Source organism: Caulobacter sp. GW821-FHT10A10, from assembly GCF_059415745.1.
On the sequence record NZ_JBWKNV010000007.1, the window covers coordinates 169,726 to 225,198 of the forward strand.

Here is a 55,473-nt window from a genome sequence, read left to right on the forward strand (position 1 = left end):
TCGTGCGCCCTTCTCCGTTCTCGCGGTCGATCGACACGCCCGGCAGGCGCTGCAGCGACTCGGCCAGGTTGGCGTCCGGAAAATCGGCGATGTCCTCGGCGTTGATGGCGTCGACCATCACGTTGGCGTTGCGCTTGACGCTGATAGCGCTTTGCAGGGCCGCCCGGTAGCCGGTGACTACCACCTCCTCGACCGCGGTGCTCTCGACGGACTGGCCCGAGGCCTGAGCCGCCTCTTGAGCGTGAGCCGCCCCGGCGCTCAGAGCCAGCACGGACGCGGCCGCGCACAGGCGCGCCGCGGCGCGACGTTCGAATGTCGTTTGAAGCATGATGCCTCCCCCTCCCTGTCGTTTCCTTCGGAGGAGGCCCGTGTGCTCCGCGCCGCCCTCCGGTCGCCGCCCAGAAGCGGTAACCGGTGTCATTATCAGTCAGGCCTCTTTGGCGGCTGATTTCGACAGGTTGCCAGGTAGCGTCGTTCGATGTCGTCAGCGCAGCGAAACGCTAGACGCCGGAACGACGAAGGGCGGCTCCGCATGGCGGGCCGCCCCTCTCGCGCGCCTCAGGAACTTGGCGCAACTGATTGATTGGATTGCCGATCAATACGGCTTGTAGCTCTTTTCCTCGACGATGTCGGAGCCGGTCAGGGCGTTGATCTGGCGCTTCACGACGGCGCGCTTGTCGTTGTCCATATAGACCCGACGGGCCAGCTGGACGAACTCGGGGCCGAACTCCTGGCGACGCTCGCAGGCCCGCTTGCCGTCCTCGATGTCCCAAAGCGCCGCGTTGATATCGGTCAGTTCCGCCGTCAGGCGGTCGAGTTCGATGCTGGGCGTCAGCTTTTCGGCGGCGATTCCCTCCAGCAGGGCCAGCTCCTTGCGGACATTGGCCTCCTTGGCCGCATCGCCGATACGCTCGGCCTTCACGCGCAGGATGGTGATCTTGTCGACGAGCTCGCCGGCGGAAATGGGGGCGAGGATGGACATCAGGAAACTCCGGCGATCAGGGTGTCGAGGGCGGCCTTCACGACGTTCGTCGGAAGCGCGGCCATGCCCTCTCCGTAGTCCTCGGCGCATAGCATCTCAAGACGGCGCGCGGCAGGCCGGAACTTGACCGCCTTGCGGCGATTCAGTTGCAGCGAAAGCAGGGGCGCCCCGCCGGCCGCCAGCATGTGGCCCGAACCGGCGTCATTGGCGACCGCCGCCGCCAGCCGCCCGGCCAGGGCGATGGCCAGCAGCGGTCCCTTCAGCGAGGTGAAGCCGTCGCCGCGATCGGCCTCGGGAAACAGGGCGCCCGGAACCTCGGCGCGGGCGATCGCCGCATCGGTCGCCTCGTCGGGTCCGAAGAAGAAAACCGGCGTCCGTCCCAGCGCCTGCTGGTCGCGGGCGAGGTCGAGATAGCGCTCCAGCGGCCAGCGCTTTTCCTTGCCGCCGGCGCCGGGCGCGAGACCCACATAGACGGGGCCGTCCGGCAGCAGGGCCTTGGCGGCCGAAAGGGCGTCGGTCTCGGTCAGGGCCAGGGGGCGCAAAGCGCCCTGCCCGTCGCTCGCCAGACTCAGCAGCCGCGCCAGACGGTCGACCACGGCCGCCGGCCAGTCGCTCTTGCGGGCCTCCATGGCGGCCGAGACGAAAGCGCCCTTGGCGGCTCGCCGCGCGACGAGGCTGCGCCGCAGGTTCTCCTGGGTGTCGATGACCAGGTCGAAGGTCCGGCCGCCGAACGGCCTGACCCACGGCAGCACGTCCAGCGCGCCCGCGCCGGTGACGCCGTCCTTGAGGATCTCGTCGACATAGCCGGCCACCACGCGCTTCAGCGGGCCGTCATAGACCGTCTCGCCCTTGGCCGCGCACCAGGTGATCCGCGCATCGGGAAAGGCCGCGCGCAGGCCGGCGATGAAGGGCAGCTTGATCAGGCCGTCGCCGATCACCTCGCCCATGGAATAGATCAGAACCGTCTGGACCATGGCCGTGCATGACCGCGCCCGTCCTCCTCGTCAATCGGCGCCATCAATCGTCAATGCGTATGTGAGCGTTTACTTGCAATCCGTTCGATCTGATGTAACGTCGGTCTCATGAGCGCCAAGCCCCGCATCGAACGCGCCGCCCTCGAGGTCTTCGCCGCCCAGGGCGTAGACGCGGCCACCACCAAGCTGATCGCCGCCCGCGCCGAGGTGTCGGAAGGCGCGATCTACCGCCACTGGAAGAGCAAGGACGAGTTGGCCCTCGGCCTGTTCATGGCCGCCCACCGCCGCCTGTCCGAGCTGATCGACACCGAGGCGAGCGCCGTCCACGGCGTCGAGGCCAAGGCCGGCGCCCTGGTCCGCGCCTACTGCACGGCGGCCGACGAGGACTGGACCCTGTTCTCGTTCCACCTGCTGCAGCTGCACCACTTCCTGCCCTACTACCAGGAGGACGGCCGCGACCCGGTCACCCTGGTCGAGACGATCATCAAGCACGCCATGCTGAAGATGGAGCTGCCGCCGGGCGACCCGCGCGTCATCGCCGCCATGGCCATCGGCGTCATCACCCAGACCGCCCAGAACCGCGCCTACGGCCGCCTGGGCGAAGACCTGCTGTCGGCCCACGCTCCTTTGATGACCGCGGCGGTCCTCGCCGTCCTGAAAGCCCGCTAGGGAACCTCGATACATGCGCAGCGCGCTGTTCAACGCCTACTACTGGGTGCTGTCGATCTTCTACGGCCTATCGGCGGCGCTCTCGGCGCTGCTGCCGGGCCGCCGGCCGGTGACCTTCGCCCTGCGGCTCTACAGCAAACGCATGCTGTGGGCCCTGCGGGTCTTCGCCGGGGTCGAGGTCGAGCTGAAGGGCCAGGAAAACCTGCCCAAGGGCGCCTTCATCATCGCCGCCAAGCACCACAGCTGGGGCGACGGCTTCGTGATGTTCGCCAATCTCGACAACCTCAGCTTCGTCACCGGCGACCACCTGGAGAAGTTCCCGCTGCTGGGCGGTATCCTCAAGAAGTTCGGGGCGATCGTGGTCGACAGCTGCGGCGGACCCGAAGCCCGCGCGGCCCTCTCCAAGAGCGCCGCCCAGGTGGCCGCCGAGGGCCGCCGGATCCTGATCTATCCGGAGGGCCACCTGGCCGCGCCGGGCGAGCGCTTCCGCTACCGCACCGGCGTCTATCACATGAGCCAGGACTTCGGCCTGCCGGTGGTGCCCGTCGCCACCAACCTGGGCTGCTTCTGGAAGCAGCAGGAGAAGAAGAAGACCCCCGGCCGCGCCACCGTCGAGTTCCTGCCCGCCCTGCCCCAGGACCTGCAGAAGGTCGAGTTCATGAAGCTGCTGGAGGCCACGGTCGAGGGCCGCACCAACGAACTGATCGCGGAGGCCACCGGCCAGCCGGTCAAGCCCTCTGTGCTGGTCGATCCGCCGCGCAAGAAGCCGGCCGCCGAAGCCGAACCGCTGTCGGCGTGACGCAATGCCAACGCTGGCGATCATCCTGCTGCTCCAGGGCGTGACGACCTTCGCGGCCATCGCGATCGCGCGGGCGACCGGGGCCGAGAAGCGGCGGTCGCTGCTCCTGCTGATCCTTCCCGCGCCGATGCTGCTCGGCCTGGCCTGGGGCCTCCTGTTCAAGGCGACGCCGGACTCGACCTTTCCCCGCCCGACCTGGCTCATCGACATCGCCTGCGCGATCCCGCTGTCGATCCTGCCGGCGACGGTGGTCGTGGTTGTCTACGCCCGCAAGTTCCGCCTGCTGGCGGCCACGTTCGGCCTGTTGCAGACGCCCTTCACCCTCGTCATCGGCTTCTTCTCGGCCATCCTGGTCAGCGGAGTCGCCCCATGACCCTCAGCCCGACCAGGACCCCCATGGTCGCCAGCCTCCGCGCCGCCCGCCTCGCCGCCGCCCTGGCGCTCGTCGCCCCGATCCCCGCCGTAGCCCAGATCACCAAGGCCGTGATCCCCACGGAAACAGGCTTCGAGCCGCACTGGTGGCCCGAGATCACCGCCCCGACGGGGTGGAGCGCGCTTGAAGACGTCAGGCACGAAAACAACTGCAAGGCCCTCACCCCGACGGGCCAGACCTTCAGGGACGCCCCGGCTGTCATCTACGCCTGCGCGACCCGCCGCGACGGCGAGGCCGACGACCTGGCGGGGTTCCTGCAGCAGGATCAGGCCAAGTTCCTGGCCGACGATCCGGGCCTGAAGCTGGAGCGCCTGCCGGACATGGCCACCGCCGCCGGCGGCCCGCTGACGCTCTACCGCCAGACCCCCGGCAAGGGCGCCAACTGGGAACTGGTCGCCTACGGCCAGGAAAACGACGCCGACGGCCAGACCTTCTTCCTGACCTTCGTGCTCAGCGCGCGTTCGCCGGAAGCGCTGGACAAGAGCCAGACGGCCTATCGGGCGATGGTCGCCGCCTATCGCTGATCCGTCGACGCGAAAGGAGACGGGAGATGCTGCCCAATCTGCTGACCGCCCTGCGCATCCTGGCCCTGCCCTTCCTGGCCTGGGCCGTGCTCGCCGACGCGGGCTGGGCCGCCCTGGCCCTGTTCCTCGGCGCGGGCCTGACAGACGTGCTCGACGGCTGGGTCGCCCGCCGCTTTGGCCTTACCTCCAGCTTCGGGGCGATGTTCGACCTGCTGGCCGACCGACTGCTGACCCTGGTCAGCCTCGGCGCGCTGATGGCCGCGGGCGCCTTTCCGGGCGCCTGGATCTCGGTTCCGCTGCTGCTGATCGCCCGCAACTTCTTCGTCGCCGGCCTGCAGCAGGCCCTGCCGGGGCGTGACTTCAACTACCCGCCGCTTGAGCACCCGAAGATCGCGCTGAACTTCCTGGGCGCGTCGCTGCTGCTGGCGCCGCTCGGCTTCGAGACCGCCGGCCTCTGGATGCTGGCGGCCAGCGCGGCGCTGTCGGTCGTGACGGTGGCGATCTATGCCCGCCGGGCGGCGCCCGGCTTCGTCGCCCCCGGAACCCCGGCGAGCGCGACCAGCACCCGTCACATTGACGATCAGTCACTCCGACGCGGACCGAACGGAGAGCGATCCATCATCTTCAACGAAGGGAGAAGGTCGCCACCAAGAGCATGATGGGGACCAAGGGCGCGCAGTATCCCCACGTAGCCAACTTTCGACGGCTCCGAGCAACGCCGAGAAAGCAACATAGGGCGCCGCCCATCGCCATGGTCGGCGTCAAGATCAGAGCCAGGGCAAAAGCCGGGCCCAGCCTCGCGCTCAGATCGACGCCTGGAACCAGCAGCATGGCGATGATCAGCGCTGGCAAGCTGAACAAAAGCCAGATGACACCAAAAACGGTCGCCATCCCGCGCCAAAACTGACTACGTCCCGCCATAGGCCTGGCCAACGAGGCTTGATCCCGCGTCACGCTTCGGGGGGCTCGGCCGCCGGCTGGATGGTCACGCTCTCGCCGCACCCGCAGGCGTCTGTCTCGTTCGGGTTATGGAACACGAACTTGGACGACAGCTTGGTGACCTCGTAGTCGATTTCAGTGCCGATCAGGAACAGCACCGCCTTCGGCTCGATCAGGATGGTGACGCCCTTGTCCTCGACGACCTCGTCGATGGGGCCCTTCTCCTTGGCGTATTCGAAGACGTATTCCTGGCCCGCGCAGCCGCCGTTCTTCACGCCCACGCGCAAGCCCGCATAGGGCTGGTCAGCCCTGTCCATGATCTCCTTCACGCGCGCGGCGGCGGCCTCGGTCAGGGTGACGACCTTGGGGCGCGGGCGGCGCGGACGGGCGGTGACGGCGGCTTCCATGGCGGGTCCTGCCTCTAGAACATGTTCAGCTGCAACTTGGCCTCGTCGCTCATACGCGACGGGTCCCACGGCGGATCGAAGGTCAGGTCGACATTGCACGAGCGGATGCCGTCGATCTCCATGACGGCGTCCTTGACCCAGCCCGGCATGTCGCCGGCCACCGGGCAGCCCGGAGCGGTCAGGGTCATGTCGATGGCCACGTCCTTGTCGTCGCTGACGTCGACCTTGTAGATCAGGCCCAGCTCATAGATGTCGACCGGGATCTCCGGGTCGAACACCGTCTTCAGCTTCTCGATCAGCTGGTCGGTCAGGCTGTTCAGCTCTTCCTGCGAAAGAGCCGTGGCGGCGGGGGCTTGGTCGGTCATCGGCTCAACTGAAGAAGCTGCGGGCCTTGTCCAGCGCGTCCACGAACGCGTCGGCTTCGGCCTCGGTGTTATATAGGGCGAAGGAAGCCCGGGCGCTCGACGTCACCCCGAACCTTTTCGCCAGCGGCTCGGCGCAGTGGGTCCCGGCCCGCACGGCCACGCCATAACGGTCCAGCACCTGGGCCACATCATGGGCGTGGGCGCCTTCCAGAACGAAGCTCATCACCGCGCCCTTGCCGGGCGCCGTGCCGAGGATCCGGATGCCGTTGACGCCTTCAAGCCTCTGGGCGACCCGCTCGTACAGCGCGTGCTCATGAGCCAGGGCCGCGTCGCGGTCGATGGTGTTCAGCCACTCGATGGCCGCGCCCAGGCCGACGGCCTCGAGGATCGCCGGCGTGCCGGCCTCGAAGCGGTGCGGCGGGTCGGCATAGGTGATCTTGTCGAGGCTGACCGAACCGATCATCTCGCCGCCGCCCTGATAAGGCGGCAGGGCGGCCAGGCGCTCGGCCTTGCCGTAGAGCACGCCGATGCCGGTGGGGCCGTAGAGCTTGTGGCCGCTGAAGACGTAGAAATCGACGTCCAGGGCCTTCACGTCCACCTTGGTGTGGACGATCCCCTGGCAGCCGTCGAGCAGCACCGGCGCGCCGGCCGCATGGGCCAGGCGCACGATCTCGGCCACGTCGTTGACCGTGCCCAGCACGTTCGACATGTGGGTGACGGCGACCATCTTCGTCTTCTCGGACAGCAGGCCCTTGAAGGCCTCCATGTCGAGCCGGCCGTCGTCGAGCACGGGCACGAACTTCAGCACGACGCCGTAGCGCTCGCGCAGGAAGTGCCAGGGCACGATATTGGCGTGGTGCTCCATCTCCGAGAGCACGATCTCGTCGCCGGCCTTCAGCGAACGGCCGAAGGTGTCGGCCACCAGGTTCACCGCTTCGGTGGCGCTCTTGGTGTAGACGATCTCGCCCACGTCGGCGTTGATGAAGCGCGCGACGGTTTCCCGCGCCTTTTCATAGAGTTCCGTCGTTTCGTTGGCCAGCGTGTGCAGGCCGCGATGGACGTTGGCGTAGGAGGTGCGGGCCAGGCCCGTCATGGCGTCAAGCACCGCGTCAGGCTTCTGGGCGCTGGCGGCGCTGTCCAGGTAAACGAGCGGCTTGCCGTGCACCGTGCGCGACAGGATCGGGAACTGGGCGCGGATCGCCTCGAGGTCGAAAGCGGCCGTCATTCGGAACGCCCCAGCTGCTTGGCCACCCAGGCGGCGGCGATCTCGCGCGCGCCGTCGTGCTCGATGCGCTCGACCACCTCGCCGACGAAGGCCTGCGTCAGCATCGCCCGGGCTTCCAGCTCGGGAATACCGCGCTGGCGGGCGTAGAACACCGCTTCCTCGTCCAGGGCGCCGATCGTGTTGCCGTGGGCGCAGGCGACGTCGTCGGCGAAGATCAGCAGTTCCGGCTTGGCGTCGATCTCGGCCTTGTCCGACAGGATCAGGGCGTGGTGGCCCATGCGCGCGTCGGTCTGGTCGGCGCCTTCGGCGACGATGATCCGGCCCTGGAACACGCCGCGCGCCTGATCGGCGACCATGCCCTTGGTCAGCTGGCTGGTGACGCCGTCGACGCCGCCGTGGGTGACCACGGTGGTCTGGTCGGCGTGGCGCTGGGCGTTCAGCAGATAGATCCCATCCAGCCGCACCTGGGCGTGGGCGCCAGGATGAGCCACATGGGTCTCGATCCGCTGGCGACGCGCGCCGCCAGTCAGGACGGTTTGGTTGAAGGTCGCGCCGGCGGCGACATCGACCTTCGCCGTGATCACGTGAACTGCTTCGGCGTCGTCATCGACCAGTAGCACGCGCTCCAGGCAAGCGCCCTCTTCCAGCACGATCTCCAGAGCGAAGTCGGCGATGTAGCCGCCCTCGCCCACATGGCTTTCCAGAAGAACGCCCGAAAGGCCGGCGGGCACGACCACCTTCAAGGCCGTGACGAGGCCGATCTTGTCGCCGCTGACGCGCACATTCAGCGCCACCACAGGATCGTGGGCGTCGAACTCCAGCACGAACGGCGCGGCGCCCAGACCATCAACATAGCCGTTGGTCACAGACACGGTCCGGCCGGCAGAGAACTCGACGGCCTCGCGGAACGGGCCTTCGAGGCCGGTTCCAGAATGCTGATAGATCGGCGGCAGCACGCGGATCAGGCCGCGCAGGTCGGTCCAGCGCCAGTCCTCGTCACGGCGCGACGGCAGGACCGTGACGTCGCCGGTCTTGAGAGCGGTCGAAAGGCTCACGCGGCGGCCCCGACGTACTTGTCGTAGCCCTCGGCTTCCAGCTGCAGGGCCAGTTCCGGGCCGCCCGAGGCGACGATGCGGCCAGCGGCCAGCACGTGCACGCGGTCGGGTTTGATGTAGTCGAGCAGGCGCTGGTAGTGGGTGATCACCAGCATGCCGCGCTCAGGGCTGCGCAGGGCGTTGACGCCTTCCGAGACGATCTTCAGGGCGTCGATGTCGAGGCCGCTGTCCGTCTCGTCGAGGATCAGGAACTTCGGCGACAGCATCGCCATCTGGAAGATTTCCATCCGCTTCTTCTCGCCGCCCGAGAAGCCGACGTTCAGGCCGCGCTTGAGCATCTCGAAGTCGATCTTCAGCGAGGCGGCCTTTTCCTTGGCCAGCTTCAGGAAGGCCGGGGCGGCGATCTCGTCCTCGCCGCGGGCGCGACGCTGGGCGTTCACCGCGGTGCGGATGAAGGTCAGGGCCGGCACGCCGGGGATTTCCAGCGGATACTGGAACGACAGGAACACGCCCTTGGCGGCCCGCTCGTTGGGCTCCAGCTCCAGCAGGTCCTCGCCGTTCAGGCTGGCCGAACCTTCGGTCACTTCATAGCCGCCGCGGCCGCTCAGCACGTAGGACAGCGTCGACTTGCCGGCGCCGTTCGGACCCATGATGGCGTGCACCTCGCCGGCCGGCACCTCGAGCGTGACGCCCTTCAGGATCGGCTTGTCTTCGACGCGGGCGTGGAGATTCTGGATAGAGAGCATGGTCATCGGATCTGGTATCGCGCTTCTCCCTTCCCCCTGGAGGGGGGAAGGGTCGGGGATGGGGGAGGCGCCGTTTCAGCGGCGATGCGTCTGACGGTGTTGTCCAGGTGGTCCCGCACGTCTCGTTCGGGGAAGCGAACGACGCGGTAGCCTTGCTCCAACAACCATGCGGTTCGTGCGAGGTCGCTTAGCTGGCGCTCGGGCTCGTCGTGGACGGGTCCGTCCACCTCGATCACCAGGCGGCTGGCCGGATGGAAGAAATCGACGATATAGCGACCAATCGGAGCCTGGCGGCGGAAATTGAGCTTCAGCTTTCGCAGTTCGGCCCAAAGCAGGCGCTCGGCGACCGTCTGTTCGCGGCGCAGACTACGGGCGCGGCCAATCGCGTCGGCGGGGATGCGGTCGCTCATGTGCGAAGCTCCCGGCGGCTATCACGTGGAAAGGGCGCCTCCCCCATCCCCGGCCCTTCCCCCCTCCAGGGGGAAGGGAGAGCGGTTGAAAGGCTGCGCGTCACCCGACGCTCCCTTCCAGGCTGATCGCCACCAGCTTCTGGGCCTCGACGGCGAACTCCATGGGCAGCTGCTGCAGCACGTCGCGGACGAAGCCGTTGACCAGCAGGGCCACGGCCTCTTCCTGCGAAAGCCCGCGCTGCTGGCAGTAGAACAGCTGGTCGTCCGACAGGCGGGTGGTCGTGGCTTCGTGCTCGAACACCGACTGGCCGTTGCGGGCCTCGATGTAAGGAACGGTGTGGGCCGCGCAGGTCTTGCCGATCAGCAGGCTGTCGCATTGGGTGAAGTTGCGCGCGCCCTTGGCCTTGGGGTGGGCCGAGACCAGGCCGCGATAGGTGCTGGTCGACTTGCCGGCGCTGATGCCCTTGGCGACGATCCGCGACTTCGTGTTGGCGCCCAGGTGGATCATCTTGGTGCCGGTGTCGGCCTGCTGATGGCCGTTGGTCACGGCGATCGAGTAGAACTCGCCCGACGAGCCTTCGCCGCGCAGCACGCAGGACGGATACTTCCAGGTGATGGCCGAGCCGGTCTCGACCTGGGTCCACGACACCTTGGAGCGGTCGCCACGGCAGTCGGCGCGCTTGGTGACGAAGTTGTAGATGCCGCCCTTCCCCGTTTCCGGGTCGCCCGGGTACCAGTTCTGGACGGTGGAATACTTGATCTCGGCGTCGTCCAGCAGGACGAGCTCGACCACGGCCGCGTGCAGTTGGTTCTCGTCGCGCATGGGGGCCGTGCAGCCCTCCAGGTACGAGACGTAGGCGCCCTTGTCGGCGATGATCAGGGTGCGCTCGAACTGGCCGGAATCCTTGGCGTTGATCCGGAAATAGGTCGACAGCTCCATCGGGCAGCGCACGCCCGGCGGCACGTAGACGAACGAGCCGTCGGAGAACACCGCGCTGTTGAGGCAGGCGAAATAGTTGTCCGAGGTCGGCACCACGCTGCCCAGGTACTGCTTGACCAGTTCCGGGTGCTCGCGGATCGCCTCGCTCATCGAGCAGAAAATGACGCCGGCCTGGGCCAGCTCCTTCTTGAAGGTCGTGACGACCGACACAGAGTCGAACACCGCGTCCACGGCGTAGCGCGGCGCGCCCTCGACGCCGGCCAGCACGGCCTGCTCCTTCAGCGGGATGCCCAGCTTCTCGTAGACGGCCAGCAGCTCGGGATCGACCTCGTCCAGGCTCTTGGGCCCTTCCTTGGTCTTCGGCGCGGCGTAGTAGTAGGTGTCCTGGTAGTCGATCTTCGGATAGCTGACCTTGGCCCAGTCCGGCTCTTCCAGCTCGAGCCAGCGGCGATAGGCCTCCAGACGCCATTCCAGCATCCACGCCGGCTCGTCCTTCTTGGCCGAGATGAAGCGCACGATGTCCTCGGAGAGCCCCTTGGGGGCGAACTCCTGGTCGATGTCGGTCGTAAAGCCGTGCTCGTATTTCTCGAGCGCGGCGACGGTGTCGATCGTTTCCTTGACCGCGGCCATCAAGCCACCTCCCGGCGCCGTGCGCCGATACGCTTCCAGGCGGCGAGCCAGGCGTCGCCGCACACAATCCAATCCGCCTCCGCGCTCGCCCAACCGCCGCTGACACGCAGCGCGAACGGGGCGAGATCGGAACGGCCCATGGCCTCGACCACGCGACTGGCCTTGACCTTGCCCGACGAGCAGGCGCTGCCGGCGCTGACCATCACCCCGGCGAGATCCAGGTTCATGACCTGGACCTGCGAGGCGAAGCCCTCGGCGGCCAAACAAAGAGTCTGAGGCAGGCGAGCAGCGCCCTCCCCGAGCACCACGCCGCCGGCGTCCTTGACCCGCTGGGCCAAGGCGTCGCGCCAAATGCCCTGATCGGCCGCCTGGGGCAAGTCCCGCAGGGCGGCCGAAGCCGCTGCGCCGAAGCCGGAAATCCCGGCGACGTTCTCGGTGCCCGCACGGCGGCCACGCTCCTGGCCGCCGCCGTGCTGGCGACGCACCACATTGGCCCGCGTGCCGGCCACGAGGGCGCCGACGCCTTGCGGGCCGCCGATCTTGTGGGCCGACAGCGCCAGGGTGTCGGCGCCCAGGGCGGAGAAATCGATGGCGATCTTGCCGGCCGCCTGCACGGCGTCGACATGCAGCAGGCCGTCGGCCGCGCGCACGATCGCGCTGGCTTCCGCGACCGGCTGGATGACGCCCGTCTCGTTGTTGGCCAGCATCAGGCAGACCAGGGTCCGCCCCCCGCCGGCCAGCAGGTCCGAAAGCTTGGAAAGGTCAGCGACGCCGTCGGCATCCACCGGCAGCACCGCGACCGAAACGCCGCTGGCGGCGGCCGTCTCGACCACGGCGTCGTGCTCGATGGCGCTGACCACGATACGTTTCACGCCCGAGGCCACGGCGCTGTCGATGGCCAGCGCATTGGCTTCCGTGCCGCCGCTGACGAAGGTGACGGATCCGGCGACCACGCCGACCAGTTCGCCCACGGCTTTGCGGGCGCTCTCGACCAGGTCGCGGGCCGCGCGGCCAGCCGCATGCACAGAGCTCGGATTGCCGGCCAGTTCGAAGGCGCGCAGGACGGCGTCCTTCGCCTCGGGACGGATCGGGGCGGTGGCGTTGTAGTCCAGATAGATGGCGGGCTTGCTGGTCACGCCGCGACCTTCGCCTCCGGCCGCAGTCGGCCTTCCAGCACGTCGGCGATGGTCACCGAGGCCAGGTAGGAATGGATCTGGCGGCCCATCTCCTCCCACAAGTCGTGGGTCAGGCACTTGGCCCCGCCGGCCATGCAGCCCTTGTGGCCGCTCTTGCCGACGCCGCAGCGGGTGGCGCGCAGGGGCTCGTCCACGGCCATGACGATGTCGGAGATTCGGGTCGCGCAGGCCTCGGCCGCCAAGCGGTAGCCGCCGCCGGGCCCCCGGGCGCTGACCACCAGGCCCTTGCGGCGCAGGCGGGCGAAAAGCTGTTCGAGATAGGAAAGCGAGATCTGCTGGCGGGCGGCGATCTCGGCCAGGGCCACCGCGCGGCCCTCCGCCTCGTCCTGCTTGCGGGCGAGGTCGGTCATGGCCATCACGGCGTAACGTCCCTTCGTGCTCAGGCGCATCAGGCGCTCTCCCTTGCAGATTCCCCGCGCAACCGCATTTGCGTATGCTACAAGCCGCGACTTCGCGCCGCGCCCGGCTGGGCGGTGCGCGCGATGCGGATTTAGGAAGACCAAGCGCGGCGGTCAAGTATTCCATGCGCCTTTCACGGCGAATGGTACAGGCCCCGACGCCCCAACTCGTGACGGGGACCTGTATGCCTGACGTGATTTTGACCGGCGCCGCGGGCCGTATCGAAGGCCGCTATTCGCCGGGCAAGACGGACAATGCGCCCATCGCGCTGATCCTGCACCCGCACCCCAAGGCCGGCGGCCACATGAACCACCCGGTGTCGGTGCAGCTGTACCACCTGTTCATGAAGCGCGGTTTCGCGACCCTGCGCTTCAACTTCCGCGGCGTCGGCCGCAGCCAGGGCGAATTCGACAGCGGCATCGGCGAACTGGCCGACGCGGCCACGGCGCTCGACTGGCTGCAGGCCAACAACCCCGCCGCCGCCCAGACCTGGGTCGCCGGCTACAGCTTCGGCGCCTATATCGGCATGCAACTGCTGATGCGCCGCCCGGAGACGGACGGCTTCATCTCGGTGTCGCCGCCGACCAACATGTACGACTTCAGCTTCCTGGCCCCCTGCCCGGCCTCGGGCCTGATCCTGACCGGCGGCGCCGACACCGTCGTGCCGCCCGTCGAGGTCGAGCGCGTGGTCTCCAAGCTGCGCACCCAGAAGGGCATCGTCATCGACTACGAAGTCGTCGACAAGGCCACCCACTTCTGGGCCGAACACCTGCCCAGCGTCGAGCAGGCCGTCGGCGGCTATCTCGACAAGCGCCTGGAAGCCAACCCGATCCCGTAGGGGTCTTTGGTCTCGAGTTTCGAAGAGCCCGCTCTCGGCGACGAGGGCGGGCTTTTTGTTTGCGGCCTTCCTGACCCTGCCCTTTCAAAAATCTGCCTTCCTCGGCCTTGTGCCGAGGACCCATCGTTCAGCCGCTGAGACCTCGCCAAGAAAGCCAAGGCCTGAGCCGCCGCCGGCATGGACCCTGGGCACGAGGCCCAGGGAGGCAAGTGGAAGGGTGAACGGAGGGCGAGAAATCCACCTCCCGCTCCTCTCCCCCTTCGCAACCGCGAGACAGACTCGCCGCCGCCCTCTAAAACCGTCGTTATCGCTCCCATTCGGAGAACGGCCGGCCCATGCATTATGACATCGTGATCGTCGGCGGCGGCGCCGGAGGCCTCGAACTGGCCGCGCAGCTGGGCCGCAAGCTGGGGCGCCGGGCCGGCAAGGAGCGGATCCTGCTGATCGACCGCTCCAGCTTCCACATCTGGAAGCCCACCCTGCACGAGGTCGCGGCCGGCACGCTCGACGTGCACCAGGAGGGCCTGTCCTATTCGATCCTCGGCCGCGCCAACCACTTCAGCTTCCTGCTGGGCGACCTGGCCGCGCTGGATCCCACCGCCAAGCGCCTGACGCTCAAGCCCATCGCCGCGCCCGACGGCGGCGTGCTGGTGCCCGAGCGCTCGATCACCTTCACCTGGGGCGTGCTGGCCATCGGCAGCGGCTCCAACCTGTTCGGCACGCCGGGCGCCGAGACCGCCCACCTGCTGGAACGCACCGAAGACGCCGAGGCCTTCCACACCCGCCTGCTGGCCACCTTCATGAAGGCCTCCTTCGCGCCCGAGCGCACCATGGGCGTGGCCATCGTCGGCGGCGGCGCCACGGGCGTCGAGCTGTCGGCCGAACTGCTGGAAGCCCACCGCGCCCTGCTGGACGCCTTGGGCGCCGAGCAGCGCTTCCGCCTGGACATCACCATCGTCGAGGCCGCCCCGCGCATCCTCGGCGGCCTGCCCGACAAAACCTCCGCCCAGGCCACCGTCGCCCTGGAACGCAAGGGCGTGCGGGTGCGCACCGGCGCCAAGGTGCTGGCGGTGCACCCCGACCGCCTGGAAACCAGCCACGGCGACATCCCCGCCGACCTCATCGTCTGGGCAGCCGGGGTGAAGGCCGCCGAGAGCAACCTGTCGCTCGGCCTTGAGACCAACCGCCTCAACCAGTTCGTGGTCAACGAACGCCTGGAAAGCTCCGCGCCCGACATCTGGGCCCTGGGCGACTGCGCCGCCTGCCCGTGGAAGGACGGCAAGCTTGTCCCCGCCCGCGCCCAGGCCGCCCACCAGCAGGCCAGCTATCTGGCCAAGGTTCTGCTCGCCCGCCTGCGCCAGGCGCGGGTGGAGGAGCCCTATGTCTACAAGGACTTCGGCTCGCTGGTGTCGCTGGGTGAGAACAAGGGCGTCGGCGCCCTGATGGGCGGCCTCGGCGGTCCCAACTTCTTCATCGAGGGTCTGGTCGCCAAGTGGTTCTACGTTTCGCTCCACCTGGCCCACCACAAGGCCATCCTCGGCGTGACCAAGACCGCGCTCCTGGCCCTGGCGCGGCTGCTGCAGCAGCGCGTGGCGGGGCGGCTCAAGCTGCACTGATCGGAAGCGGAGCGGCTGAGCCCTCTCTTCCGTAAAATCCCCGCGAAAGCGGGGACCCAGGTGTTTTATCGTCGGGCGCCTTGGGTTTCAGAAAAGCCTGGGTCCCCGCTTTCGCGGGGATTTTACGGGTGTGGGATCCGAAGGATCACGGCCGAACGATCCTTCCCCCCGTCATCGCCTCACGCACCCCCGTCGTCCCGGGGAAGCTGATCGGCAGCCCCCGCGCCGTCCGCGCCGCCAGATACGCGAACGCCTCCGCCTCGATCGCGTCGCCGCGCCAGCCGTAGTCCTCGGCCGTCTTCACCGGCACCGGACACCGCTCGGTCAGCACCTTCATGATCTGCGGATTGTGCCGCCCGCCACCGCAGACGATCAGGGCGCTGGGCCGCGCGCCGTGCTCGAAGGCCTTGACCACGGCCTCGGCGGTGAAGGCCACCAGGGTGGCCGCCGCGTCCTCGGCCGACAGCGGCTCTACCAGGTCGAGCGGGAAGTCGTAACGGTCCAGCGACTTGGGCGCGGGACCCGCGAAATAGGCCGAAGCGAGAAACCGCTCCAGGATCGCCTCGTCCACCTTGCCGGCCGCGGCCAGGCGGCCGTTCTCGTCGAACCGGCCCAGGCCCCGCTCCTGCAGCATCAGGTCGATCATGCCGTTGCCAGGACCGGTGTCGAAGGCCAGCAACGTGCCGTCCTCGTCGACCAGGGTGATGTTGGCCACCCCGCCGATGTTCAGGGCCGCCACCGGCGCGGCCAGGCCCGAGGCCCGGGCGCGGGCGTCGTGATAGATCGGGGCCAGCGGCGCCCCCTGCCCGCCCGCCGCCACGTCGGCGGTGCGGAAGTCGAAGGCCACCGGCCGCCCGGTCAGGCGCGCCAGCCGCTCGGCGTCGAGCAACTGCACCGTCCGGCCGATCCGCTCGGGCGTCGGCCGCTCGTGCAGCACCGTCTGGCCGTGCACGCCCAGCAGGTCGAAATCGCTCCAGGAAAGGCCGTGCTCAGCCAGGAAGCTCTCGGCGGCGTGGAAATGCTCGTCGGCCACGACCTGGGCGGCCTCGGCGAAGATCTCCGGCTCGGGCCGTTCGCGCGGCCAGCCGCGGGCGATCTCGGTGGCCACCAGCAGCAGATCGCGCGTCTCCTCGCGCAGCTTGCGTTCGCCCGAGGGCCCGAAGGCCTGGATCGTTTCGCCGTCGGTCTCGAGCACCGCCATGTCGACCGCGTCGAGCGAGGTGCCGGTCATGAATCCCAGAATGCGCATGGGTCCGTTGACTGCCACGGCCCGCGTCGGGTAGCTAGGCCCCATGACCGCCAAGGCCCTCCGTACCCGCGCCTATTATCGCCCGCGGATCTAGCGGGCGAACGACCGGTCATGTCGACGCACCGCCACCTGGCCGGCGATGCGTCCCTCTCCCTTCAAGACGACGTCTCCGGCGCACAGCCTTCAAGGAGACTATCGATGAAACCCTCGCCACAGACCGCCCCGCCCGTGCTAGACGCGCGGACCAGCGATACAGAGAGTCGAGCCATGTCCGCGCCGCAGAGCTTCAAGTCCGATTTCCTCAAGACCCTGCAGGCGCGCGGCTACATCCACCAGATCACCCATCCGGAAGAGCTGGATGCGGCGGCCGCTGGCGGCGTCGTCACCGCCTACATCGGCTTTGACGCGACCGCCCCCAGCCTGCACGTCGGATCCTTGATCCAGATCATGATGCTGCGCCGTCTGCAGCAGGCCGGCCACAAGCCGATCGTCCTGATGGGCGGCGGCACGACCAAGGTCGGCGATCCGACGGGCAAGGACGAAAGCCGCAAGCTGCTCTCTGACGCCGACATCCAGGCCAACATCGCCGGCATCAAGCAGGTGTTCGCCAAGTTCCTGACCTTCGGCGACGGCCCGACCGACGCCATCATGGTCGACAACGACGAGTGGCTGAGCAAGTTCGGCTACGTGCAGTTCCTGCGCGACTACGGCGTGCACTTCACGGTCAACCGCATGCTGGCCTTCGACTCGGTGAAGCTGCGGCTCGAGCGCGAGCAGCCGATGACCTTCCTCGAGTTCAACTACATGCTGATGCAGGCCACCGACTTCCTGGAGCTGAACCGCAAGTACGGCTGCGTGCTGCAGATGGGCGGCTCGGACCAGTGGGGCAACATCCTCAACGGCGTCGAGCTGACCCGCCGCGTCGACCAGAAGGCCGCCTTCGGCCTGACGACGCCGCTGCTGGCCACCGCCTCGGGCGCCAAGATGGGCAAGACCATGTCGGGCGCCGTCTGGCTGAACGCCGAGCAGCTAAGCCCGTACGACTACTGGCAGTTCTGGCGCAACACCGAGGACGCCGACGTGGGCCGCTTCCTGAAGCTGTTCACCGACCTGCCGCTGGAGACGATCGCCGAGCTGGAAGCCCTGCCGGGCGCCCAGATCAACGACGCCAAGAAGGTGCTGGCCGACCAGGCCACCCGCATGGCTCACGGCGAGGAAGCCGCCAAGGCCGCCCGCGACGCCGCCGAGAAGGCCTTCGAGCAGGGCGCGCTGTCGGCCGACCTGCCGACGGTCGAGATCGCCGCGTCCGTTCTGGCCGAGGGCGTGCCGCTGGCGGTGCTGGCCACCGACATCGGCCTCACCGCCTCGCGCGGCGAGGCCCGTCGCCTCGCTCAAGGCGGCGGTCTGCGCCTGAACGACGCTCAGGAGAAGGACGGCGACCGCCTGGTGACCAACGCCGACCTCGTGGACGGCGTGGTCAAGCTGGGCCAAGGCAAGAAGAAGATCGTGCTGGTCAAGCCGGTCTGATCCAAGCTCTCCCGGAGCGACCACAAGGTCGCTTCGGGATGAAGCCACAAGATGATGTTGGAGAGAGTGCGATGCTGAGCCCCGGCGACAAGGCCCCCGACTTCGACCTGCCCACCGACACCGGCCGCGTCAGCCTGGCCGGCCTGAAGGGCAAGGCCGTCGTGCTCTACTTCTATCCGAAGGACGACACGACCGGCTGCACGTCGGAAGCCCTGCAGTTCTCGGCCGAGGTCGAGGAATTCGCCAAGGCCGGCGCGGTGATCATCGGCGTGTCCAAGGACAGCGCCGCCAGCCACGGCAAATTCCGCAAGAAGCACGACCTGACCGTCGAGCTGGCCGCCGACACCCTGGGCGAGACCGTCGAGGCCTACGGCTCGTGGGTCGAGAAGAACATGTACGGCCGCAAGTACATGGGCATCGACCGCTCGACCTTCCTGATCGACCGCGAGGGCGTGGTCCGCGAGGTCTGGCGCAAGGTGAAGGTGCCCAATCACGTCAAGGCGGTGCTCAAGGCGGCTCAGGCGCTGAAGGCGTCCTAAGCCCGCGACCAGCAAAGTGTGGCGCCGAGGCCGCAAGGCCTCGCATTTCCGCAACGACTCTCCTGGTGCGTGTAGCCAAGTCGTTCATGCGGCGTTAATCGACGCAGACGCATGGTCGAAACTTGGCCTTCCGCGCCTTCGCAGGTGCGAAGAGTCTTGCGCCTTTCCGCTTTATCGTTGCATATCCCCAGGACCTTGAGAACTGGGGGGTTTCCTGGGCCATGGCGATCGCTCGCTTCCAACGCCTATTCAAGACCCTGGAAAGCCTGTTTCCCGAACGACATCTGTATGTTCGCTCGGGCGGCGAGATGCGCGGCTACGTGTTGTCGACGGGCAAGCAGCTGGCCTGCGCCGCCGGCGTCGGCGCCGCCGCCCTGTGGATGGGTGTGTGCACCGCGGCGATGATGGTCAACGCCCTGGCCGTCAGCCAGACCGACCAGGTCGTCCTCAAGCAGAAAGCCTATTACGAGCGCCTCAACGCCGACCGCCAGGCGCGCCTCAACAGCGCTGTCGCCCAGCTGTCGGCCACCAGCGGCTCGCTCGACGAACTGGCCGCCTCGGTCGAGAAGCGCCACGCCGCGCTGGCCCTGCTGGTCAGCGACTTCAAGGGCGCGCCCGGCGCCGCCCAGGCCCTGGCCGTGAACAAGCCCGCCCTCGCCGACGCCTCGCCGGTCGAGCGCATCCAGGCCACCCGCATCGACCAGGAACGCCTGATCGACGCCGCCGAAGGCTTCGCCAAGAGCCGGGCCGAGCGCCTGCGCCTGGCCATGCGCATGGCCGGCCTCGACGCCGGCAGCTTCACCGGCCGGGGCTCGGGCCTCGGCGGCCCGCTGATCGAGGCCAAGGACCCCCGCGCCCTGGCCGCCGTCCTCGACGTCGACGAAGAGTTCGCCAGCCGCATCCACCGCGCCGCCAGCGACATGTCCGACATGCGCTCGCTCAGCAGCGCCGCCCAGCGCCTGCCCTTCTACCGCCCGACCTCGAACCCGGCCCTGTCGAGCAGCTACGGCGTCCGCTTCGACCCGTTCACGCACCGCCCGGCCTTCCATTCGGGCCTCGACTTCCCCGGCGCCTTCTACACGCCGATCATGGCCACGGCCCCGGGCGTCATCTCGTTCACCGGCGTGCGCTCGGGCTATGGCAACACCGTCGAGATCGACCACGGCGGCGGCTTCAAGACCCGCTATGCCCACCTGCAGGCCATTGCGGTCCGGGTCGGCCAGCGCGTTTCGATCGGCCAGCGTGTCGGCGCCATGGGCTCCACCGGCCGCTCCACCGGCCCGCACCTCCACTACGAGGTCTGGGTCAACGGTCGCGCCCAGAACCCCAACCGTTTCCTGAAGGCAGGCGAGTATGTTCAGCAAGCCAGCTAAGGGGTCCAAGACCCAGCCGCAGATCGAGCCGCTGCCGCTCACCCCGGCCGCCCTCGCCGTCGAACCGGCCCGCAAGGCCCCGCCGCGCGTGGCCTCGCTGATCTCGTCGGACATCACCATCGAGGGCGGCGTCAGTGGCGACGGCGAACTGCAGATCGACGGCGTGGTGCGCGGCGACGTCCGCGTCGGCCGCCTGACCGTCGGCGAGACCGGCCATGTCGAGGGCGGCGTCTACGCCGAGGTGGTGGAAGTGCGCGGCCGCGTGGTCGGCGCGGTCACCGCCAAGCAGGTCCGCCTCTACGGCACGGCCTATGTCGACGGCGACATCACCCATGAGCAGCTGGCCATGGAAACCGGCGCCTTCTTCCAGGGCCGCAGCCTGAAGTTCCAGCGCCAGGCCCCGCCGCAGGTCGCGCCGGTCTCGGCGGCTCCCGCGCCCGTCGCGGACCTCACGCTGACGGCGCGGCCGGTGGGGTAAGCCTTCTCCCTTCCCCCTTGATGGGGGAAGGGTCGGGGATGGGGGTGACCGCTGAATTGGCGACAGCGCAGCGTTTGACGCCGCATCACCCCCACCCCTGCCCCTCCCCCATCAAGGGGGAGGGATCATGGAAACCAGCCCGCTCAGCACCCATTGCCGCCCCAAACGAAAAACGCCCCGGATCGCTCCGGGGCGTTCGTCGTTTCAGGCCATGCCGAAGAGCCTCAGCCCTCGGCGTCCCGCGTCGCGCCGACCCGCTGGGCCAGCGAGGCGCCCATGAAGGCGTCCAGGTCGCCGTCCAGAACCCCGGCGGTGTCGGAGGTCTCGACGTTGGTCCGCAGGTCCTTGACCATCTGGTACGGCTGCAGAACGTACGATCGGATCTGGTGACCCCAGCCGATGTCGGTCTTCTGGTCGTGCAGCGCCTGCTGGGCGGCTTCACGCTTCTGAAGCTCGGCCTCGTACATCCGGGCGCGCAGCATCTTCCAGGCCTCGTCGCGGTTCTGGTGCTGCGAACGGCCAGCCTGGCAGGCCACAACGATCCCGGTCGGAATGTGCGTCAGACGCACGGCCGAGTCGGTCTTGTTGATGTGCTGCCCGCCGGCGCCGGAGGCGCGGTAGGTGTCGGTGCGCACGTCCGACGGGTTGATGTCGATCTCGATCGTGTCGTCGATGACCGGATAGACCCAGGCCGAGGCGAACGAGGTGTGACGCCGGGCGCTGCTGTCATAGGGGCTGATGCGCACCAGGCGGTGCACCCCGGCCTCGGTCTTCAGCCACCCGTAGGCGTTCGCGCCCTTGACCAGCAGCGTGGCCGACTTGATGCCGGCCTGATCGCCGTCGGTCTCTTCGACCAGCTCGGTGGTCATGCCATGGGCGTTGGCCCAGCGGGTGTACATCCGCAGCAGGATGCCCGCCCAGTCGCACGACTCGGTGCCGCCGGCACCGGAGTTGATTTCGATATAGGCGTCGTTGCCGTCGGCCTCGCCCGACAGCAGGGCCTCGAGTTCGGCGCGGGCGGCGCGTTCCTTAATGGCCTTCAGCTGGGCGCGGGCGTCGTTGAGGGTGTCCTCGTCGGACTCCATCTCGGCCAGTTCGGCATATTCGAGCGCGTCCTTGACGTCGCGTTCGATGCTCTGGACGGCCTCGACCTTGGCGGCCAGGTTGGCGCGCTCGCGCGACACGGCCTGGGCCTCGGACGGACGGTCCCACAGCGTCGGGTCTTCGACCCGCGCGTTCAGTTCATCGAGTTTTCTAAGGGCGACATCCCAGTCAAAGACGCCTCCTGAGCAGTCCAACGGACTGCTCGATGTCGGCCGCGGCGGCCTCGACATCCGGTCTCATCACGTAGCTCCGTGACACAAAGTAAGGGCGCGGGACATAGCCCGCGCCCGGAGTCGGCGCAATGTCAGATCAGTAAAGCCCGCTGATGTCCGGCTGCTTGGGCTGTTGCCTGGGCTGCGGTTCCGACGGCGAAGGCTGGCCGGTCGGCACGCCGTTGGGCCAGGCGTCGCCGTAGGAGATCGGGCCGCCGGTCGGGGTCGGCGCGGCCACCTTGGGCTCGGTGCCCGGGCGGAAGGCCTCGCGCACGCCGCGCACCATGGCGAACTTGGCGGTCTTGGGCGGCTTGAAGTCGGTCTTGGGCTGGTCCTTCAAAGCGACCTTCATGAAGTCGATGAACACCGGCACGGCGTCCTGCGAGCCCGTCTCGCCTTCGCCTAGCGAGCGGTTGTCGTCGAAGCCCACGAACACACCGACGATCAGGTTGGGCGAATAGCCGATGAACCAGGCGCTGCGGTACTCGTTGGTCGTGCCGGTCTTGCCGGCCAGCGGATAGCCCAGCTGGCTGACCGAGGCGGCCGTGCCGCGCTGGACCACGCCCTGCAGCATCGAGGTGACCTGGTAGGCCGTGACCGGGTCCATCACCTGCTCGCCCGGCGCGGTGACGCGCGGGCTCTCGTCGCCGTTGAAGCCGGCGGTGCAGCGCGGGCAGTCGCGCTTGTCGGCGCGGAAGATCACCTTGCCCTCGCGGTCCTGCACCAGCTCGATCAGGTGCGGCTCGATGCGGCGGCCGCCGTTGGCGAACGGCGCATAGGCCGAGGTGATCTTGAACGGCGTGGTTTCGCCAGCGCCCAGAGCCATGGCCAGCACCGGCGACATGTCGCGCACCACGCCGGTCTTCTTGGCCATCTCGATGATCTTCTTCATGCCCACGCCCTGGGCCAGGCGCACGGTCATGGCGTTGATCGAGCGCTCCAGGCCCTTGCGCAGCGGCAGGGCGCCGTAGAACTTCTTCTCGTAGTTCTCCGGGCTCCAGTCCTGGCCGTTGGCGCCCTTGAAGGTGATGGCGCTGTCCAGGATCACGCTGGCCGGCGTGTAGCCGTTCTCCAGGGCCGTGGCGTAGACGAACGGCTTGAACGACGAGCCGGGCTGACGCATCGCCTGGGTGGCGCGGTTGAAGTTCGACAGCGAGAACGAATAGCCGCCCACCAGGGCCACCACGCGGCCGGTATAGGGTTCGATGGCCACCAGGGCGCCGTTGACGGCGGGCACCTGCCTCAGGCGATAGGTGGACGTGCCCTCGACCTGCTCGACGAACACCAGGTCGCCGGTCTTCAGGCCCTTGCCGGCCTTGGCCCAGACGATGTCCTCGCCGGCCAGGGTCCCCTGCCCTTCGCCCTTGATCAGGCGCACGCCGCCGCCGGCCGAGGTGACCACGGCCGCGCGCCAGCCCCGGCGCTCGGCCGGCGGACGCTTGGCCTGGGCGGCCTTCTCCCAGCCCTCGTCCAGGCTCTCGACATGGCCCCAGGCCCCGCGCCAGCCGTGGCGGCGGTCATAGTGCTCCAGCCCGTCCATCAGCGAGGCCCGCGCGGCGGTCTGCAGCTTGGGGTCCAGCGTGGTGCGCATATAGTAGCCACCCTCGTTCAGGCGGTCGCCCAGGGTGGCCATGCCGCGCTGGCGCACTTCCTCGACGAAGTAGTCGGCGTCGCGATAGGCCGCGCGCTTGGGGGCCGGCTGCACGACCAGGTCCTCGGCCATCGCCTTTTCGGCGTCGGCCCGGCTGACCCAGCCCAGCTCGGCCATCTGCCCAAGGATCCAGTCGCGGCGGGCCTTCGCCTTGGCCTTGTTGCGGATCGGATGGTAGTTGTCCGGCCCCTTGGGCAGGGCCGCCAGATAGGCGCTTTCGGCCAGGGACAGCTCAGGCAGCGACTTGCCGAAATAGTTGTAGGCGGCCGCGCCGACCCCGAACGAGCGATAGCCCAGCCAGATTTCGTTCAGGTACAGCTCGAGGATCTGCTGCTTGTCGAGCGACTGCTCCAGGCGGCGGGCCAGGATCGCTTCCTTGAACTTGCGGCCCACTGTGGCGTCGCTGGTCAGCAGAACGTTCTTGGCCACCTGCTGGGTGATGGTCGAGCCGCCTTCCAGGCGTCGGCCGCGCATGGCGTTGCCGACGTTCTTGAGCATGGCGCGCGAGAAGCCGCCGACGTCGACGCCGCCGTGCTTGAAGAAGTTGCGGTCCTCGGCGGCCATGAAGGCCTGGGCCAGTTGCGGCGGGATCTGGTCGTAGGGAACGAAGATCCGGCGCTCCTTGGAGTATTCGCCGATCAGGGTGCCGTCCCAGGCATAGACGCGGGTCGCCGTCGGCGGACGGTAGTCCTGCAGCTCGCCCGCGTCGGGCATGTCGTGGAACAGCCACGCGGCGTAGATGGCGATGGCGAACCCCGCCACCGCGATCGTCGACAGAACCGCGACGCCGGCTATGGCGATCCATCTTTCGGCGGGCTTCAAGTCCACGCGGCCTCCGTCGAGCGGCGCGGGGGTCGCGCGCTCAAATCATCTCAAGCGATGGCTGTAACCCGCATCGGGCGAGGCGCCAACGCCCCTGCCCCTTCTCGGGCTCGCCGCGAAGGCCGCGCGACATCACAGCCCCCTTATCCGAGCATCCCCGCGAAGGCGGGGACCCAAGCTGACTTTCCGGACGAAGCCCCGCACGCGAGAGCATCCGCAGACTCGGCTTGGGTCCCCGCTTTCGCGGGGATTGAACGGTTGAGAAGTTGAAATTCGGCGGCCAACCAGGGGCGCACCGGCAGCCTCAGCGCGCCGCCATCCGGGTCTGGGCGGCGAAATAGGTTTCGATCGAGGTGGCGACCGCGCCCATCAGGCGTTCGCGGCCCGAAGCGCTCTTCAGCAGCTTCTCGTCCTCGACATTGGTCATGAAGCCCATTTCCAGGAGCACCGCCGGCACGTCCGGCGCCAGAAGCACGATGAAGCCAGCGTCGCGGTGACTGCGGCGAAGCAGCACGGTCTCGTCGCCGACCTTTTCCAGCAGGGTCTCGGCGAAGGCGGCCGAACGGTTCTTGGTGGCGCGTTGCGACAAGTCCAGCAGGATCTGGCCGACCGCGCGGTCGCGGCCCGGCAGGCTGGCCTTCATCAGCCAGTCATCCTTTTCCAGCACCCGGGCGGCGCGCTCGGCGCCCTTTTCCGACAGGGTGTAGACGCTGGCGCCGCGAGTGCCGACGTCGGGCCCCGAGTCGGCGTGCAGCGAGATGAACAGGTCCGCGTCGGCGCGGCGAGCGATCTGCACGCGCGATTCCAGCGGAATGAAGGTGTCGGTGTCGCGGGTCAGCACGACGTTGAAGCGACCGGACTTTTCCAGCTTGGCCTTCAGCGCCTTGGCCGCGGCCAGGGTGACGTCCTTCTCGTTGGTGTTGGCGCCGGCCGAGCCGGGATCCTTGCCGCCGTGGCCAGCGTCGATGACGATCGTCTTCTTCAGCTTCAGGCCCGAGGGCTTGGCCGGGGTCGAGACGGTGGTCGGACGCATCACCGCGGCGTTGGCCGTGGCCGGATCGCTGGCGGCCAGGTCGATGACATAGCGATAGGCGGTCGCGCCGTCGGCCGGCGGCAGCAGGAAGCGCCGCTTGACCACGGCCTTGGCCGAAAGATCCAGGGAAAGACGCGCGCCGCCCGCGGCCTCGTCGATGACCCAGCGATCGACCAGGCCATGGCCCGCGCCCTGAAGATCACCCGAAACAGTCACGTTGGGCAGGCCGACAATGACTCGGCTGGCGGCCGCGCCGTCGCCGATCAGCTTGCCGACGGCCGCGCGGTCCAGGTCGATGACGACTCGGGTCTCGGCGCGATCGCCGCCGAAGCGGACCTTCTGCACGCCCGCGGCCGGCGCCGGGCCCTGCACGGTCGCCACGGCCACGCCGGCGAGCGCCAGCGCGCCGACGATCAGCGCCGCCTTCGCCCAACCCGTTCTCGCAGCTCCGATGACGACCTTACGCATTACCGCCCAGCCTGCTGGCGCTTACTTGAAAACCAATGAGGGATATCCGCACGGACGGGTAGCAAAACCGTTAAGGAAACCGATCTCTTCATCAATTTCGCTGCTTGCTCCACGGCGCTTTTCATTTGCGTCGCGTTCTTGCTAGAGTAGCGCCGTACGCAGAGCGACGTCGTCAGACGCAGCGCCTTGCGTGAGCGGTTCCCAAATGTCGGACGCGCCCCATGCGTCCCCCACGCCGGAGCCGCCGGACTTTTGAGCTTGCGGGCGACGGCCGGCCTGGGACGCGATGTCTCGGAGCCCGAACCCAACAAAGGCCCCGCGTCGGGCCTTTCGCCGCTCCCGGCGACGACGCGTCATCCGAACCGCGCCACTCCGGCGCGTCAAAGGAAACAAACGAAACCCCATGGGCTGCGCCGCACCCGATCGCCTCTGGCAACCGCCCTTCGAACTTCGCTCCGGCGAAGTCGCGGTCTGCGATGCGCGCGCCCCTCATTCATATCGGCGCCCGGGCCTCGCGCCCGCCGCGCGCCGTGGAGATTCCCTGTATGTCGAAGAAGATGTTGATCGACGCCGCCCACGCCGAAGAGACGCGTGTGGTGGTCGTGGACGGTTCGCGGGTTGAAGAATTCGATTTCGAGAGCCAGACCCGCAAACAACTTCGTGGAAATATCTATCTCGCCAAGGTGACCCGCGTTGAACCCAGCCTCCAGGCTGCGTTCATCGAGTACGGCGGCAACCGTCACGGTTTCCTCGCCTTCAACGAGATCCATCCGGACTACTACCAGATCCCGGTCGCCGACCGTGAAGCGCTGATGCGCGACGACTCGCACGACGACGAGGACGACGCGCCGGTCTCGCGCCGCGCTTCGGGCGGCGACGACGAGGACGACCACGATCACGCCATCGACGACGAAGACGACGACGTCGAAGAAGAACTGGCGCGCCGCAAGCGCCGCCTGATGCGCAAGTACAAGATCCAGGAAGTGATCCGCCGCCGGCAGATCATGCTGGTTCAGGTCGTCAAGGAAGAGCGCGGCAACAAGGGCGCGGCTCTCACGACCTACCTGTCGCTCGCCGGCCGCTACGGCGTCCTGATGCCCAACACCGCCCGCGGCGGCGGCATCAGCCGCAAGATCACGGCCGTGACCGACCGCAAGCGCCTCAAGAGCGTGGTGCAGAGCCTCGACGTGCCGCAGGGCATGGGCCTGATCGTCCGCACGGCCGGCGCCAAGCGCACCGAGGCCGAGGTCAAGCGCGACTACGAGTACCTGCTGCGTCTGTGGGAGAACATCCGCGACAACACGCTGCACTCGGTCGCCCCGGCGCTGATCTACGAGGAGGAAGACCTCGTAAAGCGCGCCATCCGCGACATGTACGACAAGGACCTCGACGGCATCTGGGTCGAGGGCGAGGCCGGCTACCGCGAAGCGCGCGACTTCATGCGCATGCTGATGCCCAGCCAGGCCAAGAAGGTGTTCCCGTACCGGGAAGCCGCCCCGCTGTTCGTCAAGCACAAGATCGAAGACCACCTGGCCCAGATCTATTCGCCGGTCGTGCCGCTGCGTTCGGGCGGCTACCTGGTGATCAACCAGACCGAGGCCCTGGTCGCCATCGACGTCAACTCGGGCAAGGCCACGCGCGAGCGCAACATCGAGGCCACGGCTCTCAAGACCAACATCGAGGCCGCCGAGGAAGCCGCCCGCCAGCTGCGCCTGCGCGACCTGGCCGGCCTGATCGTCATCGACTTCATCGACATGGATGAAGGCAAGAACAACCGCACGGTCGAGAAGGTCCTCAAGGACGCTCTGAAGGACGACCGCGCCCGCATCCAGATGGGCAAGATCTCGGGCTTCGGCCTGATGGAGATCAGCCGTCAGCGCCGCCGCACCGGCGTGCTGGAAGGCACCACCCACGTCTGCGAGCACTGCGAAGGCACCGGCCGCGTCCGCTCGGTCGAATCGAGCGCCCTGGCCGCCCTGCGCGCCGTCGAGATCGAGGCCCTGAAGGGCAGCGGCTCGGTGGTGTTGAAGGTCAGCCGCGCCGTCGGCATCTACATCCTCAACGAAAAGCGCGCCTACCTGCTGCGCCTGCAGCAGAACCACGGCCTGTTCGTCACCGTGCTGGTCGATGACGGCCTGCGCCAGGCCGAGCACGAGATCGAGCGCACCGAACTGGGCGAGCGCATCGTGCCGCCGCCGGTCGCCTACGAGCCCGATCCGGTGTTCGACGAGGTGTTCGACGACGAGGACGAAGACGAAGAGGAAATCATCGTCGACGAGTCCGAAGAGGACGAAGACGAGGACGAGGCGCCCCGCAAGGCCCGTTCGGACGACGATCGCGGCGGTCGCCGCGGCAACAAGCGCCGTCGTCGCGGCCGTCGCGACGAGGAAGAGACCTCCGAGGACGCTCCGGTCGAAGACGCCGAAGCCGAGTTCGACGCTGAAGGCGACGCCGACGGCGACGACGAGGAATCGCGCCGTCGCCGCCGTCGCCGGGGTCGCCGCGGCGGCCGTCGCGGCGGTCGCGAGGACGGCGATCGCGCCGCCGACGCCTATGTCTGGACCCGTCCGCGCGTCCCGTTCGGCGACAACCCGTACGTCTGGCACGATCCGGAAGCCCTGGAAGCCCGTGGCGGCGAAGGCCGTCGCGACCGTCCGGAGCGCGGCGAGCGCCCCGAGCGTGCTGAACGTCCCGAGCGCGCCGAGCGTCCTGAGCGCACCGAAGCCGCCGAGCGTCCCGAACGCGCTGAACGCCCCGAGCGTTCGGAGCGCCGTGACCGCCGTCGCGGCCGCGACCGCCAGCCGGCCGCCGAGACCCCGATCGCTCCGGTCGCGGTCGAGGACGTCGCCCCGCTGGTGCTCGAGCCGCCGGTGATCCTGGGTCCGCCCGCCGACGTCTGGGTCGAGCTGCCCGAGGCCGCCGAAGCTGCTCCGGCCAAGAAGCCGCGCCGCTCGCGCAGCCGCGGCCGCAAGGGCGCCGCCGAGACTGAATCCGCGGAAACCGTGGAAGCGGTGATCGCCGAAGCCGCGTCCGAGGCTCCCGCCGAGGCCCTGGCCGAAGTCGTCGCCGAGACCGCGCCGCTCGTCGCCGCCGACGTCGAGATCGCTCCCGCGCCGGAACCGCTGGCCGAAGCCGTCGCCGAACCGGTCGTCGAGGCGGCTCCCGTCGCTCCCGCCCCCGTCGCGGCTGAACCGGAACCCGCGCCGGCCCCGGCCGAACCGGATCCGAACGAGATCACCGCCCCTCCCGCCGCGCCCAAGCGCGGTTGGTGGCGCCGCGGCTGATCCCGCAACAAAGGACCGCGGCGGCGCCATGGCGTCGCCGCGGTTCGCGCCTATATCCCCTCCTAGACCAGCCACGCTCTGAACAAGCCTAGCCTTTGCGATTCCCACTCGAAGCGCGCTAGTCTGCCGGACGGCGCGGGGGCGCGACCAGGAGACCATCGATGACGTCCCGCAAGAGGGCGGTCGGCAAGACCTTCGGGGCCGGCCTCTCGGCCCTGGCGCTCCTGACCGCCGTCATGGCCCCGATCAGCGCGGCCCACGCCCAGGACGGCGGCATCTCCCTGATCCGCGACACCGAGATCGAAGAGATCCTGCATCGCGACGCCGACCCGATCTATGCGGCGGCGGGCCTGGATCCCAAGACCGTGCGCATCCTGCTGGTCGGCGACAAGGAGCTGAACGCCTTCGCCACCCAGGGCCTGATGATGGGCCTCAACACCGGCCTGATCCTGCAGACCGAGACGCCCAACCAGCTGAAGGGCGTCATCGCCCACGAAAGCGGCCACCTCGCCGGCGCCCACCCGCTGCGCTCCGACGAGATGATGAAGGCCGGCCTCAAGCCGATGATCCTGACCATGGGCCTGGGCGTCCTGGCGGCGCTTGCCGGCGCGCCCGACGCCGGCGCGGTGCTGTTCGGCAACGCCAGCTATTTCGGCACGCTGGGCGCCCTGGGCTACAGCCGCGAGCAGGAATCGCGCGCCGACCAGGCCGGCGCCAACTTCCTGGAGGCCACCGGCCAGTCGGGCCGCGGCCTCGTCGAGTTCTTCGACAACTTCCGCTACCAGGAGGTCTTCGACCAGTCGCGGCGCTTCGCCTATTTCCGCAGCCACCCGCTGTCGTCCGACCGCATCGAGGCCCTGCGGGCCAAGGTCGAGCGCCTGCCGCACTACGACGCCGTCGACAGCCCAGACGAACTGGCCGAGCACGAGATCATGAAGGCCAAGCTGGAGGGTTTCATCAACCCGCAGACGGCCCTCATCAAGTACCGCGAAAGCGACCGCGGCTTCCCCGCCCGCTACGCCCGCGCCATCGCCTACTACCAGATGAAGGAGCCCGACCGGGCCCTGCGCATCCTCGACGACCTGATCTCCGAGAACGAGAAGAACCCCTATCTCTGGGAGCTCAAGGGCCAGATCCTGTTCGAGTTCAACCGCGTGGCCCTGGCCGAGGAGCCGCAGCGGCGCTCGGTCGCCCTGAAGCCCGACGCGGCCCTGCTGCGCATCAATCTGGGCCAGACCCTGATCGGCTTGGACGATCCCAAGAAGGTCGAAGAAGGCGTCGGCGAGCTGAAGCGCGCCCTGGTCAACGAAAGCGACAACGCCGTGGCCTGGCGCCTCCTGGCCCAGGCCTACGACAAGCAGGGCAAGGACGGCGACGCCCGCCTGGCCACCGCCGAGCAGTACTTCAACCTGGGCGCCGTCCGCGAGGCCCGGGTGTTCGCCATGCGCGCCCGCGAACTGCTCAAGAAGGACACCCCCGAGTGGCGGCGCGCCACCGACATCGTGCTGGCCTCCAAGCCCAGCGACCAGGACCTCAAGGCGCTCGCCAAAGAGGGCCTGTTCGGCCACTGACCTCCCGCATAGAGACCTGAATGCCCCTTCGCCGTCCCCTCGCCTTCGCCGCCGCCGGCCTCGTCCTGTCGATCGGCATGGCCGCCTGCAGCCAGCCCCAGACCGCCGGCAAGGCCGACACGCCCAAGGTCGACGAGGCCTTCGGCAAGAAGGTGCGCGCCTATCTGCTGGAGCACCCGGAGATTCTGCTGGAGGTCAGCGCCAGGCTTCAGGAGAAGCAGCTGGCCGAGGCCTCGGCCAAGTCGCAGGGCGCCATCGCCAAGCACCGCCAGGCCATCGAGCGCGACCCGCGCGACTTCGTGGCCAACCCGAACGGCACGATCACCGTCACCGAGTTCTTCGACTACAAGTGCGGCTACTGCAAGCTGGCCGCCCCGCAGATCCTCGAGATCATCGAGAAGAACCCCGACGTCCGCTTCGTCTTCAAGGAGTTCGTGATCTTCGGCCACACCTCCGAGGTCGCCGCCCGCATGGCGATCGGCGCTCAGGACCAGGGCAAGACCCTGGCGGTCTACAAGGCGATGATGGAGGAGAAGAGCCTCGACGACGCCGCCGTCGATCGCCTGGCCAAGGCCGCCGGCGTCGATGTCGCCAAGGCCCGCGCCGCCGGCCAGAGCGCTTCCGTCACCCAGCAGCTGCAGGACATCCAGGGCCTGGCCCAGACCCTGGCCATCGAAGGCACCCCGGCCTTCATCGTCGGCGACAAGATGATCCCGGGCGCCGACATGAACGCCCTGAAGCTGGCCATCGAGGAAGCTCGTTTGGCGGCCAGCAAGAAGAAGGGCTGACGCCAGGGGCGATCCGGGCGGCAGGGTTCGCCCGGCGGTCGAAACGGCGCGGCAAGCTTTGCCGCTCCGACCGGATCCTCCCGCGACACGTCGCCGCAACCTTTTGAAATCTTTGGTAACCGCCGTGCGAGCCCCGCTTGCACGGCGTTTGCTTTGCATCTCCCGCCAGATCTTCGGCGGGAGTTGCCATGCTTGTTTCCGGTTCCAGTTCCTGGTCGATCCTGTCGACCGCGGCCGCCGATCGCGTCAACGGCGCGACCGCCCAGTTCGCCTCCACCACGTCCGGCCTCGGCGGGGCCAAGCAGGAACTCTACGACTACGCCTCCAAGTCGCCGGCCGAGAAGATGCGCGCGGCCATCCTCGGCAAGCTCGGCCTCACCGAGGAGCAGGTGGCTGCGATGGATCCCAAGGAGCGCCAGAAGGTCGAGGACCAGATCAAGCAGATGATCAAGGACGAGGTCACCCAGCAGGCCGAGGAGAAGAAGGGCGTGCTGGTCGACTTCAAGGCCTAGATCCTCCCCCTCTGGGGGAGGTGGCCCGAAGGGCCGGAGGGGGGCCGTTTTCAGCCGCCCTCACCTTTCTCGCTAATTCATCGTCATCCCGGCCGCAGCGAAGCGGAGAGCCGGGACCCAGGGGTCGGCGCAGTGCGCCAGCAACCGCCTGGGCGGCGAACCCGACCGCTCCGCCCAGCCCCCTGGGTCCCGGATAACGGCTTCACCGTTTCCGGGATGACGACCGTTGGAAAAGCCTAGATCAGCCCCGCCAGCGGCGAGCTCGGATCGGCGTACAGCCGCTTCTGCATCCGCCCGGCCAGATAGGCCTCCCGCCCGGCGATCACCGCGTGCTTCATGGCCTTGGCCATGCGGATCGGGTCCTTGGCCTCGGCGATGGCGGTGTTCATCAGGATGGCGTCGCAGCCCAGCTCCATGCCGATCGCGGCGTCCGAGGCCGTGCCGACGCCGGCGTCGACCAGCACGGGCACCTTGGCGTTCTCGATGATGATCCGCAGGTTGACGCGGTTCTGGATGCCCAGGCCCGAGCCGATCGGCGCGCCCAGCGGCATGATCGCCACCGCGCCAGCCTCTTCCAGCTTCCGGGCGTAGACCGGGTCGTCCGAGCAGTAGACCATCACCTGGAAACCGTCGGCGACCAGCAGCTTCAGCGAGCGCAGGGTCTCTTCCATGTCCGGGAACAGGGTCTTGGGGTCGGAAAGGACCTCCAGCTTGACCAGGTCCCAGCCGCCGGCCTCGCGGGCCAGGCGCAGGGTGCGCACGGCGTCCTCGCCGGTGAAACAGCCCGCCGTGTTCGGAAGATAGGTGAACTCGGTCGGCTTGACGTAGTCGACCAGCAGCGGCTGGCTGGGGTCGGTCAGGTTCACGCGACGCACGGCCACGGTGACGATCTCGGCCCCGGCCGCGCGGGCGGCGGCGGCGTTGGTCGCATAGTCCTTGTACTTGCCGGTGCCCACGATCAGGCGCGAGCGGAAGGTGCGGCCGGCGACGGTCCAGGTCTCGTCGGCGTCGACGGTCTGGACGGCGGATTCGGGGGAAACGTGCGCGTTCATCCGGCCGGTTTACGCCTGGGCAGCTTGGGATTCAAATCCGTAGAGACGCGGGGGTGATCGACTGTCGGGATTGCCTGGCTTCCACCGACCTGCTCCCCTCCTCCGTAAAATCCCCGCGAAAGCGGGGACCCAGGCTTTTCACCGTTCCACTCCGCCTCCCTCGCCCCTGTGGCGAGGGCCCATGCCGGCGACCGCTCAAACCTCGGCCGACCTCGACAGGTCTGAGCGGCTGAACGATGGATCCTGGGCACAAGGCCCAGGAAGGCGGTGTTGGGTTGGGCTGATGGGGATTGGCGAGCGTCTATCCCCGCTGATCGCTCCATGAACCCCAACCAATCCAAACCCTTGCAACTTTCTAAGCGTTCTGGATCAGACGCGCTGAAACCCGCTGCATAATGGACCCCGTCCCGTCGCGGGGAGAGGGCGCAAGGATCCGGCCCGAAGCGTGCGGCGGTGATGCGATCGAGCGGGGCTGAAGGAGCGGCGAGAGCCGGGCCTGAAGGCTTAAATGAGGATGGGGGACGTAAACCCATCCATCGGGAGCTTGCCTGTCATAGGCTCCCGCCCGTCCGAGGGTCCGCTCCGGCGCCTTCTGTCTGCACGCGATGGCTAGCGAAGCTTACAGCCCGGTTCCGGGGAAGGCATACGCCGAAGGGGGTGAAGGGCGGAAGAGGCCCGCGCGCCCCGGCCTGAGGCATAACGATCGCGCGGGGCGTCCAGCTTCGTCGAAACGGTATTCAAACTCACAGCTCCGGGCGAGGCCCGGACGCCCCGCGCCCTCTCCACAAGCTCTGCGCAATCGCGCGAGAGGCCGCGAACCCGTTCCCTCTCCCCTTGCGGGAGAGGGTGGCCTCCCGGAGGGAGGTCGGGTGAGGGGTCTCTCAGAAAGCGAAACCGCGTGCGGCGGTCAGGCCGGGCGGAGGTGTCTCACGTTTGAGAGACCCCTCATCCGACGCCTATCGGCGCCACCTTCTCCCGCAAGGGGAGAAGGACCCGGAACTCACCCGCCACCGATAAAGGTCACGATCTCGATCCGGTCCCCATCGGCCAGCGCCGTGTCGGCATAGAGCGAGCGCGGGGCGATCTCGAGGTTGCGCTCGACCGCCACCTTGCGCGCGTCCAGGCCCAGAGCGGCCACCAGGTCCGCGATGCTGGCGACGCCGTCGAATTGGCGGTCTTCGCCGTTCAGTAGAAGTCTCATCTCACCTCCGAAGCGAGGCATGCTTGTGACGCGAGGGAACCGGCTATACAAGACCTCCGGAATCGACGGCGGAGCCGAATGGTCAAACCGATCCATGTGCTGAGCGGGCCCAATCTCAACCTGTTGGGAACGCGGGAGCCCGAGATATACGGCAAGGACACCCTGGATGACGTGCGCCAGCGCTGCGAAGCGCGGGCCGCGGCCAAGGGGCTTTCCGTCGTTTTCCGGCAGAGCAATCACGAAGGCGTGCTGATCGACTGGGTGCAGGAAGCTCGCACCGAGGCCAGCGCGCTCGTGATCAATCCGGCGGGTTATGGACACACCTCCATCGCCCTCCTCGACGCCCTGAAGACCTTGAACATCCCGGTCATCGAGTGTCACCTGTCGAACCCTGCGGCGCGGGAGGAGTTCCGTCGCCACACCTTCGTTTCGCTTGCCGCGACGGGCCTAGTCTCGGGCTTTGGCGCTGCAAGCTATGAACTGGCCATCGAGGCCGCCGCCGGACTGATCAGCGCCGACTGACGTCCGCGCTCCCGGCCCAGAACCATAAGGTACGATTTCAATGTCCAATCCGAAGGCTCCCGAGACGGTCGAAACCCCGTCGATCGACGCCCGCCTCGTCCGCAAGCTCGCCGACATCCTGAAGGACACCGGCCTGAGCGAGATCGAGGTCGAGCATGCCGGCCTGAAGATCCGCGTCGCCCGTGAACTGACCGTCGCCCCGACCGCCTACGTCCAGGCCGCTCCGGCCGCCGTGGCCGCGCCGCTGGCCGCCCCGGCCCCGGTCGCCGCGCCCGCCGCCGAAGCCGCCGCCGCTCCGGCTCCGGCCGCCGCCCGTGGCGACGCCGTGAAGTCGCCGATGGTCGGCACCGCCTACCTCTCGCCGCAGCCGGGCGCCGACGCCTTCATCAAGGTCGGCGACACCGTCAACGCCGGTCAGACGCTGCTGATCGTCGAAGCCATGAAGACCATGAACCCGATCGCCGCGCCCAAGGGCGGCAAGGTCGTCGAGATCCTGATCAGCGACGCCCAGCCGGTCGAGTTCGGCGAGCCGCTGGTCATCATCGAGTAAGCGCGATGTTCGACAAGATCCTCATCGCGAACCGGGGCGAGATCGCGCTCCGGGTTCACCGCGCCTGCAAGGAAATGGGCATCGCCACCGTGGCGGTCCACTCCGAGGCCGACTCCAACTCGATGTGGGTGCGCCTGGCCGACGAAAGCGTCTGCATCGGCCCCGCGCCGGCGGCCAAGAGCTACCTCAACATCCCGTCGATCATCGCCGCGGCCGAGATCACCGGCGCCCAGGGCATCCACCCGGGCTACGGCTTCCTGTCGGAGAACGCCCGCTTCGCCGAGATCGTCGGTGCGCACGGCTTCACCTTCATCGGCCCGAAGCCCGAGCACATCCGGATGATGGGCGACAAGATCACCGCCAAGCAGGCCGTGAAGGACGCCGGCATCCCGGTCGTTCCCGGCTCTGACGGCGGCGTCTCGACCGAGGAAGAGGCCTTCGAGGCCGCCGACAAGATCGGCTTCCCGGTGCTGATCAAGGCCGCCGCCGGCGGCGGCGGTCGCGGCATGAAGGTCGCCCAGACCCGTGACGACCTGGCCGAAGCCGTCTCGACGGCCCGCGCCGAAGCCCGCGCCGCCTTCGGCGACGACACGGTCTACATGGAGCGCTACCTCCAGAAGCCGCGCCACATCGAGCTGCAGGTCATCGCCGACAGCCACGGCAACGTGGTGCACCTGGGCGAACGCGACTGCTCGCTGCAGCGCCGCCACCAGAAGGTGCTGGAAGAAGCCCCCTCGCCCGCCCTGTCGGCCGAAGGTCGCGCCAAGATCGGCAAGATCGTCGTCGATGCGGTCAAGGCCATCGGCTACCTCGGCGTCGGCACCATCGAGTTCCTGTGGGAGAACGACGAGTTCTTCTTCATCGAGATGAACACCCGCCTGCAGGTGGAGCATCCGGTCACCGAAGCCATCACCGGCATCGACCTGGTGCGCGAGCAGATCCGCATCGCCGCGGGCCTGCCGCTGTCGTTCACCCAAGACGACGTCGTGTTCGAAGGCCACGCCATCGAGTGCCGCATCAACGCCGAGAACGCCCGCACCTTCACGCCCTCGCCGGGCACGGTGACGGACTTCCACGCGCCGGGCGGTCTGGGCGTTCGCCTCGATTCGGCGATCTACACCGGCTATTCGATCCCGCCCTACTACGACAGCCTGATCGGCAAGCTGATCGTCCACGGCCGCGACCGCGAGGAGTGCATCGCGCGCCTCAAGCGCTGCCTGGGCGAAATGGTCGTCGGCGGCGTCGAGACCACGATCCCGCTGTTCCAGGATCTGCTGGTCCAGCCCGACATCCTGGCCGGCGACTACGACATCCACTGGCTGGAACGCTGGATCAAGTCGCAGGGCTGAGGCCTTAATGTCTTCGTCGGCTCCCGCCTGCCGGGAGCCGACGGATGACGCTCTCAAGGCTCAAGGATCGACTGAACCACCCATGGACGACGCCTTCGGCCTCGACGATCTCGTCGCCTGCTACGAACGCGGCGTCTTCCCCATGGCCGACGCTCGTCACGACGAGCGCCTCTTCCTGATCGACCCGCAATGGCGGGGCGTGCTGCCGCTTGAAGCCATGCACGTGCCCCGGCGCCTGGCCCGCACCGTGCGCAGCGAGCCGTTCGACGTGCGCGTCGACACCGCCTTCGACGCCGTGGTCGAGGCCTGCGCCTCATCACGCCCGGGTCGGCTGGAGACCTGGATCAACGCCCCGATCCAGAAGATGTACGGCATGCTCTACGCCGCCGGCCGCGCCCACAGCGTCGAGTGCTGGCAGGACGGGCAGCTGGTCGGCGGGCTCTACGGCGTCTCGCTGGGCGCGGCCTTCTTCGGCGAAAGCATGTTCTCGACCGCCCGCGACGCCAGCAAGGTGGCGCTGGTGCATCTGGTCGGCCGGCTGCTGGTCGGCGGCTACAAGCTGCTCGACACCCAGTTCATCACCGACCACCTGGCGCAGTTCGGCACGCAGGAGATCTCACGCGCCGACTACAAGCGGCGGCTGTCCAAGGCCCTGACGGCCCAGGCGGATTTCTACTTGCTGGGGCCTTCGGCGACCGGCGTCGATGTCTTGCAGGCGATCAGCCAGGCGTCATAGACCGGGTGCTCCAGCGGGTTCAGGCCCGGGGAGCTGGCGTACATCCAGCCCTTGAACACCTGCCGTCCGGCCGGCGCGGCGCGACCCGGCAGGGCCTTGGGCTGAGTATCGATGGTCAGATAGGCGATCTGGTCCGGCGCAACCTCGTCCGAAGCCGTGGCCTCGCAGGCCCGCACGGTGAAGACCAGGGTCTTGTAGCGGATCGGCTGCCCCACCGGGACCTCGAAGCGCATGGTCTCGGTCGTGACCTTGTCCAGCGCCTGGATGATCGCCACGCCATAGCGGCCGCGCTTGGCGGGCTCGGTGGGCTTGATCGGGGTCTGGGCCACGGGCTTGGCCGGAACTGGCTCGGCGGCCGGCGGCGGCGAAGGCTCGGGCGGCGGCGCGGCGTTGGTCGGCGTCGCCTGCTGCACCGGCTTGGGCGTCGGCGCGACGGGCGCGGGCTGAGCGACCGGCGCGGTCGTGGCCGCGGGCGGCTGCTGCACCGGCCGCGCCTGTTGCGGAGCGGCCTGCAGCGCCCAGGCGGCGCCGACGGCGAACGGAACCACGGCGACCAGGATCGCCGCGCCCTGCAGGCTGCGCCGCTTGAGGCTCATCTTATTCCGGCGACCAGGACTGGTAGTCGCTGGTGGCGACAGCGCGCTCGCCGCCACGGCCGATGGCGCCCTTCGGACGCCAGGCGTGGACGGTGCCGGTGAGGTTCGGCAGGTGATCCTTCTCCCACGCGCGACGCGGCAGCGGGGCCTGCGTCGGCAGCTCGTCGAAGGTGTAGTGCAGCCAGCCGCTCCAATCGGGCGGAACCTTGGAGGCCTCGGCGTAGCCGTTGTAGATCACCCAACGACGCTTGCGCTCGTCGTAGCTGTCCTTGTTGTCGCGGGCTTCGAAGTAGCGGTTGCCGAACTCGTCCTGGCCAACAAACACGCCCCGGCGGGAAATGTGGAAGCGCTGACCCAGGGTCGCTCCGTTCCACCACGTGAAGATCGCTTTCAGCACTGCGCGGCATCCATCTGGCAAAGGCCTTCGCGACCGAAAAAGCGCGGCGCGAAGCGGGCGGACTATAGGTCGCCGCGCCGCCAGCGTCCAGCCGAGGCGACGCGACATGCGCCTTCAAGATGTTGTGGACAGCACTGTGCACAGCCCCAACATCTATTGATGGTTACCGACCCACGGTTTAGGGTTGACACCATGACGAAGCACCCGCCGCGGAATCGGCCCATGCGCTTTGAACGACTCTTCACCGGCCGAGCGCCGGAAATCGACCTGCGCGAGATCGAACGGCCCGACCGTTTCGTCGAAACCCTGGCCCCGTTGGGCTGGACCGACGCCCGCGTCGAGGCCTGGCTGGACTGGGCGTGGATCGCCGCCCCGGGCGAAGCCGACTCTGAATCCATCCTCGAAGGCGCGCCAGAGCGCTACGCCGCGCGCCTGACGCAGGCGGGCCGCGCCGCCGGCCTCTTCGCCTCGGAAGACGACGCCCGCTCTTTCGCCACCGGTCTCGTCGACAGCCTGCTCGCGGGCCTCGCCGCCCCAGCGGGTCCGGGCGCCGCCCTGCCCGCTCCGCTGCACGTCGCCGCCATCGAATTCCGCGCCGCCGCCGCCGAGCACATCGGCCAGGCCCGCGCCGGCCGCCTCGCACTGGAAGCAGCAGCCCAGCTGGAAGCGGCTCTGACGGACGTATCCAACGCGGTCCTGCGTTGCGAGGGCGACGCCCGGGCCTGCTCGGATCCCGGCCGCAATGTCGCCCTGGCTCGCGCCGCTCAACGCGCTCGCGCCGCCGGCGCCAGCGACGCCAGCATCGCCGACGCCATCACATCAGCCGGCGCCGCAAACTTCCCGTCGCGGCTTCCCGAACCGGCCACGCCAGCGCCGCTGCTGGCCCTGGCCGAACCGGCCGACGTCGCCGCCGGCGACGAAGCGGCCGCCCTCGCCGCGCGCGCCAGCTGGGAGACCGGCCAACTCGTCCTGGCCCTGTCGCCCGCAAACGCCGATCATCTGTCCGCCGGCCACGCGGTCCGCGCCGCCGTCAACGCCGCCGCCTTCCTCGGCGACGAAGGCTTCGACATCGCCGGCTTCCGCCACGCCGTGCGCCTCTGGGCGACCGCGCTGGAGCTGGAGCGACCGATCAACGGCGCCGTGGCCTTGAGCCTGGCGGGCGTCGGTGACTGGCTGCTGGCTCAGGGCCTGTCGCCCGCGACGCCCGCCGGTCGCGACGCCGCCGCAGCACTGTGGGCCCTGGCCGCCGGCGAGGCTCTGACCGCCTCCGCCGAGGTCGCGGGCGCCCTCGGCCCCGCCGAGACCTTCACGGCCGACCAACAGCGCGTCGTGGACACGCTCGCCGAACGCGCGGCGCTCGCCGCCAAGCTCGATGCGCCACTCGCCGCCGAAGCTGCCGCCTCACTCGATCGCGCCCTGACCGCCGTGCGCGCCCACGGCCTGCGCGGAACGGGCGTCGTCGCCGCTTTCGAAGACGCCGAAACAGCCCTGCGCCTGGGCGCTCGCCCTGGCCTCGACACCGCCTGGAGCCTGATCCAGGCCGCCGAGACCCTCGACGGCGTCGCCGTGCGCCAACTCTCCGGCGCCGCCCAGTCGGCCCTGCGCTCCGTCGGCGCCGATCTCGACGCCGCGCGCCTGCACGCGCTTGGCGCCGGGTCGCTGGAAGACGCCCAAGGCCTCGACCATCGCGCCCTGGCCGCCGTCGGCTTCACGGGCCACGAGATCGCCCTGGCCGAAGGCGTCCTGCGCTCCACTGGCGACCTGCGCGCGGCGTTCGCGCCAGCCGTGGTCGGCGCCGACTTCCTCAGCGACGTGCTGGGCGCCCCCGCCGAGGGGCTGGCCGATCCCGCCTTCGACACCCTGGCCTTCGCCGGCTTCACGGCGGAGACGATCACCGCCGCCCAGGCCCACGCCGTCGGGACGGGTCGCATTCACGACGCGTCGACCCTGACGCCGGAAGTCCAGAGCCTGTTCCGCGCCTTCGAAGCGCCCAGTCAGGCCGACCGCATCGTCTTCACCGCCGCCGTCGAGGCCTTCGCCTGCGCGCCGCGGCCGCTGGCTCTGGTCGCGCCTTTCGACGCCCGCCCGGCCGACCTGCTGCGGCTGCAGGCCTCGGCCGCCCGCGCCGGCGTGAGGGCCCTGAAGCTGTCGCGCGCCGCCGCTCCCGCCGGCTTCACGCTCGACCTGCCCGAAGCACCCGCGGAAGCGCCGCGCGCGCGCCCGCCCGAGCCAGTCGTCACCGAGCGCGTGGTCGAGAAGGTGGTCGAGCGCCGGCGCGAGCGCCGCAAGCTGCCCGACCGCCGCAAGGGCTACATCCAGAAGGCCGCCGTCGGCGGTCACAAGGTCTATCTGCACACCGGCGAATACGAGGACGGCGAGGTCGGCGAGATCTTCATCGACATGCACAAGGAAGGCGCGGCCTTCCGCTCGTTGATGAACAACTTCGCCATCGCCGTGTCGCTGGGCCTGCAGCACGGCGTGCCGCTGGACGAGTTCGTCGACGCCTACGTCTTCACCAAGTTCGAGCCGGCCGGGCCGGTGACCGGCAACGACTCGATCAAGTCGGCGACCTCGATCCTCGACTACATCTTCCGCGAGCTCGGGGTTTCGTACCTGGGCCGCGACGACCTGGCCAACGGCGACCCGCAGGAGTTCAACGCCGACGGCCTGGGCCGGGGCAAGAACGCCGAGACCGAGGACGAAGCCGAGGAACCCGCGCCGCTGCCGGCCTCGAAGTTCATCTCCAAGGGCTTCTCGCGGGGCGCGACGCCCGACAACCTGGTCTTCGCCGCCTTCGGCCGCCGCAAGGACGACGAGGCCAAGACCAGTGCGCAGGCCGACCAGGCCGACATCTGCCCGGCCTGCGGCGACGTCGCCCTGAGCCGCAAGGGCGGCCTCGTGGTCTGCGAAAGCTGCAACGGCCAGGCAGAACGGCCTTCCCCCCGGGGATGAGTTTCTGGCGCGGGGCTTGCTGCGAAGGTCGCAAGTCCCGTACCTCGCCCTTTCCATCGCCTAGGACGCGTGCCGAAATGAAACCGCTGGCCCTCCTCGCCGCCGCCGCGCTGTCGACCCTGGCCCTGGCCGGTCCCGCCCTGGCGCAGAACGCCGGACAGATCGAGCGCGTGCGCCGCGGCGCCGACTGCCCCAAGTGCAATCTCTTCCAGGCCGACCTGTCAGGCCTGACGCTGAAGGCCAAGAACCTGGCCGGCGCACGCCTGCGTCAGGCCGACCTGTCGCTGGCCGTAATGGGCCGCACGCGGTTCACCGGCGGCGACCTGCGCGACGTCAACGCCTATGGCGGCGTGTTCGGCGGGGCCAGCTTCGCCCGCACGAACCTGACCAACGCGACCTTCGTCGGCGCCTATCTGGAAGGAGCCAGCTTCGCCGGCGCCGACCTGTCGGGCGTCAACTTCTCGGGCGCCGAACTCGACCGGGCCACGGGCCTGACGCAGGCGCAGCTGAACCGCGCCTGTGGCGATCCTTCGACGACCCTGCCGCGCGGCCTGTCGATCCCGCGCTGCCGCTGATCCGAAAGTCTCAGCGCACCGGCAGCATCAGGTGCGCATAGGGCGTGTCCGGAAACATGACGTAGGGCTTCGACGTATCCGGACGCGCGCCGCCGGGATAGCCGGCCAGCATGCCCGGCGCGCCGACGACCATGACGTGCGGTCCCGTCGTGACCCAGCCTTCGCCCATCGCCGGCTTCTGGGCGTAGGGATCGAGATTGCTGGGGTCCGAGCCGCCCTTGAGCATGTAGATGAAACCCGGCTTGCCTTCCGGCGGCGGCTTGCGGCCAAACATGGCGCTCGCCCATTCCATGGCGTTGGCGTCGGCGCACATGGGATCGACGCCTGGCGTGGTCGGAATGTCCGGCATGCAGGTGTAGCCGTTGGTCCCGTCGCGCAGATGGCGCATCGAGCCGTCGGCGGCGAAGGTCATGATCGCCGCGTCCTTGCCGATGGCCGGCGGGGCGGCCGACATGGCGCTGGCGATGATCTTCTGGTCGGCGGCCGAGGGCGGCGCGGCTTGGGCGACCGTCGCGGCGGACAGGCAAAGGGAAAGCGCTAAAGCGGTCCTGAACATCGGGAACCCTCCCTGGGCGCACCCCCGACAGCGGCACCATAACACGAAAAAGCCCTCCGAGCCGAGCGGCCGGAGGGCTTTGACTTTCAGGCGCTTGCCCTCAGATCCTTAGACCTTGATGGGCGGGGCGGTGCGGATGTGCAGTTCCTTGAGCTGCTTGTCGAGCACGTTGGCCGGGGCGTTCATCAGCAGGTCCTGGCCCTGCTGGTTCAGCGGGAAGGCGATGACTTCGCGGATGGCGACCTGCTCGGCCAGCAGCATGACGATGCGGTCGATGCCGGGGGCCAGACCACCGTGCGGCGGGGCGCCATAGCGGAAGGCGTTCAGCATGCCGCCGAACTGCTCCTCGACCACTTCCGGACCGTAGCCGGCGGTCTCGAAGGCCTTGAGCATGATCTCGGGCTTGTGGTTCCGGATCGCGCCCGAGCACAGCTCGTAGCCGTTGCAGACGATGTCGTACTGGTAGGCGCGGATGGTCAGCGGGTCCTGGGTCTCCAGGGCCTCCAGACCGCCCTGCGGCATCGAGAACGGGTTGTGCGAGAAGTCGACCTTCTTCTCGTCCTCGTTCCACTCGAACATCGGGAAGTCGACGATCCAGCAGAACTTGAACTGCTCTTCGGCGACCAGCTTCAGCTCCGTGCCGACGCGGGTGCGGGCCAGACCCGCGAACTTGGCGAACACGGCCGGGTCGCCGGCCACGAAGAAGGCGGCGTCGCCCTTGCCCAGGCCCAGGCTTTCCATCAGCGCCTGGGTGGGTTCGCCCAGGTTCTTGGCGATCGGGCCGCCCCAGCCGCCCTGGTCTTCCGACCAGAACACGTAGCCGAGGCCCGGCTGGCCTTCGCCCTGGGCCCAGCTGTTCATGCGGTCGCAGAAGGCGCGCGAGCCGCCGGTCCGGGCCGGGATGGCCCAGATGGCGTTCTTGGCGTCGGCGCCGAGGATCTTGGCGAACAGGCCGAAACCGCCGTCGCGGAAGTGCTCGGAGACGTCGGCCATCTTGATCGGGTTGCGCAGGTCCGGCTTGTCGCTGCCGTACCAGGCCATCGACTGGGCGTAGGTCAGGCGCTCGAAGCCCTTGTGCTCGAGCGTCGCGCCGAAGTCGTTGGTGAAGGTGTGGGTCTCGCTGATCGGCGAGACCGGCTTGCCCGAACCGAACTCCTCGAAGATGCCGTGCATCACCGGCTCGATGGCGGCGAACACGTCTTCTTGCGTGACGAAGCTCATCTCGACGTCGAGCTGGTAGAATTCCAGCGAACGGTCGGCGCGCAGGTCTTCGTCGCGGAAGCACGGGGCGATCTGGAAGTAGCGGTCGAAGCCCGAGACCATCAGCAGCTGCTTGAACTGCTGGGGCGCTTGGGGAAGCGCGTAGAACTTCTCGGGATGCAGACGCGAAGGCACCAGGAAGTCGCGCGCGCCTTCCGGCGACGACGCCGTCAGGATCGGCGTCTGGAACTCGTTGAAGCCCTGGGCGAACATGCGGTTGCGGATCGACTGGATCACGCGCGAGCGCAGCACGATGTTCTTGTGCAGGGTCTCGCGACGCAGGTCGAGATAGCGGTGCTTGAGGCGGATCTCTTCGGGATAGTCCGGCTCGCCGAAGACCGGCAACGGCAGCTCGTCGGCGGTCGACAGCACCTCGACGTCGGTGACGCGGATCTCGATCTCGCCGGTCGGCAGGTTGGGGTTCACGACGCTGGCGTCGCGGGCCACGACCTGGCCGTCCACGCGGATGACGCTCTCGGCGCGCAGGCGCTCGACGATGGCGAAGCCCGGGGTCTCCGGGTGCAGCACCAGCTGGGTCAGGCCGTAGTGGTCGCGCAGGTCGATGAAGACCAGGCCGCCGTGGTCGCGCTTGCGGTGGATCCAGCCCGACAGACGCACACTGGCGTTGGTGTCGCTGGACCGAAGAGCGCCGCAGTTATGGGTGCGATAGGCGTGCATCGTGGTCATGAAAGGCTTTGAAACGCGTTGATTTGCAAGGCGCGGAAAGGCGCATGCGGGGGCGTTTATGTCAAGGATTCTGACAATCTTGTTCCTTGTGCCCCTGCGGGAGAAGATGGCGGGCGCCCTTAGGAACCTCCCCCTCTGGGGGAGGCGGCCGAAGGCCGGTGGGGGGCCATTTTCAGCTTCCGGGGCGGTGGGTGGTTTCACAATTACTCCCCCCACCGATCGCTGCGCGATCGCCTCGCCCACAGGGGGAGGTTCCTCGAGGCACGGCTTCTCGCACTCCCGTGAAAACTCACGAAAGTGGGTGGGGAGGCGCGGAGCGGCCGGGCGGAGCCCGGAGACCGTGATGTTGTTTAGCGTTTCGGCTTCGTCTGACCGCTCCGCCACATCATTGGCTCGAAGGACCGGGGGCGCGGGTGCTTTTTCAACCCTGGACCCGGTTGTCCCTCGGACGGGCAGGACCAATAGCCCCGCGGTGATCCGGCGGCGGCCTCGGCTGATCCTGTTAGGCCGGTTTGAAACGATCCCGACCCTGTCGACCCGCAAGTTTCGTCACGGAACGGCTGGCGGCCCAATCACGCCTTCTGAGCGATCCTGCAAACCCGCCCTTCCCATGACGCCCCAAGCGGCCCCGCTCGATGCGATCCACAGCCGCTAACTCGGGCCGGTACCAAGAGCCCTCCCCGTGGCTGGGATGGGGATGATTATGGGGGGCCTGGAAAGGGCGGGGATAAGTTGGGGTTATAAAGTTGTAGGGCTTTGAGTTTGTTGAACTCTTTTTCGAGTTCACCGTGCGGTTGGTGTGCGTATCTCCCGATCCTTCTCCCCTTGCGGGAGAAGGTGGCGGCCGAAGGTCGTCGGATGAGGGGTCTCTCAGATGGGAGACGCCTCGCCCGGCCTGACAGCCGCCCGCAGCTTTGATTTCTGAGAGACCCCTCACCCGACCTCCTTCGGAGGCCACCCTCTCCCGCAAGGGGAGAGGGATCGCGAAAGCGGGGATTTTACGGGAGGAGGAAGGCCAGCGCCTAGGCAGCTGAAGCCGTCCCCCTCCGGCCCTCTGGGCCACCTCCCCCAGAGGGGGGAGGATCTTTTATCCCGTCACGAAGACCTTCTTCAGTTCGGTCTTCAGGATCTTGCCGTTGGCGTTGCGCGGCAGGGTCTCGGGCCAGAACACCACCCGCACCGGCACCTTGAAGGCGGCCAGGCGGTCGGCGACGAAGGCGCGGAGTTCGTCTTCGGTGGCTTCGGCGCCGGGTTTCAGGGTGACGACGGCGGCGGGTTCTTCGCCCAGGGTCTTGTGGTCGACGCCGACCAGGGCCGCGTCCATCACCGCCGGGTGGTCGTAGAGGACGTTCTCGACCTCGATGCAGTAGATGTTCTCGCCGCCACGGATCAGCATGTCCTTGGCCCGGTCGATGATGTAGCAGAAGCCCTCTTCGTCGAGGCGGGCCAGGTCGCCGGTGCGCACCCAGCCGTCGACGAAGGTCTGGGCCGTGGCCTCGGGCTTGTTCCAGTAGCCCTTCACCACCTGCGGCCCCTTGCACCACAGTTCACCCACCGAACCGACCGGCAGCTCTTGGTAAGGCGCCTCAAGGGTCATGATCTTCAGGTCGGTGACCGGTACGGCCGGGCCGCAGCTTTCGGGACGGTTCTCGTAGTCTTCGCCCGAGTTGGAGGTGGCGGTGGCCGAGGTCTCGGTCATGCCCCAGCCGTTGCCGGGCGAGGATTTCGGCCAGATCTCCTTGATCTTGCGCACCAGTTCCGGCGCCGAGGGCGCGCCGCCATAGGCCACGGCCTCCAGCGACGACAGATCGTAGTTGTCGCGGGACGGATGCTCGATGATCTGCCAGGCGATGGTCGGCACGCCGCCCATCTGGGTCAGCTTTTCGTCCTGGATCAGTTGCATCGCCTTTTCGGGATCCCACTTGCGGATCATGGCCAGCTTGGCGCCGCCGAACAGGCCAGGGTTCATCACCGCGAAACAGCCGGTGGCGTGGAAGAACGGCACCGAGATCAGCGCGCCCTTCTGCGGCAGGCTGGGATCGGGCTGGGGCGGGGCCTCGCCACGGCGCAGGAAACTGCGCGCCGAAGCGGCGGCGGCGGCGAAGATGTTGCTGTTGACGGCTCGGTGGGTGGCCAGGGCGCCCTTGGGCTTACCCGTGGTGCCGGAGGTGTAGAAGATCGTCGCATCGTCCTCGGGACCCAGCTCGACGGTCGAGAGCGGCTTTTCGTCCAGCTTGATCCAATCGTTGGGGCCGCCGATCACGCTTTCCAGGCGCGTGACATAGGGATGGGCGATCTCTTCCTTGGCGCGCGAGACGTAGACGCGCTGGAGGTCGGGGCAGTTGTCGAAATGCTCGGCCAGGCGCTCGAAGCGCTCGACGTCCATCACCGCCACCGAGGCGCCGGAATCGACGAGGCCGTATTCCAGCTCCGGCCCGGTCCACCAGGCGTTCAGCGGGGTGAGGATCGCGCCGATGGAGAGGCCCGCATAGAAGGCCACCGGCCATTCGGGCAGGTTGCGCATGACCAGAGCCACCCGGTCGCCCTTCTTGACGCCCTTGGCCTCCAGCTCGGCGGCGAAGACGGTGACGGCGCGGTAGAAGGCCTCGAAGCTGACCCGCTCGTCCTCGTGGACGAGATAGATCTTGTCGCCGTGGGTACGGCCGACCTGCAGGGTGTGGCGCAGGGTGGGCGGGAGGTTCTTCCAGGTCCGCGTCGGCACGCCGCGGATCACCACCTCCTCCATCTCGCCGGGCGTTCCCGGGGCGGTGATCAGGGCGTAGGCCTGTTTCACCGACATGGCGGGCCAAGGGGGCAAGGCGTGAGCGGCCTGGGTCATTCGTTACTCTCCCGGTGTAGCTCGCGCTCGTTGGAAGCGGCGCGTTTCCGTCGAGTAAGCACGGCGGGGCGACCGATGTAAACGGTCGTTTGGATAGATAGGGGAACAATGTTTAGTTGGCCGCCCCGTCCTTCTCCCCTTGCGGGAGAAGGTGGCGGCGAAGCCGACGGATGAGGGGTCGCGCGGAGGGTTCTGAGAGACCCCTCACCCGACCCCGCTCCGCGGGGCCACCCTCTCCCGCAAGGGGAGAGGGATCGCAGTTAGGCCATCGCCGCCAAGCGGCCGAGGGCCGCTTCCAGCTTGGCCTTCGCCGCTTCGGCCTCGGCGAGGCGTTCGCGGTTTTCGTCGACGACCTCGGGCTTGGCGCGGGCCAGGAAGTCGGGGTTGCCGAGCTTCTTGCCGGTCTTCTCGATCTCCGACACGTGGCCGGCGATCTCCTTGGTCAGACGGGCCTTCTCGGCGGCGACGTCGATGAATTCGGCGACGCCGAGGGCGCCGGTCGCTTCACCCATCACCACAGGCGCCGTGCCGGCAGGAGCCGCGTCGGCCAGCGACACTTCGCCCAGACGCGCCAGGCTGACCAGCAGGTCGCGGTGACGCGACAGGCGGGCTTGCGTGCCCTCGCCCGCCCCGACCACGGCCAGGGCCGGCTTGGCCGACGGCGGCACGTTCATCTCGGCGCGCAGCGAGCGGATCTCGCCGACCGTGTCGACCAGCCAGCCGATCTCGGCGGCCGCGTCGGCGTCGATCCAGCTTTCCGGCATTTCCGGCCACGAGGTCGAAATCAGCATCGCTTCGCGGGCCGGACCGCCCTCTTCCGCCGTCTTGTCCCACAGCTCCTCGGTGATGAACGGCATCACCGGGTGCAGCAGGATCAGGATCTGGTCGAGCACCCAGGCCGTGGTGGCGCGGGTCTCGGCCTTGGCGGCCTCGTCCTCGCCGTTGAGGATCGGCTTGGCCAGCTCCAGGTACCAGTCGCAGAAGACGTTCCAGATGAAGCGGTAGAGGCTGCCGGCGGCCTCATCGAAGGCCGGGGCTTCGAGGGCCTTGGTGACCTCGCCGAGCGTCTTGACCACCTCGCCACGGATCCACTTGTTGATCGGCTGGGTCACGCTTGCAGGGTCGAAGCCCTCGACGCGGACGCAGCCGTTCATCTGGGCGAAGCGCGTGGCGTTCCACAGCTTGGTGCCGAAGTTGCGGTAGCCCTCGATGCGCTGCTTGGAGAGCTTGATGTCGCGCGCCTGGCCCGACATGGCGGTCAGGGTGAAGCGCACGGCGTCGCAGCCCAGCTCGTCGATCAGGGCGAGCGGGTCGATGACGTTGCCCTTGGACTTGCTCATCTTGGCGCCCTTCTCGTCACGGACGAGGGCGTTGATGAACACCTGCTTGAACGGGGCTTCGCCCATGAAGTGGATGCCCATCATCATCATCCGGGCGACCCAGAAGAAGATGATGTCGAAGCCGGTGACCAGGGTGCTGGTCGGGTAGAAGCGGGCGACGTCCGGGGTCTTTTCCGGCCAGCCGAGGGTCGAGAACGGCCACAGGGCCGAGCTGAACCAGGTGTCGAGCACGTCTTCGTCACGGTTGAGGACCACGTCGGCGCCGAACTGCTCGCGGGCGGCGGCGTAGGCGGCCTCCTCGGTTTCCTCGACGAAGATCGAACCTTCCGGGCCGAACCAGGCCGGAATGCGGTGGCCCCACCAGAGCTGGCGCGAGACGCACCAGGGCTCGATGTTGCGCAGCCACTCGAAGTAGGTCTTTTCCCAATGCTTGGGCTCGAAGACGGTCTCGCCGGTCTCGACGGCCTTCAGGGCCGGCTGGGCCAGGGTGTAGGCGTCGACGTACCACTGATCGGTCAGGTAGGGCTCGATGACCACGCCAGACCGGTCGCCGTGCGGGACCATGTGCTTGGTCTTCTCGATCTCCTTCAGCCAGCCCTCTTCCTCGGCGCGGGCGACGATGGCCTTGCGCGCGGCGAAGCGGTCCATGCCCTGGTACTCGGCCGGGACGGCGTCGTTGAGCTTGGCTTCGGGGGTCAGGATGTTGATGGCCGGCAGGCCGGCGCGCTTGCCGACGCCGAAGTCGTTGAAGTCGTGCGCCGGGGTGATCTTCACCGCGCCCGAGCCCTTGGTCGGGTCGGCGTAGTCGTCGGCGACGATCGGGATGCGGCGGCCGACGATCGGCAGGACGACATCCTTGCCGACCAGGTCCTTGTAGCGCTCGTCCGACGGATGGACGGCGACGCCCGTGTCACCCAGCATCGTTTCGGGACGGGTGGTGGCCACGACGATGTAGTCGCGTGTCTCAAATTGGGTCGGCTTGCCCTCGTCGTCGAACGCGACGGGGTGCTGGTAGGTCACGCCGTCGGCCAGCGGATAGGCGAAGTGCCAGTAGGCGCCGTCGACCTCCTTCTGCTCGACCTCGAGGTCGGAGATGGCGGTCTGGAACTGGGGGTCCCAGTTGACGAGCCGCTTGTCGCGATAGAGCAGGCCCTGCTTGTAGAGCTGGACGAACACCTTGCGGACGGCGGCCGACAGGCCCTCGTCCAGGGTGAAGCGCTCGCGCGACCAGTCGCAGCTGGCGCCCAGGCGGCGCAGCTGGTTGGTGATCGCCCCGCCGCTTTCGGCCTTCCATTCCCAGACGCGCTCGACGAAGGCGTCGCGGCCCATGTCGCGGCGGCCGATGTTGCCCGCGGCGGCCAGCTGGCGCTCGACCACCATCTGGGTGGCGATGCCCGCGTGGTCGGTGCCCGGCAGCCACAGGGCGGCCTTGCCGCGCATGCGGTGGAAGCGAGTCAGCACGTCCTGCAGCGTGTTGTTCAGCGCGTGGCCGATGTGCAGCGAACCGGTGACGTTCGGCGGCGGGATCACGATGACGAACGGCTCGGCGTTCGGATCCTCGCTCGGCTTGAAGGCCCCGGAGGCCTCCCAGGCGGCGTACAGGCGCGGTTCGACGGCTTTGGGATCGAAGGTCTTTTCAAGCATGGCGGAGGGGATATGCCATTTGCGGCCGGCCGGCGAAACCGGGCGACGGGATTATCGGGGATTTGGATACGGAAAAAGGCGGCCGCGCATGCGACCGCCTTTCCAATTTCACGGCGTCGGTCCCCGCTAGATGCGAGGCGACGCCAGCATCATACGCCGCGGCCGCGGGAGATCCGGTGGACCTCTTCCTCGACCTTGTTCTCGACGATGCGCGGCAGGTTGGTGTCCAGCCACTCCTTGAGCAGCGGGCGCAGCAGCTCGCGGACGACGTCTTCCAGCGTGCGGCCGTTGGCCGGCATCAGCAGGGCCGAGCTCAGGCTGCCGAAGGCGCTGGCGGCGAGGCCGGCGGCGTGGTCGCCGACCAGGGTCTCGGCCACTTCGTCGCGATTGAAGGCCGGCGCGGGCGGGGTGTAGGCCGGTTCCGGCGGCGGGGGCGGCGGCTCATAGGCCGGCTCCGGCTCGGGTTCCGGGGTGTAGACGTCGAGGTCGCCGAGCGTCTCGACCGGAGCCGGCGGCTCGATCGGGTCGGTCAGGTCGAGGACGTCGTCCTCGATCAGCGGCTCGGGCTCGGGAACCGGCTCGGGCGCGGGCGGCGGCGCTTCGGCCGCCGGAGCGTCGTCTTCGGAGATGATCCGCCGGATCGAGGCGAGGATCTCCTCCATCGTCGGTTCTTGAGAGCTCTGGTCGGACATGATGGGCTGGGCCGTATTAAAGGGCTACGAATCCTTGGCGTCCTGCAAGACGCGCACCACCGATGGTGCAGACTTGCACGGCTTAAGCAAGGCCAAGGATGGGCGAGGCGATGATTCGTCCAGGATTGGACGGACTTACTTACCCGGAGCGGGCGTCGCCACGGCCGGCGAGGCGATCTTGTCGAGCGCCTGCACGGCCGGCTCCCACGGCACCCACCCGAAGGCGTGGTTGACCTTGTCGTACGAGGTCTTGGGATCGTAACGCTCGACGCCGGGGGCCAGCTTGGCGATGTCGAGCGCGCCCATGGCCTGCAGCACGCCGGTGCTGGCGACGTATTCATCGCGGCGGGCGGTCACGAGGGCCAGTTCGGCGGCGCGCAGCTCCTGCTGGGCGTTGAGCACGTCGAGCGTGGTGCGCAGGCCGACCTGCTGCTCTTGGCGGACGCCCTCGAAGGCGATCTTGGTCGCCCTCACCTGCTCCTCGTTGGACACGAGGTTGGCGCGGGCGGCCAGCAGGGTGCTCCAGGCCGACGAGACCTGCTGCACGACGGTGCGCTTGGCGCCCTCGACGGCGATGCGGGCGGCGTTCTCGCGCTCGCGGGCGGCGCGGACGGCCGAGGCGTTGAGGCCGCCGGTGAAGATCGGCACGCGGGCGGTGATCGAGCCGGCGACGGCGCGGTCGTAATCACCGAACTGCTTGCCGGCGCCGTTCACCTCGCTGGCGTCGTAACCCAGGCTGGCGCCGGCCGAGACGGTGGGCAGGTAGGCGGCGCGGGCCGCCGCGACGTCGGCCGTGGCGGCCTGCTCGCTGTAGCGGGCGGCGACGACGGCGGGGTTGTTGGCCTCGGCGGCGTCGAAGGCCTGCTCGACGCTGGCCGGCAGCAGGGCCGCCAGAGAAGGCTCGGGCGCCAGGTCGGTCGGGTTCTGGCCGACGACCTGCGCGTAGTTGGCGCGGGCGACGGCCAGGTTCGCCTGGGACGAGGACAGGCTGGCCTTGGCGGCGGCCAGGCGCGCCTGCGACTGGGCCACGTCGGTGCGGGTGATCTCGCCGACCTCGAAGCGGGCGTTCGACTCGTCGAGCTGACGGGTCAGGACGTTGACGTTCTCCTGGGCGATCCGGAGGCTTTCCTCGGTGCGGCGGACGTCGACATAGGCGGTGATGACGGTAGCCAGCACCGACTGCTCGACGCTGCGCAGGTCCTCACGGCCGGCCAGGACGGTCGCTTCGGCGGCCGTCAGGTTGGCGCTGGCCTTGCCGCCCGTATAGAGCGGCTGCGACAGCGAGACGGTGGCGCCGCTGCCGCTGGTCTTCAGGCGATCCAGACCCGCCGAGGTGGTGTTGGCGTAGTCGGTGCGCGAAGCCGAGATGTCGGCGGTGGCGCTGACGGTCGGACGGAAGCCGGTCTTGGCCTGCACGACGGTCTCGTCCGTGGCCCGCTGCACCGCGCGCTGCTGCTGCAGGGTCGGATTGGTCTGATACGCCAGGGCGACGGCGTCGGTCAGCGTCTCGGCGTTCGCGGCCGAGGCCATGAAACCCATGCAGCAGGCGGCGGCCAGTAACCCGGCCCGACGGCTCTTCGACATCCCGTTATTCCCCAACACACCCGAAGCTTTCGCTTCAATACCAGCGCTGTAAGGCCGGCCGTCAACCGTCGCTAGTTAAGCTTTTTTCACGCAGGCGTTGTGCGCCCGCGTGAAAAAGGCCCGCATCAGAACGCGAAGCCGGCCTCGACCGGGAAACCGGCCAGGAGCGACGGCGTCGAATCAAACACCGGACGACCCGCCACGCCGTCTTCGGCGCGGACATAGAGCGTGGCGCGGCCAACGGGTCCCTGGCGCTCGACGACGCCCAGACGGCCGTGCAGGGCGAGAGCCCCCGTCCACGAGGCCGGCGCCTTCGGCACGGCGCCTTCGGTGACGATCACGTCGTATTCGCCGGCCGGGACGGCGGTCAGGTCGTCGCCGTCGAGACGGGTGACGGCCAGGCCCATGGTCTCCAGCACCACGGCGGCGTACGGCGCGGCGATGACCAGGGCCTTCTCGCCGGCGCGCGGCTTGATGATCTGCAGCAGCTTGCCGATGTCGCGCGGACGCATCAGCGTACGGCCCGGCGCGTATTCGACTTCGGCGTCGGCATAGGCCAGGTAGGCCTTGCCAGCAGGCACGAGGTTTTCGCGCGGAACCACACGCAGGGCGTCCTGCAGCGGCAGGTCGGTCACGTCGGCGGTGCGGATCTGGCTTTCCACCATGTTCAGGCGGGCGGCCGCGAAATCGGAGCTCATGGACTTCCTCGGAAAGCGGTTCGACAGGCTTATAGGTCCGCGTCTCGTCGGAAGGCAATCAGCCGCTTGCATTACGGATGCAAGGCGTTCGGCGTCGCGTCAGACCCCTTCGCCGAGCAGGCGGCGCAGCTGGTTGACGGCCGGACGCATCAGCGGACAGACCGTGGCGGCCGTGGCCAGGGGCGGACCGAGCACGGCGGCGCGGGCGGCGTCGTTCTCGCAGAGCTGCACGGCGATGCGGGCGATCAGCGCCAGATCCGGTTCCAGCAAGGCGGTGCGCTGGTCCATCAGGCGGGTCAGGTAACGCGGGTCGGCGTCGTCGGGGTAGCTTTCGATGGCTTCCTCGACGCTTTTCAGCAGCACCTCGATACGGCTTTCCACACCCACGGCGGTGGCGGCCTCACGCAATCTGGCTTCGATCTCACTCATGCCCAGCCGCGCCCCCGCGTACGCTTTCCCCTGAATTCGGCGGCCCGTATGGCGCAAAATCGTCGTTAACGCCTCCCCCAAAAGCATACTGTCCCCAAAATGGGGACATGGTGAATTTTGCTGGCGCGGCGACTCAGCACCACGGTTAATCGGTCCAGGGGCTTCAGGGGACGGTATGAGCACGGATGTTCGGCGCGCGGTTGTCCGCCTCTCGGCGGGTTATTTCCTACGCTCGCTGGATGTCGCCAAGGGCCTGCACGGCAACGACCCGGTCCGAGCCATCGTCTTCACCACCATCTGGGTGGCCAACACCGCCCATATCCGCCCCAACATGGGCTTCGACGCCAAGGAAAAGGTGGTCCAGGACGCCCTGCGCCGACCGGTGACGGTGGTGCAGATCGCCGATTCCCTGGCTATGCCGGCCGAGACCGTGCGCCGCCACGTCAGCGGCCTGATCGCCGACGGCCTGTGCGTGCGTCACGGCCGCAAGGGCGTGACGATTCCCGCCGAGGTCTTCGCCCGTCCCGAGATGCTGGCCAGCCTGGACCAGCAGCACCAGTACACCGAGACCTATTATCGCGAGCTGCAGAAGCTGGTGGAGGCGTAGGCCCCCGAGCGCGCCTATTTGAACCCTCTTCCATAGGGAGAGGGAGGGGCCCGCCGCGAAGCGGTGGGAGGGTGAGGGGTTTCACCGTCGGCCGGCAAATCCCGAAACGCCTCAAGGAAACCGCCGCGATCGCTCGACCGCGCCTAGATCGGTGAGTTTGTTACCTCTCACCCTCCCACGCCTTTGGCGCGGGCCCCTCCCTCTCTCAAAGAGAGAGGGGATCATGAGTGCTGCGCCGCCTCGAACCGCATGGCGTCGGCGATCATCGTCTCCAGCGAGCGGGTCGGTCGCCAGCCGAGGTCGGCGGCGATGCGGGAGATGTCGGCCACCAGGGCCGGCGGGTCGCCTTCACGGCGGGGGCCGTAGCCGTAGGGGGCCGGCTTGCCGGCCACGGCCTCGGCGGCCTTGATCAGTTGCAGCACCGAAGCCCCTTGCCCGGCACCGACATTATAGGTGTCGCCGCGCCCGCCCTCGATCAGGCGGCGCAGGGCCAGGACGTGGGCGTCGGCCAGGTCGGTGACGTGGACGTAGTCGCGGACCGCCGTGCCGTCGGGCGTGGGATAGTCGTCGCCGAACACGGTCAGCGGCCCGGCGCGGCCCAGCATCGCGCGGCACAGCAGCGGCACCAGGTGGGTTTCCGGCTCGTGGCGCTCGCCGATCTCGCCGTCGGGATCGGCCCCGGCGGCGTTGAAATAGCGCAGGACGGTGACGTTGAGACCGTAGGCCGGCTCCATCCAGCGCAGGGCGTCTTCCAGGGCCAGCTTGGTCGAGCCGTAGGGATTGATCGGCCGGGTCGGGTGGCTCTCAGGAATGGGCGAGACCTCGGGCGCGCCGTAGACCGAGGCCGTCGAGGAGACGACCAGGGGCGCGACGCCGGCGTCGGCCAGGGCCTTGGCGAAGATCACGCCGGCCGTGAGGTTGTTGTCGTAGTACTTGGCCGGATCGCGGTTGCTTTCGCCGATCAGGCTGTGGGCGGCGAAGTGGATCGCGCCCTTGATGTCGTAGCGGGCGACCAGCTCGGTCACCAGGGCCTCGTCGCGGATGTCGCCCTCATGCAGCGGCCCCCACTTCACGGCGTCGGCGTGCCCCATGACCAGGTTGTCCAGCGTGACGGGGCTGTAGCCGGCGGCCGCCAGAGCCTTGCAGGCGTGAGACCCGATATAGCCGGCGCCGCCGGCCACGAGAATCGACCCGGACATCGATTGGGACATCGATTGGGAACTGGACACCGGCCCTCTTTCGCCGCCCGCGATCCTGGCGCGCGGGCGTCACTGCATGTCGCCGAACCTTGCGCCGGCCGCAACCCCAAAGCCTTGGCCATGGAGCCCACGGACGCGCCGCGTCCGGACGATCAGGCGAAGGCAGAAGGGGAAATCTTCCTGACGGCGAACCCTTCGAAGGATCGAAGGAAGAGTGGCTCCGCGGGTAGGATTCGAACCTACGACCAGC

The 55,473-nt window shown here is 68.5% G+C and carries 51 protein-coding genes and 1 tRNA gene (2 of these 52 cut by a window edge); 22 read left to right on the top strand and 30 right to left on the bottom strand.

Annotated features, from left to right (window positions below):
* From AC07NS_RS19810 to AC07NS_RS19820, 3 genes are all read right to left on the bottom strand, one after another.
* Positions 1-328: the beginning of a TonB-dependent receptor gene (locus AC07NS_RS19810; RefSeq protein ID WP_494606020.1), read on the bottom strand. The gene continues 2,873 nt to the left of window position 1, outside the view; the window shows 328 of its 3,201 coding nt (coding positions 1-328); the start codon lies at positions 326-328; the stop codon falls past the left edge of the window.
* 267 nt (positions 329-595) lie between these two features.
* On the bottom strand, positions 596-982 hold the full coding sequence (locus AC07NS_RS19815; RefSeq protein ID WP_494606021.1) for a DUF6165 family protein: 387 nt from the start codon (positions 980-982) through the stop codon (positions 596-598).
* A complete protein-coding gene (locus AC07NS_RS19820) occupies positions 982-1,956 on the bottom strand; it encodes a glycosyltransferase family 9 protein (protein ID WP_494606023.1) in 975 nt (324 codons plus the stop codon). Before AC07NS_RS19820 ends, AC07NS_RS19815 begins: the two co-directional genes overlap by 1 nt.
* A 108-nt stretch (positions 1,957-2,064) precedes the next feature.
* Here AC07NS_RS19820 and AC07NS_RS19825 point away from each other — a divergent pair, with 108 nt between their 5' ends.
* From AC07NS_RS19825 to AC07NS_RS19845, 5 genes are read left to right on the top strand one after another with little or no spacing between them, the layout of a single operon-like run.
* Complete coding sequence (locus tag AC07NS_RS19825; RefSeq protein WP_494606025.1) at positions 2,065-2,625, top strand: TetR/AcrR family transcriptional regulator; 561 nt, start codon at positions 2,065-2,067, stop codon at positions 2,623-2,625.
* A gap of 13 nt (positions 2,626-2,638) precedes the next feature.
* Positions 2,639-3,424 carry a lysophospholipid acyltransferase family protein gene (locus tag AC07NS_RS19830; protein ID WP_494606027.1) on the top strand — a complete coding sequence of 262 codons (786 nt, stop codon included), beginning with the start codon at positions 2,639-2,641 and terminating at the stop codon, positions 3,422-3,424.
* 4 nt (positions 3,425-3,428) lie between these two features.
* A complete protein-coding gene (locus AC07NS_RS19835; RefSeq protein WP_494606029.1) occupies positions 3,429-3,797 on the top strand; it encodes a hypothetical protein in 369 nt (122 codons plus the stop codon).
* On the top strand, positions 3,794-4,381 hold the full coding sequence (locus AC07NS_RS19840) for a hypothetical protein (RefSeq protein ID WP_494606031.1): 588 nt from the start codon (positions 3,794-3,796) through the stop codon (positions 4,379-4,381). Before AC07NS_RS19835 ends, AC07NS_RS19840 begins: the two co-directional genes overlap by 4 nt.
* Before the next feature lie 26 nt (positions 4,382-4,407).
* Complete coding sequence (locus AC07NS_RS19845) at positions 4,408-5,040, top strand: CDP-alcohol phosphatidyltransferase family protein (protein ID WP_494606033.1); 633 nt, start codon at positions 4,408-4,410, stop codon at positions 5,038-5,040.
* Between the two features lie 291 nt (positions 5,041-5,331).
* Here the strand turns inward: AC07NS_RS19845 and AC07NS_RS19850 are convergent, their stop codons facing one another.
* From AC07NS_RS19850 to AC07NS_RS19890, 9 genes are all read right to left on the bottom strand, one after another.
* Positions 5,332-5,727: a HesB/IscA family protein gene (locus AC07NS_RS19850; protein ID WP_494606035.1), complete on the bottom strand. Its 396-nt coding sequence runs from the start codon at positions 5,725-5,727 to the stop codon at positions 5,332-5,334.
* A 14-nt stretch (positions 5,728-5,741) separates the two neighbouring features.
* Positions 5,742-6,092: an SUF system Fe-S cluster assembly protein gene (locus tag AC07NS_RS19855; RefSeq protein ID WP_494606037.1), complete on the bottom strand. Its 351-nt coding sequence runs from the start codon at positions 6,090-6,092 to the stop codon at positions 5,742-5,744.
* A gap of 4 nt (positions 6,093-6,096) precedes the next feature.
* Positions 6,097-7,317, bottom strand: coding sequence for an aminotransferase class V-fold PLP-dependent enzyme (locus AC07NS_RS19860; protein WP_494606038.1), 1,221 nt, complete (start codon positions 7,315-7,317; stop codon positions 6,097-6,099).
* Entirely contained in the window at positions 7,314-8,372 is a 1,059-nt protein-coding gene (sufD, locus tag AC07NS_RS19865; RefSeq protein WP_494606039.1) for a Fe-S cluster assembly protein SufD, read from the bottom strand. The genes AC07NS_RS19860 and sufD overlap by 4 nt, the downstream gene beginning before the upstream one ends.
* Positions 8,369-9,118: a Fe-S cluster assembly ATPase SufC gene (sufC, locus tag AC07NS_RS19870; protein WP_494606289.1), complete on the bottom strand. Its 750-nt coding sequence runs from the start codon at positions 9,116-9,118 to the stop codon at positions 8,369-8,371. Before sufC ends, sufD begins: the two co-directional genes overlap by 4 nt.
* 2 nt (positions 9,119-9,120) lie before the next feature.
* Positions 9,121-9,528: an endonuclease domain-containing protein gene (locus tag AC07NS_RS19875; RefSeq protein WP_494606040.1), complete on the bottom strand. Its 408-nt coding sequence runs from the start codon at positions 9,526-9,528 to the stop codon at positions 9,121-9,123.
* A gap of 100 nt (positions 9,529-9,628) precedes the next feature.
* Positions 9,629-11,098, bottom strand: a complete 1,470-nt coding sequence (gene sufB / locus AC07NS_RS19880) for a Fe-S cluster assembly protein SufB (RefSeq protein WP_110119809.1) — start codon at positions 11,096-11,098, stop codon at positions 9,629-9,631.
* Complete coding sequence (locus AC07NS_RS19885) at positions 11,098-12,234, bottom strand: cysteine desulfurase family protein (protein WP_494606042.1); 1,137 nt, start codon at positions 12,232-12,234, stop codon at positions 11,098-11,100. The genes sufB and AC07NS_RS19885 overlap by 1 nt, the downstream gene beginning before the upstream one ends.
* Complete coding sequence (locus tag AC07NS_RS19890; protein ID WP_494606044.1) at positions 12,231-12,683, bottom strand: Rrf2 family transcriptional regulator; 453 nt, start codon at positions 12,681-12,683, stop codon at positions 12,231-12,233. The genes AC07NS_RS19885 and AC07NS_RS19890 overlap by 4 nt, the downstream gene beginning before the upstream one ends.
* A 194-nt stretch (positions 12,684-12,877) precedes the next feature.
* Here AC07NS_RS19890 and AC07NS_RS19895 point away from each other — a divergent pair, with 194 nt between their 5' ends.
* A complete protein-coding gene (locus AC07NS_RS19895) occupies positions 12,878-13,531 on the top strand; it encodes an alpha/beta hydrolase (protein WP_110119812.1) in 654 nt (217 codons plus the stop codon).
* A gap of 335 nt (positions 13,532-13,866) precedes the next feature.
* Positions 13,867-15,147 carry an NAD(P)/FAD-dependent oxidoreductase gene (locus AC07NS_RS19900; RefSeq protein ID WP_494606045.1) on the top strand — a complete coding sequence of 427 codons (1,281 nt, stop codon included), beginning with the start codon at positions 13,867-13,869 and terminating at the stop codon, positions 15,145-15,147.
* 145 nt (positions 15,148-15,292) lie between these two features.
* Here the strand turns inward: AC07NS_RS19900 and AC07NS_RS19905 are convergent, their stop codons facing one another.
* Entirely contained in the window at positions 15,293-16,396 is a 1,104-nt protein-coding gene (locus tag AC07NS_RS19905; RefSeq protein ID WP_494606047.1) for an anhydro-N-acetylmuramic acid kinase, read from the bottom strand.
* A gap of 198 nt (positions 16,397-16,594) precedes the next feature.
* On the opposite strand from AC07NS_RS19905, the gene tyrS reads away from it, so the two are divergent.
* The 4 genes from tyrS to AC07NS_RS19925 all read left to right on the top strand — a co-directional run bounded on the left by tyrS (position 16,595) and on the right by AC07NS_RS19925 (position 20,313).
* Positions 16,595-17,923: a tyrosine--tRNA ligase gene (tyrS, locus tag AC07NS_RS19910; RefSeq protein WP_494606049.1), complete on the top strand. Its 1,329-nt coding sequence runs from the start codon at positions 16,595-16,597 to the stop codon at positions 17,921-17,923.
* A gap of 71 nt (positions 17,924-17,994) precedes the next feature.
* On the top strand, positions 17,995-18,462 hold the full coding sequence (locus AC07NS_RS19915; RefSeq protein ID WP_110119815.1) for a peroxiredoxin: 468 nt from the start codon (positions 17,995-17,997) through the stop codon (positions 18,460-18,462).
* A 221-nt stretch (positions 18,463-18,683) separates the two neighbouring features.
* Positions 18,684-19,835 (top strand): peptidoglycan DD-metalloendopeptidase family protein, encoded by a 1,152-nt coding sequence (locus tag AC07NS_RS19920; protein ID WP_494606051.1) that lies wholly within the window; start codon positions 18,684-18,686, stop codon positions 19,833-19,835.
* Positions 19,816-20,313: a bactofilin family protein gene (locus AC07NS_RS19925; RefSeq protein ID WP_494606053.1), complete on the top strand. Its 498-nt coding sequence runs from the start codon at positions 19,816-19,818 to the stop codon at positions 20,311-20,313. Before AC07NS_RS19920 ends, AC07NS_RS19925 begins: the two co-directional genes overlap by 20 nt.
* A gap of 224 nt (positions 20,314-20,537) precedes the next feature.
* Here AC07NS_RS19925 and prfB read toward each other — a convergent pair.
* The 3 genes from prfB to AC07NS_RS19940 form a co-directional block, all read right to left on the bottom strand.
* A protein-coding gene (gene prfB / locus AC07NS_RS19930) for a peptide chain release factor 2 (protein WP_110119818.1) occupies positions 20,538-21,657 on the bottom strand; the annotation gives its coding sequence in 2 pieces (ribosomal slippage) (positions 20,538-21,587 and positions 21,589-21,657; 1,119 coding nt in all).
* 69 nt (positions 21,658-21,726) lie between these two features.
* The gene (locus AC07NS_RS19935; RefSeq protein ID WP_110119819.1) at positions 21,727-24,108 is read right to left on the bottom strand and encodes a penicillin-binding protein 1A; all 2,382 of its coding nucleotides are present in this window, start codon (positions 24,106-24,108) and stop codon (positions 21,727-21,729) included.
* A gap of 298 nt (positions 24,109-24,406) precedes the next feature.
* Entirely contained in the window at positions 24,407-25,603 is a 1,197-nt protein-coding gene (locus tag AC07NS_RS19940) for an N-acetylmuramoyl-L-alanine amidase family protein (RefSeq protein ID WP_494606055.1), read from the bottom strand.
* A gap of 545 nt (positions 25,604-26,148) precedes the next feature.
* Between AC07NS_RS19940 and AC07NS_RS19945 the strand changes: the two genes are divergently transcribed.
* The 4 genes from AC07NS_RS19945 (at position 26,149) to AC07NS_RS19960 (ending at position 31,758) form a co-directional block, all read left to right on the top strand.
* Positions 26,149-28,887 (top strand): Rne/Rng family ribonuclease, encoded by a 2,739-nt coding sequence (locus AC07NS_RS19945; RefSeq protein ID WP_494606057.1) that lies wholly within the window; start codon positions 26,149-26,151, stop codon positions 28,885-28,887.
* A 161-nt stretch (positions 28,888-29,048) separates the two neighbouring features.
* Entirely contained in the window at positions 29,049-30,458 is a 1,410-nt protein-coding gene (locus AC07NS_RS19950; protein WP_494606059.1) for a M48 family metalloprotease, read from the top strand.
* 20 nt (positions 30,459-30,478) lie between these two features.
* Positions 30,479-31,246: a DsbA family protein gene (locus tag AC07NS_RS19955; protein WP_494606061.1), complete on the top strand. Its 768-nt coding sequence runs from the start codon at positions 30,479-30,481 to the stop codon at positions 31,244-31,246.
* A gap of 188 nt (positions 31,247-31,434) precedes the next feature.
* Complete coding sequence (locus AC07NS_RS19960; protein WP_494606065.1) at positions 31,435-31,758, top strand: hypothetical protein; 324 nt, start codon at positions 31,435-31,437, stop codon at positions 31,756-31,758.
* A 236-nt stretch (positions 31,759-31,994) separates the two neighbouring features.
* On the opposite strand, the gene AC07NS_RS19965 is transcribed toward AC07NS_RS19960, so the two are convergent.
* Entirely contained in the window at positions 31,995-32,810 is an 816-nt protein-coding gene (locus AC07NS_RS19965; protein ID WP_110119826.1) for a thiazole synthase, read from the bottom strand.
* A gap of 1,000 nt (positions 32,811-33,810) precedes the next feature.
* On the bottom strand, positions 33,811-34,011 hold the full coding sequence (gene thiS, locus AC07NS_RS19970; protein WP_058346516.1) for a sulfur carrier protein ThiS: 201 nt from the start codon (positions 34,009-34,011) through the stop codon (positions 33,811-33,813).
* 78 nt (positions 34,012-34,089) lie between these two features.
* Here thiS and AC07NS_RS19975 point away from each other — a divergent pair, with 78 nt between their 5' ends.
* The 4 genes from AC07NS_RS19975 (at position 34,090) to aat (ending at position 37,168) form a co-directional block, all read left to right on the top strand.
* Complete coding sequence (locus tag AC07NS_RS19975) at positions 34,090-34,533, top strand: type II 3-dehydroquinate dehydratase (protein WP_494606067.1); 444 nt, start codon at positions 34,090-34,092, stop codon at positions 34,531-34,533.
* A 40-nt stretch (positions 34,534-34,573) separates the two neighbouring features.
* The gene (accB, locus tag AC07NS_RS19980) at positions 34,574-35,083 is read left to right on the top strand and encodes an acetyl-CoA carboxylase biotin carboxyl carrier protein (RefSeq protein ID WP_494606069.1); all 510 of its coding nucleotides are present in this window, start codon (positions 34,574-34,576) and stop codon (positions 35,081-35,083) included.
* Between the two features lie 5 nt (positions 35,084-35,088).
* Complete coding sequence (accC, locus tag AC07NS_RS19985; RefSeq protein ID WP_494606070.1) at positions 35,089-36,432, top strand: acetyl-CoA carboxylase biotin carboxylase subunit; 1,344 nt, start codon at positions 35,089-35,091, stop codon at positions 36,430-36,432.
* Between the two features lie 82 nt (positions 36,433-36,514).
* A complete protein-coding gene (aat, locus tag AC07NS_RS19990) occupies positions 36,515-37,168 on the top strand; it encodes a leucyl/phenylalanyl-tRNA--protein transferase (protein WP_494606072.1) in 654 nt (217 codons plus the stop codon).
* On the opposite strand, the gene AC07NS_RS19995 is transcribed toward aat, so the two are convergent.
* Together AC07NS_RS19995 and AC07NS_RS20000 are read right to left on the bottom strand one after the other, a co-directional pair.
* Complete coding sequence (locus AC07NS_RS19995; RefSeq protein WP_494606074.1) at positions 37,105-37,764, bottom strand: DUF2155 domain-containing protein; 660 nt, start codon at positions 37,762-37,764, stop codon at positions 37,105-37,107. The two genes, aat and AC07NS_RS19995, sit on opposite strands and share 64 nt — an antisense overlap.
* Position 37,765: 1 nt before the next feature.
* A complete protein-coding gene (locus tag AC07NS_RS20000) occupies positions 37,766-38,161 on the bottom strand; it encodes an NADH:ubiquinone oxidoreductase subunit NDUFA12 (RefSeq protein WP_492855459.1) in 396 nt (131 codons plus the stop codon).
* A 222-nt stretch (positions 38,162-38,383) separates the two neighbouring features.
* Here AC07NS_RS20000 and AC07NS_RS20005 point away from each other — a divergent pair, with 222 nt between their 5' ends.
* Both AC07NS_RS20005 and AC07NS_RS20010 read left to right on the top strand, forming a co-directional pair.
* Positions 38,384-41,113, top strand: coding sequence for a TSCPD domain-containing protein (locus tag AC07NS_RS20005; protein ID WP_494606076.1), 2,730 nt, complete (start codon positions 38,384-38,386; stop codon positions 41,111-41,113).
* Between the two features lie 77 nt (positions 41,114-41,190).
* Positions 41,191-41,688, top strand: coding sequence for a pentapeptide repeat-containing protein (locus AC07NS_RS20010; RefSeq protein ID WP_494606077.1), 498 nt, complete (start codon positions 41,191-41,193; stop codon positions 41,686-41,688).
* Positions 41,689-41,698: 10 nt separating this feature from the next.
* On the opposite strand, the gene AC07NS_RS20015 is transcribed toward AC07NS_RS20010, so the two are convergent.
* From AC07NS_RS20015 to AC07NS_RS20050, 8 genes are all read right to left on the bottom strand, one after another.
* Entirely contained in the window at positions 41,699-42,244 is a 546-nt protein-coding gene (locus AC07NS_RS20015; protein ID WP_494606079.1) for a hypothetical protein, read from the bottom strand.
* A gap of 108 nt (positions 42,245-42,352) precedes the next feature.
* The gene (gene aspS / locus AC07NS_RS20020) at positions 42,353-44,191 is read right to left on the bottom strand and encodes an aspartate--tRNA ligase (protein ID WP_494606081.1); all 1,839 of its coding nucleotides are present in this window, start codon (positions 44,189-44,191) and stop codon (positions 42,353-42,355) included.
* A gap of 1,087 nt (positions 44,192-45,278) precedes the next feature.
* A complete protein-coding gene (locus AC07NS_RS20025; RefSeq protein WP_494606083.1) occupies positions 45,279-47,030 on the bottom strand; it encodes a class I adenylate-forming enzyme family protein in 1,752 nt (583 codons plus the stop codon).
* A 260-nt stretch (positions 47,031-47,290) separates the two neighbouring features.
* Positions 47,291-50,014 carry a valine--tRNA ligase gene (locus AC07NS_RS20030; protein ID WP_494606085.1) on the bottom strand — a complete coding sequence of 908 codons (2,724 nt, stop codon included), beginning with the start codon at positions 50,012-50,014 and terminating at the stop codon, positions 47,291-47,293.
* A gap of 149 nt (positions 50,015-50,163) precedes the next feature.
* Entirely contained in the window at positions 50,164-50,706 is a 543-nt protein-coding gene (gene popZ / locus AC07NS_RS20035; RefSeq protein WP_487288656.1) for a pole-organizing protein PopZ, read from the bottom strand.
* A gap of 135 nt (positions 50,707-50,841) precedes the next feature.
* Entirely contained in the window at positions 50,842-52,290 is a 1,449-nt protein-coding gene (locus AC07NS_RS20040) for a TolC family outer membrane protein (protein WP_494606087.1), read from the bottom strand.
* Positions 52,291-52,415: 125 nt separating this feature from the next.
* On the bottom strand, positions 52,416-52,988 hold the full coding sequence (locus tag AC07NS_RS20045; protein ID WP_110121236.1) for a protein-L-isoaspartate O-methyltransferase family protein: 573 nt from the start codon (positions 52,986-52,988) through the stop codon (positions 52,416-52,418).
* A 99-nt stretch (positions 52,989-53,087) separates the two neighbouring features.
* Complete coding sequence (locus tag AC07NS_RS20050) at positions 53,088-53,417, bottom strand: hypothetical protein (protein WP_494606090.1); 330 nt, start codon at positions 53,415-53,417, stop codon at positions 53,088-53,090.
* Positions 53,418-53,592: 175 nt separating this feature from the next.
* Here AC07NS_RS20050 and AC07NS_RS20055 point away from each other — a divergent pair, with 175 nt between their 5' ends.
* The gene (locus tag AC07NS_RS20055) at positions 53,593-54,024 is read left to right on the top strand and encodes a hypothetical protein (RefSeq protein ID WP_110121238.1); all 432 of its coding nucleotides are present in this window, start codon (positions 53,593-53,595) and stop codon (positions 54,022-54,024) included.
* 221 nt (positions 54,025-54,245) lie between these two features.
* Here the strand turns inward: AC07NS_RS20055 and galE are convergent, their stop codons facing one another.
* Both galE and AC07NS_RS20065 read right to left on the bottom strand, forming a co-directional pair.
* Positions 54,246-55,223, bottom strand: coding sequence for a UDP-glucose 4-epimerase GalE (gene galE, locus AC07NS_RS20060; protein ID WP_494606092.1), 978 nt, complete (start codon positions 55,221-55,223; stop codon positions 54,246-54,248).
* A 215-nt stretch (positions 55,224-55,438) separates the two neighbouring features.
* A tRNA-Asn gene (locus AC07NS_RS20065) sits at positions 55,439-55,473 on the bottom strand (it continues 140 nt past the right edge of the window).

Excerpts from the sequence above, each read along its gene's own strand:
- AC07NS_RS19815 (WP_494606021.1), bottom strand. The coding sequence starts at position 982 with ATGTCCATCCTCGCCCCCATTTCCGCCGGCGAGCTCGTCGACAAGATC.
- AC07NS_RS19820 (WP_494606023.1), bottom strand. The coding sequence starts at position 1,956 with ATGGTCCAGACGGTTCTGATCTATTCCATGGGCGAGGTGATCGGCGAC.
- AC07NS_RS19825 (WP_494606025.1), top strand. The coding sequence starts at position 2,065 with ATGAGCGCCAAGCCCCGCATCGAACGCGCCGCCCTCGAGGTCTTCGCC.
- AC07NS_RS19830 (WP_494606027.1), top strand. The coding sequence starts at position 2,639 with ATGCGCAGCGCGCTGTTCAACGCCTACTACTGGGTGCTGTCGATCTTC.
- AC07NS_RS19835 (WP_494606029.1), top strand. The coding sequence starts at position 3,429 with ATGCCAACGCTGGCGATCATCCTGCTGCTCCAGGGCGTGACGACCTTC.
- AC07NS_RS19840 (WP_494606031.1), top strand. The coding sequence starts at position 3,794 with ATGACCCTCAGCCCGACCAGGACCCCCATGGTCGCCAGCCTCCGCGCC.
- AC07NS_RS19845 (WP_494606033.1), top strand. The coding sequence starts at position 4,408 with ATGCTGCCCAATCTGCTGACCGCCCTGCGCATCCTGGCCCTGCCCTTC.
- AC07NS_RS19850 (WP_494606035.1), bottom strand. The coding sequence starts at position 5,727 with ATGGAAGCCGCCGTCACCGCCCGTCCGCGCCGCCCGCGCCCCAAGGTC.
- AC07NS_RS19855 (WP_494606037.1), bottom strand. The coding sequence starts at position 6,092 with ATGACCGACCAAGCCCCCGCCGCCACGGCTCTTTCGCAGGAAGAGCTG.
- AC07NS_RS19860 (WP_494606038.1), bottom strand. The coding sequence starts at position 7,317 with ATGACGGCCGCTTTCGACCTCGAGGCGATCCGCGCCCAGTTCCCGATC.
- sufC (WP_494606289.1), bottom strand. The coding sequence starts at position 9,118 with ATGCTCTCTATCCAGAATCTCCACGCCCGCGTCGAAGACAAGCCGATC.
- AC07NS_RS19875 (WP_494606040.1), bottom strand. The coding sequence starts at position 9,528 with ATGAGCGACCGCATCCCCGCCGACGCGATTGGCCGCGCCCGTAGTCTG.
- sufB (WP_110119809.1), bottom strand. The coding sequence starts at position 11,098 with ATGGCCGCGGTCAAGGAAACGATCGACACCGTCGCCGCGCTCGAGAAA.
- AC07NS_RS19890 (WP_494606044.1), bottom strand. The coding sequence starts at position 12,683 with ATGCGCCTGAGCACGAAGGGACGTTACGCCGTGATGGCCATGACCGAC.
- AC07NS_RS19895 (WP_110119812.1), top strand. The coding sequence starts at position 12,878 with ATGCCTGACGTGATTTTGACCGGCGCCGCGGGCCGTATCGAAGGCCGC.
- AC07NS_RS19900 (WP_494606045.1), top strand. The coding sequence starts at position 13,867 with ATGCATTATGACATCGTGATCGTCGGCGGCGGCGCCGGAGGCCTCGAA.
- AC07NS_RS19905 (WP_494606047.1), bottom strand. The coding sequence starts at position 16,396 with ATGCGCATTCTGGGATTCATGACCGGCACCTCGCTCGACGCGGTCGAC.
- tyrS (WP_494606049.1), top strand. The coding sequence starts at position 16,595 with ATGAAACCCTCGCCACAGACCGCCCCGCCCGTGCTAGACGCGCGGACC.
- AC07NS_RS19915 (WP_110119815.1), top strand. The coding sequence starts at position 17,995 with ATGCTGAGCCCCGGCGACAAGGCCCCCGACTTCGACCTGCCCACCGAC.
- AC07NS_RS19920 (WP_494606051.1), top strand. The coding sequence starts at position 18,684 with ATGGCGATCGCTCGCTTCCAACGCCTATTCAAGACCCTGGAAAGCCTG.
- AC07NS_RS19925 (WP_494606053.1), top strand. The coding sequence starts at position 19,816 with ATGTTCAGCAAGCCAGCTAAGGGGTCCAAGACCCAGCCGCAGATCGAG.
- AC07NS_RS19940 (WP_494606055.1), bottom strand. The coding sequence starts at position 25,603 with ATGCGTAAGGTCGTCATCGGAGCTGCGAGAACGGGTTGGGCGAAGGCG.
- AC07NS_RS19945 (WP_494606057.1), top strand. The coding sequence starts at position 26,149 with ATGTCGAAGAAGATGTTGATCGACGCCGCCCACGCCGAAGAGACGCGT.
- AC07NS_RS19950 (WP_494606059.1), top strand. The coding sequence starts at position 29,049 with ATGACGTCCCGCAAGAGGGCGGTCGGCAAGACCTTCGGGGCCGGCCTC.
- AC07NS_RS19955 (WP_494606061.1), top strand. The coding sequence starts at position 30,479 with ATGCCCCTTCGCCGTCCCCTCGCCTTCGCCGCCGCCGGCCTCGTCCTG.
- AC07NS_RS19960 (WP_494606065.1), top strand. The coding sequence starts at position 31,435 with ATGCTTGTTTCCGGTTCCAGTTCCTGGTCGATCCTGTCGACCGCGGCC.
- AC07NS_RS19965 (WP_110119826.1), bottom strand. The coding sequence starts at position 32,810 with ATGAACGCGCACGTTTCCCCCGAATCCGCCGTCCAGACCGTCGACGCC.
- thiS (WP_058346516.1), bottom strand. The coding sequence starts at position 34,011 with ATGAGACTTCTACTGAACGGCGAAGACCGCCAATTCGACGGCGTCGCC.
- AC07NS_RS19975 (WP_494606067.1), top strand. The coding sequence starts at position 34,090 with ATGGTCAAACCGATCCATGTGCTGAGCGGGCCCAATCTCAACCTGTTG.
- accB (WP_494606069.1), top strand. The coding sequence starts at position 34,574 with ATGTCCAATCCGAAGGCTCCCGAGACGGTCGAAACCCCGTCGATCGAC.
- accC (WP_494606070.1), top strand. The coding sequence starts at position 35,089 with ATGTTCGACAAGATCCTCATCGCGAACCGGGGCGAGATCGCGCTCCGG.
- aat (WP_494606072.1), top strand. The coding sequence starts at position 36,515 with ATGGACGACGCCTTCGGCCTCGACGATCTCGTCGCCTGCTACGAACGC.
- AC07NS_RS19995 (WP_494606074.1), bottom strand. The coding sequence starts at position 37,764 with ATGAGCCTCAAGCGGCGCAGCCTGCAGGGCGCGGCGATCCTGGTCGCC.
- AC07NS_RS20005 (WP_494606076.1), top strand. The coding sequence starts at position 38,384 with ATGCGCTTTGAACGACTCTTCACCGGCCGAGCGCCGGAAATCGACCTG.
- AC07NS_RS20010 (WP_494606077.1), top strand. The coding sequence starts at position 41,191 with ATGAAACCGCTGGCCCTCCTCGCCGCCGCCGCGCTGTCGACCCTGGCC.
- AC07NS_RS20015 (WP_494606079.1), bottom strand. The coding sequence starts at position 42,244 with ATGTTCAGGACCGCTTTAGCGCTTTCCCTTTGCCTGTCCGCCGCGACG.
- aspS (WP_494606081.1), bottom strand. The coding sequence starts at position 44,191 with ATGACCACGATGCACGCCTATCGCACCCATAACTGCGGCGCTCTTCGG.
- AC07NS_RS20025 (WP_494606083.1), bottom strand. The coding sequence starts at position 47,030 with ATGACCCAGGCCGCTCACGCCTTGCCCCCTTGGCCCGCCATGTCGGTG.
- AC07NS_RS20030 (WP_494606085.1), bottom strand. The coding sequence starts at position 50,014 with ATGCTTGAAAAGACCTTCGATCCCAAAGCCGTCGAACCGCGCCTGTAC.
- popZ (WP_487288656.1), bottom strand. The coding sequence starts at position 50,706 with ATGTCCGACCAGAGCTCTCAAGAACCGACGATGGAGGAGATCCTCGCC.
- AC07NS_RS20040 (WP_494606087.1), bottom strand. The coding sequence starts at position 52,290 with ATGTCGAAGAGCCGTCGGGCCGGGTTACTGGCCGCCGCCTGCTGCATG.
- AC07NS_RS20045 (WP_110121236.1), bottom strand. The coding sequence starts at position 52,988 with ATGAGCTCCGATTTCGCGGCCGCCCGCCTGAACATGGTGGAAAGCCAG.
- AC07NS_RS20050 (WP_494606090.1), bottom strand. The coding sequence starts at position 53,417 with ATGAGTGAGATCGAAGCCAGATTGCGTGAGGCCGCCACCGCCGTGGGT.
- AC07NS_RS20055 (WP_110121238.1), top strand. The coding sequence starts at position 53,593 with ATGAGCACGGATGTTCGGCGCGCGGTTGTCCGCCTCTCGGCGGGTTAT.
- galE (WP_494606092.1), bottom strand. The coding sequence starts at position 55,223 with ATGTCCGGGTCGATTCTCGTGGCCGGCGGCGCCGGCTATATCGGGTCT.